Here is a 55,484-nt window from a genome sequence, read left to right on the forward strand (position 1 = left end):
CGAAATCGCTCTCAGGCCAAAATCGCCAATTTCCCGGAATTTAGTGCGCAAGGCACTCTCGCCAGCGACGTGGCCGCCGTCGATGAACAGGCTTATACGGAGACCAGGCACAGGGGTCAACGCATAAAATTCAATCTCGTGAAACTTTTTTCAGCTTCTTTCCCGGCTTAGCTCTGGCGAGATCAGGTTACCCACAAGCCGCCGCCTTAGAAACCCTACGTTCTTGAGTGTTATCAACACGCTGACAGTTCTCAAGAGACTTTCCTGCGCCTCTGACCTGGCCGTCCACTGCCCCATCCAGCGCCTTGCCTGCCCCGGATCAGCCCTGTGTCATGCGCGGATTGGCGCCAGAAGAGGCCCCAAGTGTTTTGAGAAAGGCGGACAGATGCTCTTCGGCAAAGGTCAGGACTGTCTCATCGCTCAGCTGTCCATCCTTCACCTTGGCGTTGGCCTGCGTGATGACGACTTCCTGACAGGTGAAGACCTCGGCCAGCATGCCGTTCAGAATGTACTTCAGATGGGCCTGAGCGCGAACGCCGCCCAAGGCACCTCCCGACACCGAGATAACGAAGCACGGCTTGGCCTTGAAGACAGAAGCGTAAGCCGGGCGAGAGGCCCAGTCGATTGCGTTCTTCAAGACGCCGGGGACGCTGAAATTATACTCCGGAGTGACAAAGACGAGGCCGTCTGCATCGGCGATCTGCTTGATAAAGCCGCCCACATGCGGATCGTCGCTCAGATCTGCGTTGTAATGTGGCAATGCGCCGATGTTGGCGACGGTGCTTTCAACCGTGTCGCCAAGGCCCTGCGCAAGGGCGCCGACGGTGGCGCGGGAAGACGAGGCCTCCCGCAGGCTTCCGGGAATGAAGAGAAGTCGGGTCATGTCGAGCGTTTCCTTCATGAAGGGGCTAGAGCCGCGCCAGCCAGGTGGCGATGGGCGGGAACAGAATAATGAGGCCGATAGACAGCAGCATGGCGGCAACGAAGGGCATCGCACCGGCAAAGATCTCGCCGACCTTCAGGTCCTTGTCATTCATTGCCGATTTGATGATGTAGACAGACAAGCCAAATGGCGGTGTCAGCAGACCGACTTCGACGCAGACGACCGTCAGAACCCCAAACCAGATCAGATCAAAGCCTGCAGCCCCCGCAACAGGCAGCGCGATGGGCAGCAGGATCAGCATGATGGAAATGCTGTCGATCAGGCACCCGAGCGCAATGATCAGCAGCAGATAAAGGATGAGGAAGCCATAAGGCCCGAGCGGACTGGAAAGGATCAGCTCCGCCAACTCACGCGGCACACCACTCAGAGCCAGCATGCGGCTGAAGAAGGTCGCGGCCAGAATGAGAAACAGCACCGAGACGGTGATCTGACCGGTTTCGACCAGAAGGTTCCAGAACTTGCGGCCATCGAGGGAGCGTCGCAGCAAGGCGATCACCAGCGCCCCAAGGGCCCCGGCGGCACCGGCTTCGGTCGGGTTGAGAAAGCCGCCGTAAAGCCCGCCAAGCACAACAACCATCAAGGCAACGATCGGCACGGCCTTGGCCGCCAAGGCGCGGGCGCTGTCACTTTCATCGCCGCGATGGTCCAGACGCCCCTCGCCATTGGCGGTGGGTTCAAAGACAAAACCCGGGCGGTATTTCGCCAGCAGCAAGATCACCACGGAAAAGGCCACCGACAGCAGCAAGCCAGGACCAACGCCGGCGAGAAACATGCGGCCAACAGATTCTTCCGCCAACACGGCATAGATGATCATCAGCAATGAAGGTGGAATAAGCATTCCCAGGACAGACGATCCAGCGACGACCCCGGTGGCGAATTTCTTGGTGTAGCCATGGCGGCTCATTTCCGGCACAGCGACACGACTGAAGACCGTGGCCGACGCGATGGAAATGCCCGTGATGGAGGCAAAGACGGCGTTGGCGAAAACCGTTGCGATGCCCAATCCGGCGGTGACCCGCCGCAACAGCTGCTGGAAGACATCAAACGTGTCCTTGCCGACCCGGGAGACCGTCACCAGCAGGCCCATCAGGACGAACAGCGGCACAACGGCGAAGAGATATTCCCGCAAGGAGTCGTTGGCGACAGCCCCGAGCATGCGCAGGGAGACAACTTCATTGCGCAAGGCGGCAACCCCGAAAAAGGAAACAGCGAGCATGCCGACCCCAATGGGCATGCCGAGATAGATCAGCACCAGCAAGGCGGCGACGGCGAGACTGCCGATTTCAACCGGGCTCATGGCTTTCCCTTCCGACCCTGCGGGGCAAAGATGGTTTTAAGATCAGCAAAGGCGAGGACGACAAACTGCAGGGCAGCAATGGCCATGCCAGCCAGGATCAGCGCGCGGAACGGCCAGGTGGGGAAAGTGGCAATGCCAGTGACCCCTATGTATTCGCCCGAAGCGAAGTCCTTGCCGAAGATCCGGATGGTGGCCCAGGCCATGCCGCCAATGACAGCGGCCCCCGTGAGGTTGAACAACGCAGACAAAAGCGCCCCGGCACGCGGCCAGGCGGCGCGAAAGCCGGTGTAGAAGATTTCCGTACGGGCCAAACGGTCGGCACGAACCGTGGCCGCCAGCTGCAGGGCAACGATCATGACGAGCAGCAAAGCGCCGAGTTCCGAGACCAGAGGCAGCGACGCTCCCAGAGCATTCCGCGCCAGGATATCCGAACAGATGATCATCATCAGGACGCAGATCAGGGCAGTGCCCAGCGCTGCGAGCCCATCCACCAGCGCAGCCCATAGTCGGCTGAGCGTGATGGCGGGACGCCCCGATCGCGGGGCGCCCCTTTCATGCGGTTTTACTGTCACGTGAGTTGACCTGCGGTTCTCAGAGATCTTCGTCCCAATCGCGGACCGGCGTTTCGCCCTTGGCCCGCAGGCCATCCAGATAGGCCTTCATGAAATCGCCGGCCGGCACACCTTTTTCTTCGAGGCTGTCAGCCCATTCCTTGGCGATATTCGGCATGGCAGCCACCCAGGCTTCGCGGTCGGTCTGCGCCATCGGCGTGATGGACACCGATGGCGACTGATCAGCTCCGGCCTCGACCATCTTGTTCAACGCGAACTCGTGACGCTCCAGCAAGTCCTTGCCATGCGAGGCGGTATAGTATTTGCCAGCCTCGACCATGGCTGTCTGGACTTCCTCCGGCAGACCGTCCCAGGTGTCGCGATTGACGGCGACTGCGCCGGAGAAGGCGACGCCCAGATCAACACGGGTAATATAAGGTGCGACCTCGTAGATCTTGGACGGCAGCACTCCAAGCGCCAGAGACAGAACGCCGTCAGAAACGCCGGTCTGGATGTCCGTATAGAAGGTGGTCAGAGCGCCATCGACGGCGTTGGCACCCGTTCCGCGCAGCCAGTTACCGAGGACGCCGGGAGCCGAGAGTTTCATGCCGTCGATCGACTTGAAGCCCTGCTCGAGCGGTGCCTTGGTGTAAAGATCATAGCTGTCGGTGCCGGTGAAGCCGACAACCTTCAGGTTATGGCTCTCCCATTCGTTGCGAAACGCCGTATTGGTTTCAAACAGCTCTTCCATCACTTCCAGCTGCACCGCCGGATCGCTGGTGGAGAACGGCGCATAGCTGGACGCCTGACTTAACGGCAGCTTTGCCGCTTCCAGGAAGGAGAACACCCAACCAACATCGGTGATCCCCTCCTCAACGGAGGTCAGCGTGGCGTTGGCCTTGTAGAGCTGGCCGCCGAAGGCCTCGTTCCACTCGATCTTGTAGTCGCCGGCTTCCGCGAGAATTTCATCGGTGCGCGCCATGAAGTGGGTCTTGATCATGCCGACCCAGGGAATAACCGTCGGATGGCTGGAGGCCACCGTGAGATAGACCGTTTCCTGTGCCATCAGCGGCGTTGGAAGCGCAAGCATTCCAACCGCCATCAGTTTCATCAAAGTGTTCATTGTTTCCTCCCATATCCTTGTCAAAGGATCTCAAAGCTCTGACTGGAGAAATCCAGTCGAACCGTCGTACTGCCTTCGTTGATCATCCAGGGACGAACGGAAAACGTCCTGGCACCGCTCTTGTGCATGGGATCGCGCTCGGCGATCTCGATGGCGGCCTGGCGAGAGGATGCCCGGACAACAACCAGACCGTCGCCCTCCCAACTTTCCTCGTCGTCGGTCCACATCGGCCCGGCGGCGAAGAGAATGCCTTCGCGCTCCAGCGACACCTGAAACTTCAGGTGCTCCTGAATGCCGGCAAAAACCGGGTGCAGCCCCCGGGTGGGCTGCGTGAAGATTGCGTAGAGCTGCTTTTGCAGCATGTCCTTGCTGGCGGTCCGCACATCGCTGGCCGGGACTGCCTGCAGGGTCTCCTCCGTGTTCATGTGTTCTCCTCCGCTTTTCGTTTCTCCCTCGCACGGCTCACGGATGAGCCGTCCGGCGGATCGTCACCCCGTCTTGCGGCGCTGCAACTCGGCACGGATTTCTGCGCCATGCTGGTCGAGAGTCGGCGGGGCCGCGACCTCCAGATCCGGCTGATCATCAAAGCAATAGGGAGCGCGCACCGTCGTGCTGTCGCCCATTTCCGGATGATGGGTCGGAACTGCGATCTTCAAATGCCGAGCTTGTGGATCTTCCAGAGCTTCATCAGAATCATAGGCTGGAGAATGCGGGACTTCGGCCTGGAGAAGTTTCTCGCACCACGCATCGCGTGTGTCGGTCTTGAAGATCGGCGTGAAGATCTCGATCAACTCGTCCTGATGCTGGATCCGTTCCAGCCTTTCATTGAAGCGCGGATCGTCGTTCAAGGCCTGTTGTGCAGTCGCCTCCAGAAGTCCCTCCCAGAACTTCGTCGGCGAGGACATATGTATGGCGACCCACTTCCCGTCACTGCATTCGAACGTATAGCTCTGAGACACGACAGGTCGGGACAGCGGCCCCATGATCTCGCCAACCGAGTAGTAATGGGTGAAGCTGTCGAGATTGAAATGGGCCATGGCCTCCAGCATGGAGATGTCCAGCCGCCGCCCCTTGCCTGTCCGGCTGCGTTCAAGAAGCGCTGCGAGAATGCCCATGGAGGCATATTGCCCGGTGATCGCATCGGCAATTGCCGGCCCCACAACTCGCGGATTGGTCGGCGGGGTCACCAGACGCAAGAATCCGCTGGCCGCCTGCGCCACGGTGTCGAATGCCGGGCGATCTCTGGACGGGCCGGATTTGCCAAAGCCGGAAATCGCGCAATAGATCAGCGAGGGATTGACCGCCCGCAGTGCGTCCTCGCCAACACCCAGCTTTTCCGCCACGCCGGGACGAAAGTTTTGAATGAACACGTCAGCCGTTGCGACCAGATCATAAAGAACGGCCAGATCGTCCGGGTCCTTGGTGTCGATGGCGATGGAGCGCTTGTTGCGGTTGTAGGTCTGGTAATGCGGCGAGTAGAGACCTCCCTTGAAGGCACGGAACGGATCGCCCGTGCCGGGACGCTCGACCTTGATGACGTCCGCGCCAAGATCGGCCAAATGCATGCCTGCTGCCGGACCGGTTATGTAGGTTCCCAGCTCCACAACGCGAATGTCTTTCAGGATTTTCACCATCGGTTTCTCCTCACGCCTTCTCTTGCGGGCCGGTTTTCGATGACGGTTCCCCATCATAGGAAATCGCCTGATCCGCCTGGTGGGACATGATGAAGCCGATGGAACGGCGGGATTCCTCCAGAAGATGGGCTGCGAGGCCCGCCGTGCGAGCCAGAAGCGGCACCGCCTTGAGGGCATCCACCGGCCATCCCGCATCCAGAATGGTGGCCGGAATGGCTCCGGAGACGTTGATCGGAAGCGGCCGCTGGATAATCCCGGGGGCATGCTCTGCCAGAATACGGAGGGTCGAGATGTATTTTCCCGTCACACCCAGCTCATCAGCGATCTCAAGAAGCTTGTTGGCCCGTGGATCGCCCGACGAATGCTGCGGGTGTCCAAGCCCGGGCACTTTCTGGCGCGCGGCCTTCAGTTCTTTCAGCGTTGCAATGACGGCGGCCTCGATCTCGATGTTCTCTGCTTCGGCACGGCGCATGATCTGATCGAGGAACTTGCCGGCGGATTCCGAACTGCCTGCAACGACACTGCCCATGCCAAGCAAGCCTGCGGACATGGCGCCCTGCCAGGACTCTGGTCCTGCTGCCAGCGTCATGCGGGCGGCCTGTACGCTCGGCACAAGCCCGTGTTCGGCAATAGACACCAGACAGGCATCCATCATCGAGCGCTGATTGGCCGTTGGTCGAATGCCCGTAACCAGAAGCCAGAAGTAGTCGGTGAAGTCGACTCTGCCGATCAGATCATCACAGAGGTCATGGCCGCGCACGGTGACGCTCTCGGCGTCTGACGTGGCGATGGCTGTGTAGGTCTGGTCTTGCTTTCCTATTCGCATTACGTTCCTCTTTTTCGGTATGCGAAATTATTTCCTATTGCCGAAAAGTTAGAAGCCATTTAGGGTGGCGTCAAGTAACAATCGGTCTCCAGGCTCCAGCAGGCTGAAAGATTAGTACGCAAGGGAGGAAGCAGGCGCAGGAAGTCCCAACGGCAGACCATTGGCGTCCGGTACATCCAGACGCTATGACTGAGAGCATCAAGCCGGGTCTCATTCCCCGCCGCTCCTGCCGCTTTCAAAATGCCGCCTCCCGAAAAGGAATGCTTGAGTTGAACGACGTGACCCAGAAAAATGACGCCCAGCGCCCGTCTGAATTCGTGGAAGCCCTGGCCAAGGGACTGGCCATTCTCGAATGCTTCGACGCGACCCATGCTGAAATGACCTTGAGCGAAGTGGCTCGCCGTGTCGGGCTGACGCCAGCCGCTGCGCGTCGCAGCCTGATCACTCTGCAGACGCTTGGCTATGTCGGGCAGAAGGACAAACGCTTCCACTTGCGCCCACGCATCATGTCGCTCGGGTCGACGTTCTATTTTTCTGCGGGAATTGGTGAGGTCTTGCAGCCCAACTTGCGCTCCCTGGTGGAACAATTCGGCGACGCCTCGTCAGTGGGAACCCTGGACGGTCACGACGTCATTTATATCGCGCATTATTCCGTGCAACGCGCCCGGCGGGCCGCGGCCGTCGTGGGCGCTCGGTACGCTGCATGCGCCACATCACTCGGACGCGTGCTTCTGGCCGGCCTGCCGGATTCCGCCCTTGATGCCTACATCGCCTCGGTCAAGCCAGAAGCCATTACCTCCAGATCGATTACCGACCCCTGTCAGCTGCGCCGGGAAATCATGGATGTGCGCGACAAGGGCTATTCGACCACGGTTGACCAGCTCGACTACGGCATCACCGCTCTGGCGGTTCCCATCCGGGATCTGGAAGGCCGGACGATCGCCGCATTGAACACCTCCGGCTACACGGGACGCATTACCCCGGAAAGCCTGGTGGAAGAACGCCTGCCATCACTGCGAGAGGCAGCGTCACATATTGCCCACGAAATAAATCGTTACCCCATCCTGCAGTCCATGATCGGGACCTGATCATGCAGGCATGAGGCAACACACGGCGAAGGGAGGACAAGCCATGTGTCGACTCTGCAATCCTAAAATGCCGGGGCTGACGTGCCTCGCACGGAGCGACTTTCTGCACGACAGCACCGGTTCCGATCAGGCGGCCAATGCGGGGAGCTTCATCGCTTCCGGCAGCAATGCGGCTCAGGATTCCGCTGCCAGCACCCTGCCCGCAGGAATCGGTGATCCGGACCGCCGCATTCTCATAAAAGGGGGCGCCGTTCTCTCCATGGACGCCGCCGTTGGAAATTTTGCCGTCGGCGACGTGCTGATCGAAGGCGGTCGTATTGTCGAAGTTGCCTCCAAAATCGAGACTGGCGATGCCGCCGTGATCAACGCCAGCGGCAAGATCGTCATGCCCGGCTTTGTCGACACCCACCATCATCAGTTCGAAACGGCGCTACGCAGTCAGCTGGCAAATGCCATCCTGATCAACGACGGTCGAGCCTCAGCCAGGTTGAACTACTATGAGGCGGTGCTGCAGCAGGCCTCGATGGTCTACCGCCCGGAAGACGTCTACATCAACGAGCTTTTCGGCTCTCTGTCTCAGCTGGATGCCGGCGTGACCACCGTGATGGATGTCAGCCAGATCCACCACTCCCCGGAACATTCGGATGCCGCCATAGAAGGCATGATGGATGCCGGACGTCGCTCGGTGTTCGGATATTTCGAGGGCTGGGGCGACCGGGCGCAATACCCGCAGGATGCCAAGCGCATCAAGCAGCAGTATTTCTCTTCCGACGACCAACTGATGACCATGGTCATGGGCGGCGAGATCTATCTGCCCGGGTATGAGACGGCCTGGAAGATCGGTCGCGAGCTCGGACTTCCGATTGCGCTGCATGTGGTCGGTACCTTCGGCATGCAGGAGACCTTCGACACGCTCGGTGCCAGCGGGCAGTTCGGGCCAGACAATATCTTCATCCACATGACCGGCATGTCCGACAAGGGCTGGAAATACGCCGCCGATGCAGGCGCGCATGTGTCGCTCTCCGTTCCCATCGAAATGCAGATGCGCCACGGCATGCCGCCGGTGCAAAAAGCCATCGATCTCGGGATGAGCACCTCCCTGTCTACGGACGTGGAGTGCACCATGACCGCCGATCCCTTTACCCAGATGCGGGGGCTGATCACGCTGCAGCGCATGCTTGCGAATGAAAAGGCGTTGGCAGGAGAGGACTATCCGGAGCTGATGACAACACTGGAAGCCATCCGCACGGCGACGATGGGCGGCGCGGAAGGGCTGAAGCTCGACAGCAAGATCGGTTCCCTTACGCCGGGCAAACAGGCGGACATTCTCCTGCTCAATGCCGAGACGTTGAATGTTGCGCCACTCAACAATGTGCCGGGCGCCGTGGTCACGCTGATGGAGCGCAGCAATGTCGACACCGTTCTGGTGGCCGGCAAGGTCAAGAAATGGCGCGGTGAGCTGCTTGGTTTCGACCTGGGCCGCCTCACCACGGAACTTGCCGCCAGTCGCGATCACATCTTCGAGGCTGCCGGTCTGGAACGCGACCTCTTTGCAAACTGATTTTGGAACTGGCGCGGTCGGCAACGGCCGCGCCGCGTGACGTCTGGCGCTCGCGAGTGCCACTTTCGATAGGAGTTCAAACCTTGGCCCAGCTTGTCGCCACCCTGGCATCAACGCACCACCCGTTTTATCTGAAGGCCACGACCATGCCGCCGGAGCAGCAGATGCCGCAAGCACCGGAGTGGAAACGCAAGGTGGAGGCGTATCGGGAAACCCTGTCCCGGACCAAGCCGGATATTCTGGTGATGATCGGCTCAGACCATTTCCATCAGATCTTCCTCGACAACTGCCCGCAGTTTCTGATCGGCAAGGCGGAACGCTATGACGCGACCTTCTACAATGAAGAGCGCGAATTCGGCATTCCGAAGTATGTTCTGGAAGGTGATGAAGACATGTCGCGGTTCATGCATCAGTCGCTGATGAACCAGAATTTCGATCTGGCCTTTTCAAATGAGCTGAAGATCGACCATTCGATCATCTGCCCGATCATTACCGTGCGGCCGGAAAACGATCTGCCGGTCGTGCCGATCTACACCAACATCTTTGCCCCGCCCCTGCACACGCCGCGGCGCTTCTATGATCTGGGCCGGGCTATCCGCAAAGCTATCGACGATTTTCCATCCGACAAGAGAGTCGCTGCCATCGGCACAGGCCATCTGTCACTGGAACTCGGCGGACCACGCCAGTTCATGGAAACCGGGCCGGATCCCGTATTCGACCGTCAGGCCATCGAATGGCTCAAGGCCGGTGACATCGACGCCATTTTAGAAAATGTCACCCACGAAACCATGGCCAGGAACGGCAACGCGACCCACGGCTTCCTGAACTTCATTCTGATGCTGGGCGTCGCCGGGGCCGAAGGCGCTGACTACGTCGACAACCTCGACCTCTTTCACACCATGGAAGCCTATTTCACCTGGTATCCCAAGGAGCAGACGGCATGAGCAAGTATTACGTCAACAAGTTCCTGTTCACGGTCGACCGTGACCCGGACTACCTGAAGCGCTACACTGAAGACCCGCGCAGCTTCGTGGTCACCTGGGAACAATCGATTGGGCCGAAGCTCATCGGCAATGAAGGCGAAGCCTCAACCGTGCACGGTTTCACGACTGCGGAACGCGATGCACTGATCAACCACGACTATGTAGCGCTGTTCGAGATGGGCGCGCATTTCTTCCTCAATCTGACGCTGTTCATCGGCATCTACGACGAACCATATCTGACCAAATCCGGCCCGCTCTCGTTCCAGCGTGAATTTGCCGCCAAGCTGCAGCATTGGCGCGACAAGGAATACCCGAGCGTCGAGACCTGATCCGTCAGACTGAGAGACCGGGCGCCGGTCAAAACGTCATCACCGTCGTCCGTTCAGGTCGACCCTTGCGACAGGTCCCCACCGACGCCGCAAGGGTCGACTTTTCTATTTCAGGATCGGTGCCAGTGCGACCGCGTCCGGCGCGACAGGGAACCTTTACGGCTTCGGTCTGTTGGAAAATCAAGTGTCGAGCTCGCAGAAGCTCAGCTCACAGCCGACAGATAAGGAGCCAAGCGATGTCAACGAACGCTTCGGAAAAACGCGCCGTCCTCTATCGGATGGTTATGCCCGAGCATACGTGTCCCTACGGCCTGAAGTCTCAGGACCTGCTGCAGCGTCAAGGCTATGAGGTCGAGGACCATCACCTGGAAACGCGGGAAGAAACCGATGCCTTCATGCAAAAGCATGGCGTCGAGACAACACCGCAGACATTCATCGATGGCCAGAGGGTCGGCGGCTACGACGATCTCCGGGTGTTTTTCAAGCTAGACCCGCCACCCGAAGAGCAAAGCGATACGACCTATCAGCCAGTCATCGCTATCTTCTGTGTAGCGCTGCTGCTGGCTCTTGGGCTGTCTTGGCACCAGTATGAGAGCTTTTTCACCCTGCGTGCGGCCGAGTGGTTCATCTCCCTGTCCATGACCATTCTGGCCATCCAGAAGCTGCAGGACATCGAGAGTTTCTCGACGATGTTTCTCAACTACGATTTGTTGGCGCGCCAGTGGGTGCCTTACGGAAAAGTCTACCCCTTCGCCGAGGCCCTCGCCGGTATCCTGATGACGGCCGGCCTGTTCGTCTGGTCGTCCGCGCCAGTTGCCCTGTTCATCGGCATTATCGGAGCCGTCAGCGTGTTCAAGGCGGTCTATATCGACAAGCGTGAACTCAAATGCGCCTGCGTCGGCGGAAGCTCCTCCGTGCCGCTCGGGTTCGTCTCCCTGACCGAAAGTCTGATGATGACGGCCATGGGCCTCTGGATGCCACTCAAGCACTTTGTGCTTTGAGGCATGCTATCTTTGCCGCAATGGACTTAGTCCGCGTTGCGAACCTGCTTCAGGCCGGCAAGAAACGCGGCAACCACCTGCTCACGCGGCTGATCGATCGAGGCTTTCACGCAGAGCTCATCGGATGCCGGCGGTTCCAGGGTTGCCAACTGACTGTCCAGCAAGGCAACCGGCATGAAGTGTCCCGTGCGGTGCTTCATGCGTTCCCACAGGACCTCCCGCGTGCCTTCGAGAAACAGGAACGTGACCGGACGCCCGGCGTTTCGGGCAATGCGCTCGCGGTAGACCCGTTTCAGCGAAGAACAGGCAATCACCACCCTTTCATCGGTATCGAGCTTGCGCCCCACCTGATCAAGCCAGGGCTCGCGGTCACTGTCGTTCAGCGGTTCGCCACGGCTCATCTTTTCGATATTCGCCTCCGGGTGCAGGTCATCGCCATCGATGAAGCGTCCACCGATGGCATCGGCAAAGGCCTGACCAATTTCACTTTTGCCGCATCCGGAGACGCCCATCATCACATATGCGCTCATTACAGGGACACCGATATGCCACCGTCGACGAAGACGGTGGTTCCATTGACGAAAGAAGAGGCCTGTGAGGAGAGGAAGATGCAGGTTCCCACCAGCTCCTCCACCTTGCCCCAGCGGCCGGCGGGTGTGCGTTTTGCCAGCCAGGAGCTGAACTCCGGATCCGCGACCAGTGCGGCATTCAACGGCGTGTCGAAATACCCCGGCGCCAGACCATTGCATTGAAGGCCATACTGCGCCCAGTCAGTCGCCATGCCCTTGGTCAGATTGGCAACAGCCCCCTTGGTGGCGGTATAAGGCGCAATGCCAGGGCGCGCCAAGGCCGTCTGAACCGAGCAGATGTTGACGATCTTACCCCGACCACGCGCGATCATGTGGCGGGCGAGCGCCTGTCCGACATGATAAACCGAGGCAATATTGGTCTGCAGCAGACGATCGAACGCATCGGCCGGGAATTCTTCCAACGGCGCTCGGTGCTGCATGCCGGCATTGTTGACCAGAATATCAATCGGACCGACGGTGGCCTCGAAGTCATCAATGGCCAGCTTCACCGCTTCATGATCCGTCACATCGAACGTCAACTCATGAACGGTGAACCCTTCCTCCTTCAACGCAGCGCTCGCGGCCTGCAGCTTGGCGGCATCGCGACCGTTCAGCACGATCTCCGCACCGGCTCTGGCAAGGCCACCGGCAAGCGCGTAGCCGATGCCTTGCGACGAACCGGTCACCAGGGCCCGCTTTCCAGTCAGGTCGAACAGTGACAGGCTCATCTGAATTCCTTCTCATGAAACGAATGAACCGTTTCATATCCTGAGCCGTTGCCCGCACGCAATATCAACGCACAGGATTGCAGCGAACACAAAAAAGCCCGGCAGGTTTTCCCACCGGGCTTTTTGAGTTCCAGAGATCACCGGCAAAAGCTGACGACCGGCCTGTCGGCCTCTATTCTGCGGCGACCACAGGCGCCGCGGTGTTGGGACCTGCAATAAAGGTCCGCCAGCTGCCAAGATGGGTGATGTTGTCTGCCCCCGCAGTCCCGGAGCCTTCGCAGATGAACCCGGTGACAGCGCGACCATCGGACAGTGTGACCTTGCCCAGCCCAAGGGGCGCCGGGATGCCCGCCAGAAAGCTGCCGACATTTTCGGCGGGCATTGCCCAGACTTCCACCTCGATCTCGGCCCCTGACCCCTCTGCGCCGCGCACCAGGCCCGGCCGTTTCGGCGGACCACCGGCCAGTGCGTAGAGGGAATAGGCATCGCTGCTGCGAGCCGCCTCCAGGAAACGTGCACCACGGGATGTCAGCTCATGATTGAGAGCCATGCCGGACATATGCGCACCGCAAACGGCGATGGCGAGTTCGCCGGGGGCTGCTCCCGGCAAACTCGTCACCGGCTCCGGCAAGGACCAACCGGTCGCGCCGAGAGTATGGGATCCAAGCTGCTCGAGTTTTCTGCCCAGCGCGGCCACGGCCCAGTCCTTGCCGGCGGCGGCAAGCAGGGTGACACTGCCGGGACGCCCGTCACTGCGCGGCGCCACGGGAACCGCCAAACCGCACATGTCGAGCAAATTGACGAAATTGGTGTAGGTGCCATTGCGAGAGTTCGGTCCGATCGGATCGGCTTCCAGATCCGCGACAGAATAGAAGGTCGGCATGGTCGGCACGCAGAGCATGTCGAGGCTGGCCAGAACCGGCTCGGTCTTTCGCGCCAGTTCCTTCAGCCGGTAAAAGCCACGGAACGCATCGGTTGCCGACAACTTGAGCGCTGCACTGACAACCTTGACAGTCGTCGGATGAACCGCTTCCGGCTGGTCGCGCATGAGCTCTTCGATAACCGTATGACGCTCTGCCACCCAGGCACCTTCATACAGCATATGCGCCACATCATAGAACGGCGTGAAGTCGACCTCGACGATCTCTGCGCCCTGCTGCTTCAGCAGGTCAACCGTGTCGTAGAAGGATCGCGCCTGAAGCTCGTCGCCAAAGAACTCGATGCTTCCGGTATCCGGAATGCCGATCTTCAGCTTGCCGGGCAGCGGAGGCAGCTCGGGCGCCGCAATATCGCGCGAATAGGCGTCGCCCGCATCGAAAGCGGCAGCGACCTGATAGGCCGAATAGGCATCATCGACGGTCAGGGCGAAAATGGAGATCGTATCAAGCGTGCGGCAGGCCGGAACGACGCCCGTTGCCGACAGCGCGCCCAGGGTCGGCTTCAACCCGACGATATTGTTCAAGGCGCCTGGCACACGACCGGAGCCCGCCGTATCCGTGCCGAGCGAAAAGCTGACAATGCCGTGCCCGACGGCAACGGCAGAACCAGACGACGAGCCACCGGGAACCATCTTCGGATCAACCGAATTCTTCGGCGGCTGAAACGGCGAGCGCACGCCGACAAGTCCGGTGGCAAACTGGTCAAGATTGGTCTTTCCGATCAGCAGCGCGCCGGCATCTCTCAGGCGTTTGACCACAAAGGCATCTTCATCAGCGTGATATTCATAGGCCGGGCATCCCGCCGTTGTCGGCTTGCCCGCAGCATCGATGTTGTCCTTGATGACAAACGGAATACCCCAAAGCGGCTTGTCCGGATCATACGCGCCCAGCGCCTTAGCCGCTTCCAGCACCTCAGTCTTGTCGAAAAGATGGATGAAGATACCGGGATCCGCGACCACGTCGATGCGTCGGAAAACCTCTTCCACAATGGCCTCCGGGCATGTGCCCTGCTGGTAGGCGGCGTGAATGGAGGGAAGCGTGAAGGGCAATTCAAACATGGTATCCTCGAAATCTTCTTTTTGTCATTCCACATGTGGTCATTCTGCAGCCGACGGCACGGACACAGTCAATGCGGGCGGATGCGGAGCGGCAGACAGCAGGGTCCTGGTGTAAGGGTGCGAAGGCGCACTCATGACCTGATCTGCCGGACCTTCTTCAACAATCTCTCCATTTTTCATCACGATGACCCGGTCGCACAAGAGCCGGACCACATGCAGATCGTGGCTGACAAAGAGATAGCTGATGCCGAGCTTCTGCCGAAGGTCAACGAGCAGGTTGAGAACAATGGCCTGAATCGAGACGTCCAGCGCGGCAGTCGGCTCGTCCAGGATCAGAAAGTCCGGGTTGACGCCGATGGCACGGGCGATCCCGACACGAGCTTTTTGACCGCCGGACAACTGATGCGGAAATCGGTTCAGCAGCGGCAATGGCAATCCGACCAGCTCGGCAAGCTCCTCGACACGCAAGCTGAGCTGATCCCCCGTCAGCCCGGTGAGACGTTTCAGCGGCTCGGCAATGGACTGGCCGGCGGTGTGGCGCGGATTGAAACTGTCGGTGGCATCCTGAAACACCATCTGGATTGAGGCACGGCGGGGATCGCGGGCAAACGTCCGGGCAGAGGTTTTGGCCAAATCATCGCCGTTGAACAGAATTTCGCCCGACGTCGCATCATCGAGGCGCACCAGGATGGACGAGGTGGTGGACTTGCCGCAGCCAGACTCTCCAACGAGACCGACGCTTTCGCCCTTGCCGACATCAAATGAGATGCCCTTGACCGCATGCACTGGCCCGGACTTGCCCTGATAGGTCTTCACCAGGTTGCGCACCTGAAGCAAAGGCGCCGTCACTTCGGTCAGGCTGGGTTCCGGTGTGCGCTGCTCCGGTGGCAACAGGGAACGAATGGAGGCGTCAGCTCTTGGCGTCGCATCCACCAGCTTGCGGGTGTAAGGGTGGCTCGGATCCGAGAACAGCTTCTCCGGCAAGCCCTCTTCGACGATGACACCGTCCTTCATCACCGCGATCCGGTCGCAATATTGCGCAGCAAGACCCAGGTCATGGGTGATCACCATGGCGCTCATGCCGCGCTCGCGGATGAGGTCGGCAATCAGATCCATCACCGCCTTCTGGGTGGTGATGTCGAGCCCGGTCGTCGGCTCATCGGCAATCAGCAACTTTGGATCGCAAGCCAAAGCGATGGCAATGACGATACGCTGGCACATGCCGCCGGACAGCTCGAACGGGTAGGCATGATAGCGCGCCTCGGCATCGCGGATTTTCACCGCTTCCATCGCCCGGATCGCTTCACGTTTGGCGGTGAATCGGGTGGCCCTGGCATGACGACGCAGCACATCCTCGATCTGGTGGCCGACCTTGCGGATGGGATTGAGCGCGGCGCGCGGGTTCTGGAAGATCATCGAGATCTCCCGACCGCGTAGATCCCGCATGGTGCTTTCCGGGACAACGCGTAGATCGACACCGCCATAGGTGAGATCCCCACCGCTGATGCGGCCGTTGCTCTCCAGCAGACGCATCAGCGCGTAAGATGTCACGGACTTGCCGGATCCCGATTCACCGACAATGCCCAGCACTTCGCCTTTCGTGACCTCAAGCGAAATGCCCCGGACAGCCTCGACATCGCCCCGGCGGGTGGCGAAAGTGACCTTCAGGTCTTCAATGGACAATAAGCTCATGAGCGTTGCCGGGGATCGACAATGTCGCGCAACCCGTCTCCCAGTAGATTGAAGGTGAACACGGCGAACATCAGTGACAGTCCCGGAAAGATTGCCAGCCACCATTCGCCCGAGACGATGAAGTTCGCCCCCTCGGCGACCATGATCCCCCATTCGGCGGTCGGTGGGCGCACGCCGAGACCAATGAAGCTCAGGCCGGCGGCGTTGAGAATCGCCCACCCGAGATTGAGGGACACCTGGACCATCATCGGCGGCAGCGCATTCGGAAAAATGTGAAAGGCCAATACGCGCAAGTCGGAGTTGCCGGCCAGCTTGGCAGCCTGGGCGAAGCCGGCATTGCGCCGGATGTTGACTTCCGCCCGCACCAACCGGGCATAGAAAGGAATGTTGATGACCGCCGTGGCGTAGACGATGTTTTCGACCGTGTTGCCAAGGGCTGCAACAATACCCATGGCCAGGACAAAGAGCGGAAAGGCCATGATGGTGTCGAACACCCGGTTCAACACCGTATCGAGCCATCCGCCCCAATATCCGGCGATGCTGCCCAGAACCGAGCCGATGGCGAAGGACAGAGCCACGGCTGCGACGGAGATCGCCAGATCGAGGCGCGCTGCCACAACCACCCGGCTGAACACATCGCGCCCAAGATTGTCAGTCCCGAACCAATGGACAAGCGACGGGGGCTGCAGTGCCTGGGCCGCATTCGACACCAAAGGGTCATGCGGCACCAGATACGGTCCGAACAAGGCCATGACCAAGAGCACCGCAAACATGCAGAACGCCAGAAGGGTGACCGGGTTGGACCGCAGCACATAGGCGACATGCGCCAGCGCGCCATCCTGATTGAGCCTTGGCGATGGCGAGGAAAGGTCGGTCATCGGGTCTCAAATCCAATTCGCGGGTCAATGAGCGTGTAGGTCAGGTCGATGATCAGGTTCAGCGCCACGAACAGCAGCGCCATGGCCAGGACGAACCCTTGAACCGCTGCGTAGTCCGACACGACAAGCGCCTCGACCGCGTAGGAGCCAATCCCCGGCCAGGCAAACACCTTCTCGACCAGCACATTGGCGCCGAGCGTGAAGGAGAAGACCATGCCGAGGGTGGTGACCACCGGCAGCAAAGCGTTGCGGAAGGCATAGGCGTAAAGCACCTTGCTCTCGGTCAGTCCGGCGGCACGCGCCGTGCGGATATAGTCCGACGACAGGGCGGACAGCATTGCAGCGCGGGTCATGCGGGCCAGCGGCGCCAAGGTGAAGAGCGACAGGGTGATCGCCGGCAGAATCAATTGCTTGGCCGCCGCGCCCCAGGTTTCCCAATCACCGACGAGGGCTGCATCGATCAGATAAAACCCGGTGATACGGTCCGGCTCGATGTAGATGAAATCCAGCCTGCCGACTGGCGATGGCGCCACCCCAAGCAGGTAATAGAAGACGTAGATCAGCACCACGCCCGTAAAGAACGTCGGCAGGGAGACGCCCGCCGTCACCAGCACCCGACACAGGTGATCGGCAACCGATCCGGGCCTCGTCGCTGCCAGAATGCCCAATGGAATTGCGATCAGGCAGGACAAGACCAGCGCCGTCAAAGTCAATTCCAACGAGGCAGGAAGCCGGGTCATCAGATCCTGCAGCACCGGTTGCCCGGTCGACAGGGACTGCCCGAGATCCCCGGCCAGCACATCGCCTGCATAGACCAGGAACTGCTGGGCCATGGGTTTGTCCAGGCCCAGGGCAGTTCGGGTTTCCGCAATGGAGTTTTCATCCGCTGCCATACCCGCGAAATAGACCGCCGGGTCTCCCGGGAGGGCCCTGGTCAGCACGAAGCTGACCACGACCACACCCAGAATCACCGGAATCGCCTGCGAAAGTCTCACTATGACCGTGCGAAGGGTCCCGCTCATGATGCTCAGGCTTTCTTCAGGCCACGGGCATCGAGCTGACGGTGGAACCAGTATTCATACCCGTCCACGTCGCGCGTGCCGACATTCACCGCCGGTTGCCACAAAGCGATGCGCGGAACTTCGTCCCAGGCGATCTCGATCATCCGCTTGATCTTCACGGCATAGTCCGGATCGTCGACCGGCATATGCAGGGTTTCCGGCGTCAGCGTCTCAATCTCCTCGTTGCGATAGTTGGACGAGTTGAAGAGATGACCTTCCTGATAGGCCCAGAAGAAGTAGTAGCAAGGGTAGTTGAGCCAGCCACCGAAGGTTTCCAGATGCAGCGGAAGCCGCTTTTCCACCAATGAGGCCGTCCGCCAATTGGCGCCGGGAATCTTCTCGATGGTGGCCGTGATCCCGATCTTCGCCAGGTTTTCCTGAATCAACAGAGCAGCCGGTTCCATCCAGTCACTCTGGGACAGGTCGATTGACAGCGGCACTTCAAAGCCATCGCCATAGCCGGCCTCTTCCAACAGCGCCTTGGCCTTTTCCAGGTCGGTCGCATAGGGGAACTTCTGCGGCCAGGCGATGTCTTGCGGCGTGGTGCTGGAACCACCCCACATCGGAGCCCCGCGGCCATAAGCTGATGTCTGGAAAACCTCTTCATAGGGCACTGCCCAGGCAATCGCCTGACGGACGCGTTTGTCCTTGAAAGGCTCGAACGACAGGTTCGGGCACAGGCAGTAGATGGCGTTCTCGACCGGGGTGGTTGTGACTGTAATGTCCTCGAACTCGGAGAGCTCCTTGGCATCCTTGTTCGGCATATCGAAAGACAGGTCGACGTCACCGCGCTCCAGCAACGCCCGACGGGTTGACGAGCTCGGGATTTCGCGGATCACGACGCGTTTGATTTCCGGCACTGGACCGGACGTCCAGGCCTCGTTGCGCTCATACACCAGCTGTTCGCCAGGCTTCCAGGCTGCAACCTTGAAGGCGCCAGAGCCGGCCGGTGTCTTGTGCAGATATTCCATCGCCCACGGATCGTCCTCGGTGGCATGTTCCATCGCCACCTTTGAATTGATGATCATCGGCACCGGAACCGCCAGATCAGGCAGCGTCAGCTTGGATTGGCGCAGCAGGTTGATCTTGAAAGTGTAGTCGTCAACGACTTCGAACTGCTCCGGGCTCTCCAGTGAGCCGGCCTTCATCTGGACAGTGGGGAAGCCGCCAACACTGACGGCGCGGTCGAACGACCACTTCACATCCTGGGCAATGATCGGCGAGCCGTCATGAAACTTGCCCTCAGGCCGCAGCTTGAAGACCAATGCCATGCCATCGTCGCTGATTTCCCAGCTCTCGGCAGCTTCTGGCTCGATCACCGAGTAGTCGTAGGACAGGCTGCCGTCTTCCAGCGTCTTGGTGCCGAAGCTGACCAGCCGGTCATAGACGTTGACCGCCACCTGATAGCTCGGGCGGTTGGTTCCGGTCCGGTGCAGATCCAGGCTGTTGATGGTGCGGCCAGTCACCGAAACGATGACGTCCTTTCCGGCAGCGGCAGCCGGGAGCACTTTCAAAAACGGCAGAACACCGGCGCTCAGTGCAGTGGCACCGGCGCCTTTTAGAAAATTGCGACGCGACGTGTCTTTGATCATCTTTTTCCCCTCTCGAGCGGGAACGGGGGAGGACCCTTCCCAAGTGGCGGTAAGATGCGCAGGATTAGTGCGTACTTCTATTGCTATTTTTGCAGCCTTGTGCTTCTTTTTTTGCATCACTCTTACCCAAGTAATTGAAAAATGAAGCATATTCAAACACTCCTCCTGATTGAGGCCGTCGCCAAAGCCGGTTCAATTCGCAAAGCGGCCGAAGATATGCACATCACATCCTCTGCCTTGAACCGCCGTATTCAGGGGTTCGAGGAGGAATTTGGCGCGCCGATCTTCGAGCGGTTGCCGCGGGGGGTCCGGCTCAACCCGGCCGGCGAACTGCTGATCCAGCACATCCGCTCGCAGGTGGCGGATCTCGAGCGGGTGCGCAGTCAGGTCGCCGACCTGTCCGGACTGCGGCGGGGACATGTGCGGATCGCCTGTTCGCAGGCGCTGCAGCCCTATTTCATGCCGGCGCAAATCGCCGCCTACCGGGCCGAACATCCCGGCGTGTCGTTTTCCGTCCATGTACGTGATCGGGACGAAGCCGAAGAAGACCTCCGGGCATTCAAGAGCGATCTTGCCCTGGTCTTCGAGCCGGCGCATCTGGGCGACTTCGACGTGTTGCTGTCAGTCGAACAGTCGGTCTACGCGGTGATGGCACGGGACCATCCACTTGCCGGAAAGCAAAAGCTGCGGCTTCGCGATTGTCTCGGCTACCCCCATGTGGTGCCGCCGCAGCGCATTGGTATCCGCTATCTTCTCGACTTGGCGGTTGCGCGCATGAGCCAGAAGATGGAGCCAATTGCCGAGGCGGATTCCTTTGAGTTCATGCGCCACTACGTTCAGCATGAGCGCGCTATCGGCTTTCAGTTTCCCATCGGCCTCAACCTGGAGAACGATGACAGACTGGTGTTCCGTGCCCTCGCCAAGACCGATGTCGCCCACGGCAATCTCACACTGATGCAGATGAAAGGCCGCAGCTTGTCCGTCGCCTCTGCCCGCTTCGCCAACCAACTGGCCTCCACCTTGAACAGCTTGTCTAACAAGCAGGATCTCTCAGACCCTCAAACGTAAAAAAGCCCGCCGGATGTCCTCCGGCGTGCTTTGCTTGTTTTAAGGACTAGCTGCCCTTTCAACCCGGATAGGCAACTACCGTTTGCCGTTGGGATCCAAGTCCCGCAACGGTCAATTCCACGACATCGCCGTCTCGCAGGAACTTGGGTGGTGTCAGTCCCAGACCGACGCCTTCCGGCGTTCCGGTGGCAATAACATCACCCGGCATCAGGCGCATGAACTGGGACATGTAGGAGATGATCTTCGCTACCGGAAAGATCATGTCGGAAGTCGAGCTGTTTTGAAAGCTCTCGCCATTGACCGAAAGGCAAAGCCCGAGATTCTGCGGATCGCCGACCTCGTCAGCCGTCACCAACCAGGGACCGATGGGACCGAAATTGCGCGATGACTTGCCCTTGATCCATTGGCCACCACGTTCGATTTGATAGGTGCGCTCGCTGACATCATTGATGACGCAATAGCCAGCGACATGATCAAGCGCCGTGTCTTCGCTGACGTGCTCGCAAGCGGCGCCGATGATCACCCCCAGCTCGACTTCCCAATCCGTCTTCTCCGAGCCCTTGGGTAGAATGATCGGATCATTGGGGCCGCATATGCTGGAGGTCGACTTGGAAAACAGCACGGGCTCCGCCGGTTCCGGATTGCCGGTTTCCTTGGCGTGACGGGCATAGTTCAAGCCGACTGCATAAAAATTGCGGGCCCCTCCGACGCATGCCCCAATGCGGACATCAGGTGCAACGGTTGGAAAGCCGGACAGGTCCATCGCGGCAATTGCCGATAGTGCCTCTTTGCTGATCGTCTCCGGTGTGAAGTCTGAGACAATGCTGGAGAGGTCTCTGATGGTGCCCTCTGCGTCGAGAGCGCCCGGTTTTTCCTGTCCCATCGCACCAAAGCGGAGGAATTTCATGGTTCAGTCCTTTTTCAAATCTCAAGTAAGTTTGGCCGGCTCAGGTCATTTATTCCTGAAGAGGTCAATGCATGGCGAGTGCCGGGAACATCACCAGAAGCCCTACAGCGATCACCTGCAGACAGATGAAGGGCACGAGTGATCGGAAGATCTCGCCGAGCGATATGTCCGGTGGCGTCACACTTTTCAGATAGAAGGCCGCGGGCCCGAACGGCGGCGTCAGAAAGGACACCTGCATGTTCATGGCGAAGAGGACGCCGAACCAGACCGGGTCATAGCCGAGGTCTTTGATGATCGGGACGAAGATCGGCATGGTCAGAAGCGCAATGCCGACCCAATCCAGGAACATCCCCAGAATGAAGAGAACAGCCATCATGAAGAGGATGATCACCGTCGGATTGTCCGACACACCGGCGATCAGCTGCGAGATGAAGCGAATGCCGCCCATCAGATTGTAAACCCCGACCAGCGCACTGGCGCCGATGCCGATCCACATGATCATGCCGACCGTCGCAAGCGTGTGCATGGCGGCGTCCAGCAGCATGGAGAATGAGAACTCCCGCCGCAGGATGGTCGAAACGATGACCCCGGCCACGCCGATGGCGGAGGCTTCGGTCACCGAGGCAATACCGCCATAGATCGACCCGAGCACGACGAAGACCACCAGCATCGGCAGCACCAATCCGCGCAACAGCGGCAGATGTTCGCGCAAAGGTGTGCGGTCAACCGGCGGCGGCGGCGCGGCATTAGGATCCAGATAGGAGCGGAACAGAATGTAAGCGATATACAGTCCGGCGAGCATGAAGCCCGGAACGAAGGCGGCAGTGAACAAATCACCAACTGATACGTTTGCCGTCAGGCCGTAGATAATCAACACGATCGACGGCGGCACCATGGTGCCCAAAGAGCCCCCGGCGCAGACCACTCCAATGGCCAGGCGGCGATTGTAGCCAAGCCGCAGCATTTGAGGCAGGGCGACCAGGCCGAGCAGGACGATTTCTCCGCCGATGATACCGCTCATCGCTGCCAGAATGACCGCCACAAAGATGGTCTGGACGGCGACGCCGCCGCGCAACTGTCCGCCGACAAGCTTCATCGCGTCGAACAGATCCCGTGCGATGCCAGAGCGATCGAGGATCGCTGCCATAAGCACGAACATCGGCACTGAGATGAAAACGAAGGACGAGACAAAGCTGTAGACGCGGCTGGTGATCAGCGGCACGGCCATAGGGCCGAACCAGCCGATTGCGAAGATCAGCGCAACCAGCAGGGTAACCATCGCCAGCGGCGTGCCTGTCAGCAACAGCCCGACCAGCAGAGCAAACATCACCAGCGTGCCCCATTCGATGCCCAGAGCCTTCAGGTTCAGTCCGAAATCAAGAAGGTCAAACATCGTCAAGCCTCTTTTGCGGAAGCGGGCCGCGCATGTAGTTGAAAGTGAGGATCAGGAACTGGACGCTCATGGCGACCATGACGACCAGCAGGAAAATCTTCAAAAGCGCTGGAGACGGCGAGTTCCACGCACTCCCGCTGGTTTCCAGAAAAAAGCTTCCATCAGGTCGGAACATCGCCTTTTTCACCATCAGCCAGGCGGCCCAGGCGAAAAACAGACTCGCGAGCAGACAAGCGATGGAAATCAGCACATCCAGCACCCGCCGGGTTCGTGGGCCGACGATGTCGTAAAGCAGAACGACACGGATGTGCGAGTTGCGCGCAACGCAGAAAAGCCCGCCGAAAATGAAGGTGACGGCGCTGAGGAACGTCGTTGTTTCGTGCGCCCAGATCGTGGGGGAGTTGAAGACGTAGCGCAGGAAGATCTCGATAACCAAAACCACCATGGCGACGATGATTCCAATCGCAAACAGCCGTGCGATGCGCGTGATCACCCACCCCAACCAGCCGGCCTGCGGCAGGTGCTCCTGGGCAGGAGCCGAGATTTGGGCGGAATTTGGCAAAGGGGATTGGTCTGGTGGCAGAGGCATGAAAGCCACTCCAGTGTTGCAGCAGGACAATTGGGAAAAGAGGTTCGGGCGCGTGTTTCAGCGCCCGAACAGGTCAATCGAATTACTTCAGCATGCCCTGGCTGCTAAGGTAGGTCGTCAGGGCTTCATACACATTCTGAGCATTGTCAGAGCGTGCCGCGACTTTCGCCCACTGATCCATTGCGATCGTGCGGAACTTGGCACGCTCTTCTGCCGACCAGTTGTGAACAGTGATGTTCGGGTCAGCCGTTGCTTCTGCAAAGGCCTTCAAATCGTTCATCGACAGGATGGCCACAGCATCCTGGGCAAAGTCACGAACCGAAACGGTCAGGATTGCCTGCAGGTCAGCCGGAAGTGCGTTCCACTTTTCGAGGTTCATGGAGACCTCAACCAAGGGCATGGAATGAAAACCCGGGTAGACCGGGTTTTCGGCAACCTTGTGCAAGCCCTGCTGATGGTTTGTCGAGAAGACGGTGGAATCGGCTGCGTCAATCACACCCTTGTCGAGTGCCGTATAGACTTCCGAGTAAGGAAGGTTCACCGGCACCGCACCAGCGGCTGCAAAGACTTCCTGGATCAGGCCTTCAGGAGCGCGAACCTTCAAACCCTTGAGGTCATCAACACCATTCAGCGCGCGTTTGGAGACAAAGCCTTCAAGGCCTGTCGTGGTCGCACCGATGAACTTAAGGCCATATGGCTCTTCGAGCTTGTTCATCAACTCATATCCGCCACCGTAGTTGATAAAGCGGAACATTTCATCGGGTGCCGACCAGGCGCCGATCGGGTTGGCGATCAACCCGAATGCCGGATCCTTGCCGGAGAAATAGCTGACGTCGGTGATGTGGCCATCAAGAATCCCTGCTCCGACGGCGTCCTGGGTTTCGTTGTACTCAACGACCGACCCGACCGGCAGAAGTTCAATGGCAAGGCGTCCGCCTGACATCTCTTCAACGCGCTCGGTCCAGGCCTTCTGAATACCGAAGTTGGGGTTTCCCGCCGGATCAACCGACTGGAACGTGAACTGGTATTCTTGCGCGATGGCACCGCTGCCGGTCAGCACGAAAGCTGCGACAAATGCTTTCAGAAAAGTCTTCTTCATGGTTTTTCCTCCCAGGGTTGGACATGTTTTCAAGACCCCATGTCCTTGGATCAGTGCGCGGGCTCCTCTCCCGCGAAACGTGGTGTCAGGCTGCACCGCTCAAAGCTGAGCCAAGCGGTGAATTGACCAGATTGCGCAGGCGTCCCTCACTGAGAAACTGCATCGCTGTTTCAACTGACAGGCGCCGTGCGTCCGAAACGCTTTCCGGGCTGGACCAGGCAGCATGCGGCGTCACGAACAGCCGCTCGCCCACGATGGGGTCGGCGCCGTTGGCATAGGCCAGGGCAATCGCATCTGTTTCTGAAGGTGGCTCGACCGGCAGAACATCGATGCCTGCGCCCGCAATGGTTCCCTGACGCAGGGCCTCCAGAAGTGCCTCCACATCAATGATCGCGCCGCGCGCCGTATTGATCAGCACCGCATGGGACTGCATCATCGCCAGGCGTTCGGCATTGATCATCTTGTTGGTTTCCGCAGTCAGCGGACAATGCAGGCTGACCACATCGCTTTGCTCCAGAAGCTCTTCAAGGTGATCGCAACGGTCGACACCGGCAGCGATTTCCGTGCCGCGCGACACCAGTGGATCATAGGCCAGAACGCGCATGCCGAAGGCTTTGGCGCGCAGGGAGGCGGCAATCCCGATGCGCCCCAGGCCGATAACACCAAAGGTCTTGCCGCGCAGGCGGGCCAGCAGTGGCGCTTTGGAATGATCAAACCCTGCCTGTGGCGATTGCATCAGGTTGCGGTGATAGGAGGAGATGCCGCGACGCATCGTCAGCATCAAGGCCATGGCATGATCCGCCACTTCCGAGGTCCCATAGTCCGGCGTGTTGCAGACCGGAATTCCAGCTTCGGCAGCCGCCTGCAGATCGATATGATCAAACCCGACACCGGCCCGGACAATGATCTTGCAACGCTGCAATTTGGAAATCAGCTCACGGGTCACCGGCATTTCGTGCCAGACCACCATCCCGTCACAGCTGCGCAGAGCATCGTCGGGCAAACGGTCGGTGCTCCGCTCGCGGAAAATATCCCAATCCACCTCGTTGCCTGCCGTAGCCCGTTCAATCTTGGCATCATCCGGATATTGGGCATCAGGTGTCAGAAGGCGTAGGCGGGACATTGGGAACCTCTTGAATTTTAGAACGCGTTTTGCGATTGCATTATTTATTCTAGAATTCTAGAATTTGAACAAATGTCAAACACATTTTTCCAGATGTCCGAAAAAGCCCTCAAATCCGGCGATTGCAGGTTTGGGGCTCGGTGATGTAAAGAAGCGGACCAGAAACAAGGAGACAAGCGTGTCGCTGACCCAGGAAGCCTGTGACCGCATTCGAGACGCCATCGTTTCCGGCAAGTTCGATTTCGGGGAGCGATTGTCGGAAGAGCAGATTGCCAGAGCACTCGGCATGAGCAAGGCCCCGGTGCGCGCCGCCTTCATGGACCTGCGCGACATGGGACTGGTGACGATTGTCCCGCAAGCCGGAACCTATGTGTTCACCCCCTCACGGCAAGACGTGGAGGAGATGAGCCGCTTTCGGGCGATGCTGGAGCAAGAAGCGCTCCAGAGCGCCCTTAAGCGCAACCCCGAAGCGCTGGTTCACCACCTCTCAGCGGCGATCTCGCAGATGGATCACGCCATCGCAGTGGGCGAGTGGGCGCTCTACAGCAGCGCCGACAGTGCGTTTCACCGCGCCTTCCTGCAGCTCGCCGGCAATCGCTATCTGGAAAAGGCCTATGATCTGACGGCCACCGCCCTGGAAGCCCTGCGTGCGCGCCTGCAGGCCGGCGAAGGCGATTTCTGGCGCCGATCCTACTCCGAGCACACAAAGATGCGAGACCTGATCGCCGCCGGTGCGTTCGACGATGCCGACGCGCTGCTACAGGACCATATCCTGATCATCATACGCTCCCTGGCACTACCCGACACCAGCTTGCAGACCCGCCAGAAAAGCCAACGCCGCTCTGATCAGGAATACCTGGACCTCCTCGCCAGCAAGCCCGCGCTGCTTTGAGCGCAGACGAGGATGGCACGCGGTTCAGATCATCATGCGCCGGGGATCTGCAAGGAAACCCGCATAGGTGCTGAGGAATCGCGCGGCATCGGCACCATTGATCACCCGATGATCGTAGCTCAGGTCGAGTGGTGCCATCAGCACTGGTTGGAAGGCGCCTCCGTCCCAGACCGGCTGCATCTCAGCCCGCGTAATGCCAAGAATAGCAACTTCCGGCGGATTGACGATCGGCGTGAAGGCCGTTCCCCCGATCCCACCCAGGTTGGTGATGCTCATCGACGCCCCACCCATTTCGTCGGGACGGACCTTCCGCTCCTGAGCACGCGATGCGAGGTCGGAGATTTCGCCAGCTAGTTGCCATAGGCCCTTCTTGTCCGCATCGCGAATGACAGGAACTATCAGGCCTTGTGCCGTGTCCACCGCGATGCCGATGTGGACATAATCTTTGAGAAACAACGTCTCACAATCAGCGCTCAAGGAGGCGTTAAAGCGCGGAAACTCCCGCAGAACCCGAGCCAATCCGCGCACATGAAATGCCAGCGCTGTCAGCTTGACGCCACGTTGCCGCGCCTCGGTCTTCAGCTCCTTACGAAACGCCTCAACGGCACTCATATCAGCGCGGTCATGATGGGTGACAGCCGGAATGAGGCTATGCGCTGCGGCCATGTTCCTGGCCGCCACACGGGCGAACCGGCTTATCGACTCCGACGTGATCTCACCATAAAGCGAATGATCAACCTCCCAATAAGACCTGTCCCCGGAGGCGGGAGCGGGTTTGTTTCCCCCCGCAATCACGTCTTCGCGGGCAATGGACTTGCGGCCGATATCCCGGGCCAGTTGTTCAATGTCGATGCCCTTTTGTCGGGCCAGCGCCCGAACGGAGGGCGGAGCGATTACATCGGTCATCGAATGTCCTACCAGCTCGCGGAAATATACTGGGCTTCCATGAACTCGAGCATGCCTTCATGCCCGCCTTCACGACCAAGACCGGATTGTTTCGTCCCACCAAACGGCGCTGCCGGATCCGACACAAGGCCTCGGTTGAACCCGACCATTCCGTAATCCAGGCGTTCGCACACACTCAGACCGCGTCTCATGTTCTCGGTAAAGACATAGGCAACCAGCCCGTATTCGGTGTCATTGGCACGGCGAATGACGTCCTCTTCATCGGAGAAGGTCTGAATCGCGGCAACCGGACCGAAAATCTCGTCCTGCACGCAATCGGCATTCTGCGGCACACCGGACAGAACCGTGGGTGGATAGAAAAAACCGGTCCCCTGAACCGGCTTGCCGCCGAGCTCGACCTTCGCGCCCTTGGAAACCGCATCTTCGACGAAGGCTGTGACCTTGTCGCGGGTGTCCGCATTGACCAAAGGCCCAACATCGACGGACGGATCCAAACCGTCGCCGACCTTCAGCTTGCCCATCGCTTCCACCAACTTGCGCGTATAGTCCCCAGCGACTGACTCATGAACGTAAATGCGATTGGCAGCTGTGCAGGCTTCACCGAGATTGCGCATTTTGGCCAGTATCGTACCTTCCACGGCGGTCTTCAGGTTTGCGTCTTCAAAGACAATCAGCGGCGCGTTACCCCCCAGCTCCATTGCAGGCTTCAACACTTGATCGGCGGCGGAATGCAGGAGCTTGCGACCAACCGACGTCGAGCCGGTGAATGACACGACCCGTACGCGGGGATCATGCAGCATGTGGTCAACGAGCGCGCCGGTTTGTCTGGACGGAAGCACGTTGACCAGACCGGCAGGAACACCCGCTTCCTCAAGCAGCGGCATCAGTGCAAGCATGGTCAGAGGCGTTTCGGATGCCGGTTTGATGATGACTGCGCAACCGGCTGCGAGTGCGGGCGCAATCTTTCTCGTCCCCATCGCCGCCGGATAGTTCCACGGCGTGACCAGCACAGCGATCCCGGCTGGCTTATGTTGCACAATGATGCGAGCGCCCGAGGCTGGCGCATGGGTGATCATGCCGTCGGCGCGCACAGCTTCCTCTGAAAACCAGCGGAAGAATTCAGCCGCGTACGTCGCTTCTCCCATGGCGTCGCCACGGGCCTTGCCGTTTTCCAGAGTGATCAGCTTGGCGAAATGCTCCAGCCGTTCGGTCATCAGCTCCCACGCTTTGCGCAGCACTTCGGAGCGTTGGCGCGGCGTGCGCGCAGCCCACTCTTTCATCGCAGCTTCCGCCGCATCCAGAGCAGCGTCGGCATCTGAAATCTCAGCCGAGGCGACAGAGGCCAGAACCGTTTCATTCGAGGGGTTGAGAACATCAAAACGCTCTTTTGAGGCACCTTCGTGCCAACCGCCGTTGATGTAGAGATTGGTAAATTCCATGATTTTCTCCATTGGCCGGAGGCTCCTTTTCAAAGCAGATGGCGCAAAGGCTGCTTCAGCCGGCCGGCAAAGTCGGAAAACGCACTTATCGCCTTGCTTGCGCTCATCTGAACATCCTCAAACTCGAGCGTGAGGATCAGGTTCTCGTCGGTTTTAGTCAGGCTCAGGACCGGTGCCCCGTCTGCGCCGAGTTGCGCAGTCTCAATGCAGGTGGAACGCAAATCATGCACACAAAGATCTACCACACTCTCCGGGTCCACCTTCTCGATCTGACCCAGACGCAGCGATGAGACAGCATAAACCCAGGTTTGCTCTGGCGTCTCCAGCCGCACAACCCCGGGCACTTTGCCAAAGCTCGCTGCTGCAAACCCTGCCAGAAGCGCTTGTTCTTCGTGTACACCCGCGGTTGCCACAGCCCAATCGGCAAAGGCGTTCCAACCCTGTCTGGGAACCCCGGCTTTCAGATGGCGTGTCACCTTCTGAATGGCGGCAGCCTCTCTCCTGGGGAGCGCTCTAAGAACCTCCAGGTCCTTGACGTGGAACGGTTGCGGATGCCCGACCTTGACGAGGCTTGCGAGATCCAGGCCTTGTTCCAGCGCAAGCCGACGCACCTTCGGCGAGGCCAGAATTCTTCCGTTGGTGGGCGCCTGTGCCAGTGAGGATTTCTGCTTTGATGGCTGTAGGCTTAGCTGAGTGGCCGGGGCTTTCGACGGCACCTCGGCTTCAGCCGGAGCCTCACTTGCTTCCGGTGGCGCCGATCCCGATGCGCCAGCGCTGCGGGTAAGGGTTTTTTCCGGCTTACTCTGAGAAATGATTGCAATGCTCTGACCCACCGGCACATCTTCCCCGGCTTCTGCCAGAAGAGCCGCAACGAACCCGTCGATCCCGGCATTGACCTCAACCGTGCTCTTGTCGGTCTCCACTTCAAACAGAACATCGTCTGCCGCGACAGCATCGCCGGCGTTCTTCTGCCAGGACACCAGCAATCCCGTGTCCTGCGCCATGCCCAGTGTCGGCATGATCACGGTATGCCCCTCAGGGACGGCATTGTCCTCCTCCTCCGGTGTTGGTGCTTTGGAAGCATCAGCTATGGGTCGGGGAGCGTTGCCAGTCTGAGCACTACTCCGGCTTTCAGGCGTGTCGGAAATCCGGGCGATAACCTCACCAACCGGCACATCAGCACCGGCTTCGGCGATCACATCAGTCAGAAACCCATTGCCTAGCGCCTCCACTTCCATGGCTGCCTTGTCAGTCTCGACCTCGAAAAGCACATCACCCTCTGCCACTGCGTCTCCCGGCTTCTTGTGCCACGCGATAATCTGACCGGTTTGCTGTGCCATGCCGAGAGCCGGCATGATGACATCAAGCGGCATGGATCAACTCCCCTCTGACAAGCCTTCGCGCCTGATCGGCCACCCGTTCCGGTGTGGGAACCGTTATATCCTCCAACGCAGGACTGAAGGGCACGGGCACATCCATTGCCCCAAGCCTCAACACCGGCGCATCGAGATGGTAAAAGGCTTTTTCGTTGATACGGCTGGCGATTTCTCCGGTCACGCCATAGCTCTGGTGACCTTCATCGACGATTATGACACGGCTGGTTTTCTTTGCTGATTTCAGCAGCGTTTCTTCGTCGAGCGGAACAATGGTTCGCGGATCGATCACCTCCGCCGAAATCCCCTCCTTGGCGAGGACCTCTGCCGCAGCCTGACAGACCTGAACCATTGAAGACGTGCCGATCAGGGTGATATCGACCCCTTCTTGCAGTACATTGGCCTGACCAAACGGGATCAGATACTCCTCTTCCGGCACCCCCGCCTTGTCGTTATACATCAGCTTGTCTTCGAAGATCACGACAGGATTGTTGTCCCGGATCGCGGTCTTCATCAGCCCCTTCGCCTCATAGGCAGAAGACGGCATAGCGATTTTCAGACCCGGAACATGAGCGACAAGCGCATGCAGGGACTGGGAATGCTGGGCTGCCGAACGGCGGGTCGCCCCCATGTTCGTGCGAAGCACAAGCGGTACGTTAAGTTTTCCGCCGGACATGTAGTGGGTCTTGGCGGCTTGATTGCAGAGCTGATCCATCACGAGAAAGAGGAAGTCGCCGAACATCAGATCGACCACCGGTCGGGTTCCGGTCATTGCTGCCCCAACTGCGATGCCCATGAACCCCGGCTCTGCAATCGGCGTATCGACCACCCGCTGGGTGCCGAATTCCTCAACCAATCCACTCAGCACCTTGAAGGGTGTTCCCGCTTCGGCAACGTCCTCACCGATGATGAAGACCGTCGGGTCGCGACGCATTTCCTCGGCGAGCGCTTCGTTGACAGCCTGGGACAGAGTTATCTTTCGCATGGTTCTCTCCTCAGGCGGCATAAACATGCATGTCCACTTCGGACACATCGGGATATTTGGCCTGCAAGGCGTATTCGACCGCAGCGCTCGCATCGGCCCGGATATCGGCGTTCAAGCTGTCGAGTTCGGCTTCGGTCGCAATACCTTCGGCCACCAGCCAGGAGCGGAAGCGAATGATCGGATCTCGGTTCTCCTTCCAGTCCCTCTCTTCTTGTTTGGAGCGGTAGTATTCGCGGTTGATATCGCCAACATGATGGCCATGATAGCGATAAGTCATCAGTTCCATGAAGAATGGCCCCTCCCCCTTGCGACAGCGGTCGACCAGCTTTTCGGTGAGCGCGTTGACGGCTAGAACGTCCTGACCATCGACCTGATGCGCTTCGATACCGAAGGCCTGCGCGCGTCCGAGAATCGACCCGGCGGCGATCTCCTCGGTTCGGGTGTATTCGGAGTAGCCATTGTTTTCGCAGGCATAAATGACCGGCAAACTCCACAACGCGGCCATGTTCATGACCTCATACATCAGACCCTGCGCGGTGGCGCCATCTCCGAAGAAGCAAACAGTGACGTCGTCCTTGCCGAGCATCTTTGCAGTAAAGGCCGAACCGGTGGCGATCCCCATTGAGCCGCCGACGATGGCATTGGCTCCAAGATTTCCATTGGACTGGTCGGCGATGTGCATCGAACCACCCTTGCCCCGGCAGTAGCCTTCTTCCTTGCCCAGAAGCTCACAGAACATTTCCTTGAAGTCCGCGCCCTTGGCCACGCAGTGACCGTGCCCGCGGTGGGTCGAGGTGATCTTGTCCGTCATCCGCAGAGCTTCACAGATCCCCACAGCCACTGCTTCCTCACCGGAGTACATGTGCGTGAGACCGGGCATCTTGGCCGACAGGTAGAGCTGGTTGGCGTTGTCTTCGAATGTGCGGATGCGCGCCATTTGGCGATACATCTGCAGAAAGTCTTCCGTGTTGTGCGTCTTTTTGGCAGCGCTCATGACAAGTACTCTTGAAAAGAGCCCGGCCCATTGAGGCCGGGCAGTTTCGGGAGGAGATCAGTACCGATTTGCAATCGGAAGTTCCTGAGCCGGAAAGAGCGAAATGACCTCGCAGCCCTTGTCGGTAACGACCACCTCCTCTTCTATTCGCGCCGCCGAATAACCATCGGTGGCCGGACAATAGGTCTCCAGCGCGAAGACCATCCCGGTCTTGATTTCCATCGGATTTTCAAGCGAGACAGCGCGGCTGATAATTGGCCGTTCGTGCAGAGCTAGCCCGAGGCCGTGACCAAACTGCAGACCGAATGCGGACAGTTCATCCGGGAACCCAAACTCTTCCGCCTTTGGCCAGGCTTTTGCCACCACGTCAGTGCTGACCCCCGGCTTGATCAGGGCGATCGAGGCATCAATCCATTCTCGGGCCTTTGTGTAGGCATCCACCTGGCATGGCGTCGACATACCGATGTTGAAGGTGCGGTAGTAACAGGTGCGATAACCTTGATAAGATTGTAGAATATCAAAGAACGCTTGATCTCCTGGTCGGAACAGCCGGTCCGTGAAGTTGTGCGGATGCGGATTGCAGCGCTCGCCTGAGATCGCGTTGATCGCCTCGACGTCGTCAGAGCCCATTTCGTAAAGCAGCTTGTTCGACATCGCGACGATGTCGTTCTCGCGGATGCCCGGCTTCAGCTCCTCATAGATCATGTGATAGACGCCATCGACCATGGAGGCTGCCTGGGTCAGAAGCTGGATTTCATCCCAGTTCTTGATTTCGCGCGCGCTCAGCATGACCTGCTGCCCATCGACCACGTTGAGACCCGCCTCTTTCAAGGCGTGGAACATGGCGGTTTCAGCGTAATCGACCCCGACCGGCATATCGATCATGCCGGCATCGCGGATCAACCCGGCGATTTCTTCCGCATAACGCTTCATCAGTCCGAAGCTTGGCGGGATGGTGCCGCGCATGCCGACGACGCCCGCACGGCAATGATCGGGAATAAGCCAGTCGGCATACTTCTTGTGATGGACGGCCGCAGAACCGAAGTCCCAAACATACGGGGCATCGTCACCGGTCAGCAAACAGAAGCGGCACATTTTGTCGCGCTCCCACTCTCCGATCTTGGTGGCTGAAACGTAGCGGATGTTGTTGACGTCAAAAAGCAGCAGTGTACCGCAGTCGCTCGCCTTTAACGCTTCACGGGTCCGACTCAGGCGGTAGCGACGCAGGCGGTCGTGGTCGACGCGGCGTTCGAAATCGACCGAGGTATGCCCCCAGGCGGGCAAGCGGCTCTCCCAGTTCCAATGCGGCTCGAGATCTTGTGGCTGTAGAATGTTCGGTGTCAGTGCGCGGGACATACGGATCTCCTCCAGGCGGAAGCATTCCACCTTGTAAACTTTTGATTTCAATGAGATTATTGTTTTACTGAATGCACCAGCCGCCATCGATATGGATCATCTGGCCAGTCATGTAATCGCTGTCGTGACTGACCAGGAATGCCGCCGTCCCGACGATGTCTTCAGGGTATGAGACCCGTTTGATCGTCAGGTCGTTCTGGGCGATATCCTCATAAGCCTGTCCTGCTTTCTTCTTGAAACCAATCTCGACGAGATCCTTGTCGAGCTGCTCCCACAGTGGTGTCACAACCACGCCCGGCGCATAGCCGTTGACGTTGATATTATGTTCGGCCAAAGAAACCGCACCACAATGAGTGAGGGCCAGGCAGCCATATTTCGAGGTGCAATAGACCGTTACATCCTTGAGAGGCTTGCGTGATGCTATCGAACCGACATTGATGATCTTGTAAGGTGTTTCCTGCGGTCCCTGATCAATCATCTGGCGGGCAGCTTCCTGCATGCCCAGCCACATGGCCTTGGTGTTGACGTTCATGATCATGTCCCAGTTATCTTCATCGATATCCATGAAGAAACGGGGCTTGTTGAGACCGGCATTGAAGATGGCGACATTGATCATGCCAAACGCATCCACCGTGGCCTTGACGGCCCCAGCGTTATCCTCCCGCCTGGTCACGTCCATCTTGACGGCAACTGCCTTGCCGTTGCCCTCGGCGTTGATCTCGTCTGCGACCTTCTGAGCTTCAACGATGTCTAGATCACCGAGGCAAATGTTTGCGCCCTGCCGAGCAAAATGCACTGCATTGGCTGCGCCCATCCCACGCGCTGCACCAGTGATGAGAATATTTTTCCCTTTTAGACGGTTGGGGTCCATGTTTTCCTCCCATTATAGTTTTCCGACCTCCTGCAAATGGCGGTCAGACCGGTTCTGAGCTGCTTGGAGCGCGGCTTTCGGTGTTTGAACGCCACGCAGCATGTCGTGACATTCCTCCCCGCAAATGCGGATGATTTCGCTGATTTCGGGGATCGGTGGGCGCGGCCAGAATTGAAGCTCATCGCGCCATGACATGGCATCGACAGCCTCGAAGATTGGCGACAGGCGGCGGACCTCGGGATCTGCACCGACCGAGTAGCGCGGATTGGTCCGGCTGCCGTGCTCGACGTAGAGCTTCTGGGCTTGCGCTGAGGTAAAGACGATCAAAGCCTCGATTGCTGCTGGCAAACGCTCGGGCGCAATGTTGGCCGGGATGCCGAAGAGATAGCCGCCGACCGGCGCGATCTGTGAGGCATTCAACCCGGCAGGATGCGGCAAATAGTCGACATTGCCAAAGGCCGCACAGGTCGGGTTCTGCTCGAAATATGGCGCCAGCAACGTATAGCCATATGCCATTGCGACCTTGCCGTTGGCGAAGGGACGTACCCGCTCGTACCAGGACATCGAAAGTATATCCGGCGGCGAATACTGCAGAAGCGCCATCAGATATTCGGCTGCGGCGAGCCCGCGTTCCGTGTCGATGGTCGGGCGATAGCCGGTCTGAGCCAGACGGCTTGCGTCATAGCCCCCAGCCTGTCGCGGCAGATTAACGATCGGCTGACCGAAATCCGCACAGGTCATCATGAACGTGTGACCCAACGCTGTGCCACGGGCTGCGTTCCAGGCGATGCCGTATCGTCCCTGCGTCGGGTCATGTAGCGCCTTTGCCGCTTTCAGCAAAGCGTCCGTCGTGTGGGGCGGCTCAAGCCCGGCCTCTGCCAGAAGGTCTTTGCGATAAAACAGTAGCTCCGGCGTTGTCTGAGACGGCACGCCGTAAGGACGCCCGTTCCAGTGAGCTGCCTGCCAGCCTGCCGTATGGAAGTCGCTCGGGTTGAGGCGCTCGACATCGAGGATCTCATCAAGTGGAAGCAAATGGCCCTTTTCCGCAAACTCCCCAAGCCATGGCAGATCCAAAGCAATCAGGTCATAGCGGCTGGTTGCTCTCTGGGCGTTCTTGACTGCTTCTTCATGTAGGCGATCAATCGAGAAGGCCCGCTGGTGGATGGGGCAGCCCACCACCTGTTCAAACTGGCGTTTGAGCCCGTGCATGACCATAAAGGTCGGATCGCCATGCACCAGTACGCGTAGGCCACCCGTCAGCTTAAGTGGTTCAAGCAAGACCTGCGGCGGCTGGATCGTCTGCGCCTCGAGGTATGATCCGCCGAAATAATAATCTTCAGTGCCGGAACGCGGATCGTCGTTTCCGAAAGACTGAACCGCCATGCGGCGCACCCGGCTGCTGAACTGTGTCCAGGCCTCCAGCATGCTGGCGCTCGGATGCCGCGAAAAGCTCTTGCCAGTGGAGGTGCGCACACGCTGCTCGATCAACCCACGGCTCATCATATCCTGCATACGGCGGTTCGCCGTCGCATAGGGCACGCCCGAGGCGCCGATCAAGGAAGTCGGCGTCACCACTTTAGCTTCAAGATGCCTCTTCACGAGATAAGCCGACATTTTGACATAGGGGTTCGGAGCCATAATCTCTAGCAAACCTTCCAGTTCGTCCTCGAAACTCTCCAGAAAGGAAAGCGCCTTGAGGATCTCGGCCTTGGTCTGCGGTGTCAGATAGGGTGTCTCCTTGCCCAACTCTCCTTTATGGTGGTTCATCGCGCTGCTCCTGACCTGGCGGCGTTCCGACCCACTGCACATTTCCTCAATTTGGATATTTTTTGGATGAACATTGATCATCTCCATTAGATTGGGCGAGAGCACTCTCGCGCAAAACGGGCAAAAAGTTCATTCTGGATTTAATATTATTCAATTTGAATATTTTTAGGGACGCATAGAATCGGGTGGCACGGCAGGGTTCATAGGACACTCAAGCCGAGTGACACGTCCGGATCTGGAGGGGTCCTGGACACTCTGAGCCTGGAGGGGCTTTGACGAATTCTGGTCCGAAAGGGCCTATTGGGAGGAACTCAAGATGAAAAATACACTTCGCGCTGTGCTCGCGATCAGCACCGCAGCGGCCGGAATGACATTCGCCGGCGCCGCTTTTGCCGACACCATGAAAATCGGAATTTCCCAAAACAACGTTGGCGTCGACAGCTATCAGACCACCTACGAAAAAGCCTTCATCTCTGCAGCGGATGCCAATGCGGACGTCGAAACGGTCGTGTTGGACGCTGGCGGCGATGTGGCGCGCCAGATCGCGCAGATCGAGGATCTCATTCAGCAGGAAGTTGACGCGATCATCATCTGGCCGACCAATGGCGAAGCCGTCATCCCGGCCGTTCGCAAGGCATCCAAAGCCGGCATCCCGGTGATCGTTACCAACTCCAACATTGCCGAACAGGGCTTTGACTTCGTCAAATCCTTCTCCGGCCCCGACAACATCACCCAGGGCGCCCGCTCCGCCGAAATCATGTGCGACAAATTCAAGGACATGGGCATTGCCGACAAAGCCAAGATCGTCCAGATTTCCGGCCAGCCTGGGTACACCACAGCCATCGAACGGGCTCAAGGCTTCGAAGAACGTCTTCCGGAAGTCTGCCCGAATGTGACCCTTGTGGAAACACAGCCGGGTGACTGGAATCGCGAAAAGTCGCAAAAGGTCATGGAAGCGTTCCTGGTCAAATACGACGATATCGATGGCGTCTATGCCGGCGATGATAACATGGGTGTCGGCGCCCTGAACGCTGCAAAGGCCTCTGGTCGCGACGGCATCATCTTCGTCGGTGCAACCAACTTCTCGGTTGGCTACGAAGCCATGGAACGCGGTGAATACTGGGGTTCGATCTATCAGTCGCCGGTTGATGACGCGGAAGCTGCCCTGCAGACCGCCGTCGATGTGCTTGCCGGCAAGGAAGTGCCCTTCCTGAACTACTTCGACACGCCGAAAATCACCCAGGACAACATGAGCAACTACAGCAAGCCGGTTTTCTAATGTCGGGAAAGGCGCGGGACATTTCCCGCGTCACCTCATCTCATAATCATAAAACATCCGGGAGAGAAGCATGGGCCGTGTGTCCGGGCGTTCCTGCATTGTCACTGGCGCCGCGCGCGGCATCGGCAAGGCGATAGGTGAGGCCCTTCTGGAAGAAGGTGCCGATGTGTGTTTCGCAGACATCAACGGCGAGGAAGTCAGCGCTGTCTCAGCACGCAACCAGGAACGCGCCGCCAGAACCGGCGGCAAAGTCACCTGGGCGAAAGTCGACGTCAGGGACCGTGATCAGGTCCGCGCAATGATCGACAAGACGGTTGCGGCTTTCGGAAAACTGGATGTGAAGTTCAACAACGCTGGCGTCAACAAGCCGATGAACTTCCTAGACGTAACCGAAGACAACTGGAATTTCATTATGACGGTCAACGGCCTGGGCTGCATGATCGGTATCCAGGAAGCCGCAAGGCAAATGATCTCACAAGGCACCGGCGGAAAGATCATCAACACCGCCTCCGTGGCCGCGCGTCAGGGGTTCGACAATGTCGCGCCCTATTGCGCCTCGAAGTGGGCGGTCGTTTCGCTGACCCAGTCGGCAGCGAGGGATCTTGCCAAACATAACATCACTGTCACTGGTTTTGCACCTGGTGTTGTCGCCACCGAGATGTGGGATCAGGTCGATCAGGACCTAATGAACATCGGCGCAGCACAACGTCCTGGCCAGGCAATGGAAGAATTTTCATCAGAGATCCTGCGGGGAAGGGTTGCCTCCCCCAAGGACATTACGGGCACGACTACCTACCTCGCCTCGGAAGACAGTGACTACATGACAGGCCAGATCGTCATGATCGACGGTGGCATGACACTGGTCTAAGGAGCGTCATCGGGTTTGGGAGGATCAGATGTCAGAACTGACACAAGAAAAAATCGGCCTTAAAAGCAGGCGAAGGGAGCAACCAGTGGGGCGCTTTTCCAATCTGAAACTGGGGGAGATCCTTGCCCGACAGGGCATCCTCATCGCATTTGCGCTCTTTCTGATCGGCTTCACCATTGCAAATGATCGCTTTCTCGCCCCGGACAATATCATGGGGGTGGTTCGCTCGTCGGCCATTCTCGGCGTCATGGCACTTGGTGTTACCTTCGTCGTTCTGAGCGGCAATCTCGACCTCTCGGTCGGATCGATGATGTCCTTCTCGACGATTGTCGTTCTCGATCTTCACGACAAGATCGGCCCTGTGTTGGCCATCCCGGCCATGTTCGCCATGACCATGTGTCTCGGCGCGTTGATTGGTTTTCTCGTTGGTTACCTCAGACTGAACTCCCTCATTGTGACACTTGGCATGTTGTCGGCCATCCACGGCCTGACGCTGACTTATTCCGGCGGCAAGAACATGGACATCGCGGACAAGGAAGGCACCTGGTTCAGCGTCTTCGGTCAGTCCGACCTCGTGGGCATCCCAGTCCCCATCCTCATCTTCGCACTGCTTGCATCCACACTCGGAATCCTACTGGCGAAAACGCCATATGGCCGCAAGGTCTATGCCGTCGGCGGCAACGGTCTGGCAGCAACATTCTCGGGCATCAACCGGTCACGGGTAGTCTTCACCTGCTATGTCCTTTCGTCATTTTGCGTGGCAACCGCAGGCCTGCTGCAAGCCAGCCGATCCCTCGGAAGCCAGAACACTGTGGGTCAGGGGCTTGAGCTTGAGGTGCTGGCCGCTGTCATTTTGGGCGGTGCGTCCCTGATGGGCGGCTCCGGCACGATCTTCAAAACCGTGATCGGTGTGCTGATCCTCGGCTTTATCCAAAACGGTCTTTTGCTCGTGGGGCTGCAGTTCTACGCCCAATACATCGTCACCTGGATCATCATCATTCTTGCAGTCTGGTTGGACATCGCAGCCAAGCGCGGCAAGCTCTGGTCACCGATAGCGTGAGGCGGACAATCATGGAACCTGGAACGCTCAGTACCTTTCTAAAGCGTGGTGCCATTTGGGGCTTCATCGTTTTCGAGCTTATCTTCTTCAGTCTCGCCGGCGAATTCCTGTCGTTCAGCGACAAGGCCTTCATGGACCTGGACAACATGCTGTTGTTGTTCAAACAATCCGCCCCCATCGGAATCATCGCCGTGGGCATGACCATTATCATGATCAACGGCAACATCGATCTGAGCGTCGGAGCGACCTATGCCCTGAGTGCCATCGTCCTACTCGACAGCATGACGTGGCCGATGTTTGCCGGAATGGGCAATGCGGTGATCCCGATTGCCTGGGGCCTGGCCTTGCTGACGGGTGTCGTGCTTGGCGCGCTCAATGGGCTGATCGTCTGGAAGACCGGCGTGGACGCCTTCATCGTGACGCTTGGCGCTATGCTGGGCTATCGCGGTCTGGTCTTCATGTACAACGGTGAGCAGCCGACCTCTCACCTTAACTGGACTTTGGTCGATTTTGCAGAAGCGCAGTTTCTCGGGCTTCACACAGCCACCTGGTTCCTAGTCGCTGTCACTGCCGCTGTCTGGTTTTTGATGAACAAGACAGTTCATGGCCGCAACGCCTATGCGATTGGTGACAACCGCGCAGCGGCCACCAACGCAGGTATCCGTGTCGGCCCGCACATGCTGATCAATTTCATGATCATCGGCTTTCTTGCCTCGCTTTCGGCTGTCGCATTTTATTCAGAATCTGGCTCCGTCAATCCCAATGACGGTGAACTCTACGAGCTTTGGGTGATCACTGCCGTGGTCCTGGGTGGCACAAAGCTGACCGGGGGCGCCGGATCGGTGCTGTCCACCCTTGGTGGTGTTCTGGCGATACAGCTGCTGCGAAAAGGGCTTGGGCACATTGGTGCAGACACGGAAACCGTCAATCTTGCAATCGGCATAATCCTGATTGCCGTGCTGTTGCTTGACCGGCAGTTGAACATCAAGGGCAAAGAGGAGCTGAGAGTATGAGCACGCAAAAACCAGCCCTTCGACTAGAGGGGATTCTCAAGACCTTTCCCGGCGTACGCGCCCTCGACAATGTGTCCTTTTCCGTCATACCCGGCGAGGTTCATGCCTTGATGGGGGAAAATGGCGCCGGCAAGTCGACCCTGATGAAGGTACTTGGCGGTCTCTACCAGCCGGACGATGGCCAGATCATTATCGACGAACAACCGGTTGTTATGACGTCTCCGCTTCAGGCCAAATCCAAGGGCATCGTCTTCATCCATCAGGAACTCAGTCTGGCGGAGGAACTGACAGTCGCAGAGAACATCTACCTGGGTGAACTGCCGCACAAAAGTTTCGGCCGGGTCGACTGGAAAAAGCTGCATGCCCAGACAGATTCAATCTTGCAAAGGCTTAAGGTCGGCTTCAACGCCAAGACCCGCGTCGGCGAGCTGTCAATTGCCAACCAGCAAATGGTCGAAATTGCTCGCGCCCTGACCGTTGAAGCCAAGGCCGTCATCTTCGATGAACCTACCGCTTCCCTGACCGATGCAGAGAAGGTGGTACTCTTCGATGTGATTACCGACCTCAAGTCCCATGGGGTTGGCATCATCTATATTTCCCACCGTATGGAAGAGATCTTCAAGATCACGGATCGCATCAGCGTGCTGCGGGATGGGCAATATCGCGGCACTTTGAATACCGCCGAAACGACGGATGACGAGATCACCCAACTTATGATCGGGCGCAAACTCGATCTCTCGCGCAATGCCAGCCATCACGAGGTCGGCGATGTCGCTCTCGAGGTGCGCGAGCTTTCCTGCGGCGCCTTGTTCAAGAACATCGATTTCGAGGTGAGACGTGGCGAGGTTGTCGGTTTTTATGGGCTGGTCGGTGCCGGACGCACAGAAATTGCAGAGACCCTTTTTGGTCTGCGTGAACCCACTGCTGGCCAGATCTACCTTGATGGTGCCGAAGTCACTATCCACTCCCCGGCAGATGCGATTGCAAAGGGCATTTCGCTTGTCCCGGAAGATCGCAAGGGCCAGGGCCTGGTGCTCGGGATGAACTGCCGGGACAACATGACCTTGCCCCAGGTTGAAGGCTTGAAGTTCGGCCCCTTCGTTGCAGAGACCGATGAAGTCGCCATCTTCGACAAGTACAAGGAACGCCTCGACATCCGCACGCCCGGCTGGAAGCAGACCGTCGGCAATCTCTCGGGCGGCAACCAGCAGAAGATCGTCATTGCCAAGTGGCTATCGATGCATCCGAGCATTCTGATTGTCGACGAACCAACCCGCGGCATCGACGTCGGCAGCAAATCGGAGATCCACAATCTCATCCGCGAGCTTGCCTCACAAGGCTATGCGGTGATTGTCATCAGCTCCGAAATGCCGGAAGTGCTACACGTCAGTGACCGCATCATCGCCATGTATAGCGGTGAAATCATGCGGACTTTTACCTCAGATGAAGTGACGGAAGACAACCTCATTCAAGCCATCTCCGGCATCACCTCAAACCGTGCTGCCTAGAGATTGCCTAGTCGCACCTGGCGGTCATGCCGCCATCGACGATGATTTCCGTGCCCGTGATGAAGCGGGCCTCGTCGGAGGCCAGGAACAGGGCGGCGTTGGCGGTGTCGCGGCCATCGCCCATGAAACCAAGCGGGATGCGGGAAAGCCGGGTCTTGAGCAGTGCATCAACGTCACCGCCCGCACGTTGGCCTGCGAGACGCGCCTCCACCATTGGCGTATGCAGCTGACCGGGAACGACCGTATTCACCCGCACTCCCTTTGCCGCATATTCCACCGCAACCACCTTGGAAAACTGGATCACCCCGGCCTTGGTCGCCGCATAGGCAGACTGGGCCGCCCCCGTCCAGCGCATGCCGGAAGTCGACGACGTGTTGACGATGGCGCCCTTGCCGCTGGCTTCCATGATCGGCAGCACATTCTTGCAAGTGAGGAAGACGCTTTTCAGATTGAAGTCGATCTGCCTGTCCCAGATCTCTTCGCTCATCTCCACCGGCCCGCCCTTGGCCGATCCGCCGACGTTGTTGACAAGGATATCGACCGTCCCGAAATGCGCCATACAGGCTTGCACCATCGCCGCCACCGCATCGCCCTCGGTGATATCGCAGATGTGCCCGACGATTTCGCCCCCAACAGCTTCGGTTCGCTCAATCGTTTCCTGCAGCGCGTCCTGGCTGATGTCGACGGCAAATATCTTGGCGCCTTCCTCGGCGAAACGCACACTTACGGCCCGCCCATTGCCCCAACCGGGCCCGATGCATCCCGCACCCGTGACGATAACGACCCTGTCCTGAAGCCTTCCGGTCATGGCTCTCTCCTCAAGCTTCGAACTTGTAAAACCGCAATGGATTGTCGACCAGCAGCGCCTGCTGCAACGTCGCGCTTGGGGCGATTTCTGGGATCAGATCGACCAGATCGCCATCGTCGGGCGGATCGGCGCGGAAGTTGGGATGAGGCCAATCGGTGCCCCACAACACCCGCTCAGGAAAATTCTCCACCAGCTTGCGGGCAAATGGCACAGCATCAGCATAGGGCGGATCCTGGCGGGACGCCCGCTCGCAGCCGGAGACCTTGACCAGGATGTGATCATTTTCCATCAGCCCGAGCAATGCATCATAGGGGTCTTGGTCCATGCCCAGAGACGCATCGACACGTCCGATATGATCGATCACCACGGGAACGCTCGCTTTGGCCAACCCCGGGGCTTTCTCCACGATCAGTTCGTTGTCCATGTGGATCTGCAGATGCCAATCGAAGCGGCCGAGGCGGTCAGCGAGACGCAGAAGCGCATCCATCGAGGCACCGCCGGTGAGATGCGCCATGTAGTTGAAGCGGATGCCACGAAACCCCATGGCGTGATGGCGCTTGATTTCATCATCAGATACATCAACCGGTAGCAACGCGATGCCGAGATATGTGCCTGTGCGTGCAGCGATGGCATCAGCCGCCGCGGAATTGTCGAACCCATGAACCCCGGACTGAACCACGACACAGCGCTCGATGCCGATCATCTCGTGCAGGGCGAAGAGCTTCTCCTTGGGGGCATCGCCCGGATGAAGCTTGCTTTCAGCTGCATAGGGAAAGCGGGAGGCCGGCCCAAACACGTGACAATGGGTGTCGCAAGCCCCCTTCGGCAGGGCAAAGGTCGGTTTACGCGGGGAGGAATGATAAGTGATGGGAGCCGTATTCAAGACGGACCTCTTTGATAGATTTGAACGAATGACCACGGAAAAGCAAGGCGAAGCCTATTCCAGCTCCGGCTTCAGACCATCCGGCGGCGGCACTTCGAAGACATTGATCGTCATGGAAATCAGCGTGTAATAGCCAAGCAGCCCGGTCAGATCGACAACGGCGTCCTGCCCAAGCACCTCGACAGCCCTTGCATAGACCTCATCAGTGACCTTGCGCTGCGTGTGCAGCATCTCCGAAAAGCGGTAGACGATTTCTTCGTCGGCTTGCAGGAACACCGGATCGTCTCCAGTGCGAATGGCTTCGACGATTTCCTTGGAGATGCCGGCTTTCAGGGCAATCGGTTTATGCGCCGCCCACTCGAATTCCGACATCCAGACCCGTGCGGTTGCCAGGATTGCCAGTTCTGAGAGGCGCGGTGACAAGCTTGAGTCATAGCGGCAATACCGGCCGAGCGCCTGGGCCCGATCTGCCAGATCAGGCCGGTTGAGCCAGATGGCGAGAGGGCCACGAACTCTGCCACGTGGGCCGGAGGCGATTGCCTCATAGACTTCGCGCTGACGCGAACTAAGAGCGTCCGGTTCAAGCGGTGGAATACGGCTCATGAGGCGAGATCCTCCGGTCGGCGGGTGTCGTTGAATGCAGGTTCGGCTTCAGCAAAGTGGTCAAGCCAGGAGACAAGTTCCGGAAAGCGGCCACGCCATTCCACCGGCTTGCGCCAATCGAGATATCCCAGCGCACAAGCAAGGCCGATGGAGACTACATCGGTGACCGTTGGGTCGGGCAAGGCCTCTGCCATGGCCGCGAGGCCACGCTCCACCTTGCCGCGCTGATGGTTCAACCAGACAGTTGAAATCTGCTCTGGCTGACGAAAGCGTGACTCATAGACCATGAGAAGCGCTGCATCGGCGATCCCGTCGGCCAGCGTTGCCCTGGTCTGCATGCGCGCCCGTTCCATGGGGTCTTGCGCGAGCAGGATATTCCGGCCCGACCAGCTGTCGAGAAACTCCAGAATGACCTGGCTGTCGTAGAGAGCGGTTCCATCCTGCAAAATGAGGCAGGGCATCTTGCCGAGCGGGTTTTGCAGGCGCAGCGTATCCGTCGCATCGCGGGTGTCAGCCGGAGCCAACTCCACCCTCTTGCTTAACCCCAGAACCTCGATGGCAATGCGGACCTTGCGTCCAAACGGAGATGTCAGCGTCGAGCGAAGGGTTCGCGGTGCCGGTCCGGCAACGAGATCGACGGGGGAGGTCAAAGTCGCACTCATATCCTGGTTCATTTCATCGTCTCAGGCAGGAACAGGGCGATCTGCGGGAACATGCAAAGCAGCAGCAGCATCACGAAGCCGGCGAGCACGTAAGGGATGAGTCCGCGGAAAACATCTTCGAGGCTCACCCGGCCTTCCGATGCGGCCTGCACCACGAAGCAGTTGATCCCCACCGGTGGTGTCACCGCTCCAATCTCGACCAGAAGCACAACGAAAACGCCGAACCAGATCGGATCGAATCCCAGCTCCATCATCACTGGATGGGTGATCGGCAAGGTGATCGCCAGCAATGCCGGAGCATCCATCATCATGCCAAGCACAAGGTAGATGCCGACGATGATCAGCACCACGACCCACCGATTGACGTCCAATGTTGTCAGGAAGCTTCCGAGCGTGTTCGCCACACCACTGATGGCCAGGAACTTGGAAAACACCAGAGCGCAGATGATAATGGCAAAGATCATCGCCGACGTCCGGATGGTGTCGAGAAGTGTATCGCCCAGACGCACGCCCTTGAGGCCGCGCTGCCGGATGATCGCCAGGACAAGCGTGAGGCCGGCACCGATGCCGCCGGCTTCCGTTGGCGTGAAGATGCCCAGATAGAGCCCTGAAATGATGCAGACAATTACAAGAACCAGCGGCCCTGCAAGACGAAGCGAATAGATCTTTTCCTTCAGCGATGCTTCCGTCTTGATGGAAGGGGCCAGCTCCGGCTTGCGCCAGACGGTGATATAGGTCGCCAGGCAAAGCAGCGTTGCGAAGATCACCCCGGGGATGACACCGGCGATCAACAATCCGCCGATGCTGGAATCCGTCAGAATACCATAAACAACGACCAGAGCGCTTGGTGGAATCATCACCGCCAAGGTTCCGGCAATGGCGATTGAGGCCGATGCCAGACTCTTGTCATAGCCGCGTGCCAGCATCTCCGGCAGAGCAAGCTTGGTAAAGACGGTTGCCGTTCCGACGCTCGACCCCGAGGCTGCGCCAAAGGCTGCTGCACCGATCGTGGTGGAGATTGCCAACCCACCTTTCAGGTTTCCAAGCCACTTGCTGGTAGCCTCGAACATGTCCTCCCCAAGTCCGGCCCGCATGGCAAAGAACCCCATGAGCAGGAACAGCGGAATGACACTGAAATGAAAGCTGTGAGTGGTGTCGAAGAACACCGTTGAGAGCACCGCCGTGGCACCGTTGACACCGACGATCGCTGCAAGGCCAGCAGCTCCAACCGCCCCGAGGGCGACCATGACATTTACGCCGAGCAGGATCGCGGCAAACAACGCCCCGATACCGACAAGGCCGATTTCCAAACCGGTCATTCCGAGGTCAACTCCTCATGTTCTTCCGTCTTGATCAGAACGCGCAGGCTGCCCAGAACAAACTGAATGGCCAGCAGCATCAGGCCGAAGAAGACGACGAACTTGATGGGATAGAGAGGATAGCGAACAGTGCCCCACTGTTGCTCATTGATGGCAAAGGACTTCATCGCGTAGCCCCAGGCCGCATTGGTGCACCAGGCGAAGAAGATCGCCCCCAGTGCGAGCGCAGTAAAGCGCGCAGCCTTTTGCAGCCCGTTGGGCATTCTCTGGGTCAGAAGCACCACACGGATATGCCCACCTTCATACTGGGTCAAAGCCAGCGACAGGAAAATGAGCACCGTCAACATGGACTCTGTCAGCTCAAAAGCTCCAGACACCGGTGCATTGAAGATAAAACGCGAAACGGCATTCGCAATCACCAGCAGCATCATCGCGAAGGTCGTATACCCCGCCACATAGCCGCATGCTTTCAGGAAGGTGCCGTACCCGCGCCAGATCCGATCGAACATCGACATCGGTGATGTCTCCGAAATTAGCTGGTCATCGAAGCCTGTGTCCGATGAAGGAGGAGGGAATTACGGGGGCACGACAGGCCCCCGCAGAATGTGGCCTGAACAAGCTTGCTTAGAAGCTCAGTTCCTTGACAATTTCAGCGCTCGGAACACCTGCCGCATCGGCACGGTTGATCCATTCCTTGCGCACAGCCTGAATGCGCTCGTCGCCAACGATGGAGGTCAATTCCTCTGTCGGGAATTCGATGACCTCAACGCCTTTTTCGGTCCAGCCTGCACGCACCTGAGCAATCGTGGCGTCCAGTTCGTCCGAATAAGCCTTGGCGTACTCGGAGCCAAGTTGATCGACGATTGTACGGGTTTCCTCATCCATGCCGTTATAGGTATCGAGATTCATCGCAATCAGATGTCCGAACGAAGCCCCAAGCGGGATCTCGATGTAATATTTTGCGACTTCATCATATTTCCAGCCATGGGCCAACGCCGGACCAATTGGCGTGCAATCCAGAATGTTGCGCTCCAGCGCTTCATAGGCCTCTGAGGTTGCAATCGATACCGGGGTCGCGCCGAGGGCTTCCACCAGCGCCGGATAGGCAAAGCCGTAGGTCCGGATACGCTTGCCCTTCAGGTCTTCGGCCTTGCGCACGGGAGAGGTACACAGCAGGCCGTAGCTTTCCAGCGGGCGATAGCCGATGGCTTTCAGGTTCTGGCTGGTCAGTTCCTGACCGAACTGCGGATAGGTCGCATGCCAGGTTTCCATAAGCTCGGCAATTTCCATCGTCGACTTCGGCTGCGGAATAAAGAAACCAACCGCATTGTTGAGCGGGAACCTGTCGGGGAAATACGGCGTGACGATATCACCAAAGTCGCCAACGCCAGCTGCCAGAGAATCCGGAACTTCGCGGGTCTTGGCGACGCTGCCGCCCCAGAATACTTCAATTTGATGCTTGCCGTCCGTGCGCGTCTTGAACTCGTCAACGAACCACTGGGTTGAAATCGCCTGAGCGTCACCAGCGCCCTGCGGCTTGAAGGTGATCCACTTGTAAGTTTCAGCAGTCGCCGAGGTCGTCCAGGCTGCGGCAAGCAAGCCTAAACCGACAGCTGCAGAGCCCAAAAGCCCGCTGCGCGGAAATCCAGTCATGTTTCCTCCCATGGCGCCTGTTCCTGCGCCTACCATTATTTTCAGTCGAGCCAGTCTCCCTCCTTCGAAGCTGGCGACAGTCCTGATTAAAAAGATCGCGAGCTATAATTCAAATATAATAAAGGCATGCAACCCATACCTTGAAAGCATGCCCTATCGCCAAATACCAGTTTCGGTCAGCTCCACGACAACCTCTCGTATGAGTTCTTCAATCACCGTCAGGGTTTTTTTCTTGCTCTGGTCCGTGCGCATGGCAACACAGAGCGACCATTTGATTTCCGGTTCGCGAATGGGTGCGGCTTCAAGCACACCTTGCTGTACTTCCGAAATGATTGCGCCATAGGTGAGGATGGTAAAACCGTGTCCGTATTTGACCAGCGACTTGGTATGTCCAATACCATCCGAACGGGTGACGATATTCAGTGAAATATCATTCTCTTCCGCGTGGGTATCGACGAGAATTCGCAGAAAATTCGGACGGCTAGGCATGATCAAAGGGTAGCTGCTGGCCTCCGCCAATGTGTAGTCGGCTTCGTCCAAAGTGCCGGTTTTCCCGACAAGGCACAGGTTCTCGACCAGCAGCTCACTGATCCGGATCTCATCCCTCGGCTTGGGGTCATGCATGACCGCGACGCCGATTTCATTGTTGTTGAGTTTTTGCTCCAACGCGCCACTAAAGCCTTCGACAAACCGCAACTCAATCTCCGGATAGCGTTCCTTGGCACGCTCCAGAAGGCGCGGCGCAATAAACTCTCCAGGCGTTGGCGGCATGCCCACGGACACCACACCAGCGGGTCGGCTGGCATGAATGGTCACGTCATGGTGGGTTTGTTGGACCTGGTTGAAAATCAGGTAAGCCCGACGCAGCAGAATTTCACCGGCTTCGGTCACTTCAGCCCCGCGGGCGCTGCGCACAAACAACTGAACCTTGAGATCATCTTCCAGCTTCTTGATCTGACGGCTCAAGGCAGGCTGGGCAATCCTCAGTCGATTTGCGGCACGGGTAAAGCTTTTCTCTTCTGCAACGCAGACGAAATACCGAAGCGTTCTCAACTCGACAATCCACTCGCCGGTCATTGCGCGCCTCGGCAGTAAGACAGAGACAATTTCGTGAGTTTCATGACGGTTCCAGGTTTTGTCTACGCCGAAGCAGGAACGGCATACTTGCCGGAATTCCATGGAATTTCCAAACGTTCCAAGCCAATACATCCAATAGACCGGATTTTTTGGGGGGTCTCATAAAATCCTAGAACTCAGGAAATCACGCCATTCCGAACTTACCCGAATTGCCGCAATTTCTTGGAAACGTCGCCCGCATCTCCAGGTGCTATTGACTTCAATATCTCTCCCTGCCCTGCCTCAATCTATGTCATCTGGGCCACTTCCTGCCTGCCGCAGAGCTTCCGTGAGTGTGTCGAGAATATCGACGCGGCCGGTGTCGCGGCGCTGCACGACGCCAAGCTGTCGCCTGAGCGGCGGGGAGCCAAAAGGGAACCACCTGAGATCCGCCATCAGCGAGTGTTGCAGGGCCACATAAGGGATGATCGCGAAACCCAGGCCAGCTTCAACACAACCGATCACGGCCGTCATGGTATTGACCGAAATGATCTCCCTTGGGGACACGCCCAGGCGGGCAATTTCCGTGTCGATCTGACGTGCCAGCGGAACACGGGTCCTGTAACGGATATAGGGCACCTCCAGCAGAAGGTCCTCCAGGCTGTCTCCCGAAACGCCAGGCGGTGTCAGAACGACCAGGGGCTCTGAGATCACCGAAGTCCACTGCAGACCTGCGGGCACGGCGACGTGATCTGCAACCAACGCCGCATCCAGCTGGCCCGATGCGACCTCCGCCATCAGCTCTTCCGACATGCCGATACGCAAGCGATAGGTGAGCTCTGGATAGATGCCACGCAAGCTGGCCAGAGCACGTGGTACGAGAAAGCTGCCACCGGTGCGCAGTGTGCCCAGAACCAGGGTGCCACGCACCTCGCTTCCCGAGATGGAAGACTTGGTTTCCGTAACGATGCGCAGAATTCTACGGGCAGCCGCCAGCACCTCGGCGCCACGGGTGGTGAGCACGGGGGGGCGTCGGGAACGATCGAAAAGGTCTGCGCCGATTTCTGCTTCCAGTGAAGCGATCTGCTGACTGACGGCGGACGCGGTCATGTTGAGACCACGAGCTGCAGCCGCAAATCCCCCATGTTGCGCAATCGCAAGAAGCGTTTCGAGTTGCCGGATGTCCATGTGGGCAAGTTAAGCAAAACTGATCTTAAACACAATCAATTCGCGCTTTGTAAAAGAAATCCTTGTGTTAGCATTCATTGTTGACGCTAAACCTCCGATAAAAAATCGGTCCTTCCAGGGAGCTTCATTTATGAAAATTCGTTTGGGCCTTGCAGCCCTCCTCACCGCCGCAGTTGCATTTGTTTCCCCCGCAGCTGCTCAAGACTATCCCGAACGCGCTGTCGAGTTCATCGTGCCATGGTCGCCGGGTGGTGGCTCCGACACGCTGATGCGCATCATCTCCGGCAACATCGAGCCCTACCTCGGCGTTGAACTTCCGATTATCAACATGCCGGGCGTTGGCGGCACCGTCGGCCTGCGCGAAGCATCCCGCAAGCCTGCCGACGGCTACACCATCTCCCAGGTTCATGAAGGTCTGCTTGTCGCCACCGAAACCGGTGTGACGGACCTGGCCTGGAGCGACTTCGAGCCGATCGCTCTGATGACCGCATCACCACAGTTTCTCGTCGCGCACCCGACTGAAAACTACAGCAACCTTGAGGAATTCGTCGAATACGCCAAGGCACATCCGGGTGAAATCACCATTGGTGTGACCCTCGGCGGTGTGCCGCATCTCCATGCTGCCATGATCGAACAGGCCTACGGTCTGAAGTTCAAGTATGTCGGCTATGAAGGCACCGGCCAGCGCGTCCGGGCTCTCGTCGGTGGCAACCTCGATGTTGCAATCGGCGACATTTCTTCGTCCGCGCAGTTCGTTGAAAATGGCGATCTGGTTTTCCTCGCAGTCGGCTCGTCCGAACGTATGCCAGCAACCCCGGATGTCCCGACCTTCAAGGAGAACGGCAAGGATCTGGAACTGATGGTGACACGTGGCATCATCATGCCGAAGGGAACGCCGGCAGAGGCTCGCGACACCATGGAAGCCGCGCTGCAGAAGCTGTCTGAAGATGCGACATACATCGAACAGACCAACAACGCCGGTGCCGATGTCATGTTCCGTGGCCAAAAGGACTACACGGCTTACCTCGCCAACCTTGACGAGACGGTTAAGTCTCTCTCTGAGGTTCTGGCTCCGTGAGCGAGTCTTCCAGCAAGACGACTTTGGAAGCGGGCGAAATCGCTCGCTTCCTCAGTTACCTGGCGATTCTTGCCGCCTCGGTAGTGCTGTTCGTCTCGGCCGGCACGATACCGTCATCGCGCTTTGAGACCCTTGGGGCCGGTGCATTTCCGCGCTTCGTCTATGGCGCCATTTGTCTTGTCGCAGTCATCGCCATTGCAGACGGCCTGCGCAAGATCTCCCGCAACAGTTGGGCACACTTCGGCGCAGAAACCTTTGCATGGGCAAAGCGAAGCCGTCTGGTCTTCGTCTGCCTCGCGGCCTTTGCCGTTTATATCGTCGCGTTGCCGATCCTCGGGTTCTCCATAGCCAGCTTCATCTTCGTGCTGAGCCTCCAGATCATCCTGATGCCGCGTCGCCCGGTGTCCATCCTCGTGGCCATCGTCGTTGCGCTGACATTCTCTTTCGGTCTCAACTGGCTCTTCGCCGAGGTCTTCACCGTGTTCCTGCCGCGTGGAGTGATGTGACATGGCAGATTTTCTTTCGGCACTCTCCCAGATTTTCACCCTGTCGACGCTGATCTACATGCTAGCCGGCTCGGTCGCTGGCATCGTTGCTGCGGCGATCCCGGGCTTCACCGTAACAATGGCCATCGTGCTGACCCTGCCGCTGACATTTTCCATGGAGCCTTTGCAGGGCATCGCGGTCATGCTCTCGGTCTACGTTGGTGGGTATACGGGAGGCCTCATCTCCGCTGCCCTGCTTGGCATTCCAGGCACCCCCTCCTCGGTCGCGACCACCTTCGACGCATTTCCGATGGCCAGAAACGGCGAACCGGGACGCGCTCTGTCTTTGGGCGTATGGGCTTCGTTCTTCGGCACGATTATCTCGACAATTGTCCTGATTGTCGCAGCCCCGCCACTTGCCATTTTCGCAGTCAAGCTCGGTCCCTGGGAGTATTTCTCGCTGATCGTGTTCGCGCTGACCATCGTCGCAAGTCTCGTCGGCGACTCGGTGATCCGCGGCTTGCTGGCCGGCCTCATAGGCCTGGCCCTCTCGACAGTCGGCACGGACCCCATCATGGGACGTCCGCGGTTCGATTTCGGTATCGAGATGCTGCAGTCCGGCCTGCCGTTCCTCGTCGTTCTGATCGGAATTTTCGCGATCTCTCAGCTCGTTTCCGAGGTCGAAGACGTCAAGTCCGTCAGATCCGGAAACTCCCTTGTGACAGGCGCTATCGACTTTCAGACTTGGAAGGTCATGCGAGAGGTCCTGATGAGCCCGGTCAACCTGCTGCGCTCATCCATGATCGGTGTGCTGATCGGCGCTCTGCCGGGTGCAGGCGGCTCAATCGCCAATCTTCTGGCCTATGATCAAGCCAAGCGGGCTTCGAAGACACCGGATGAGTTTGGCAAAGGCATACCAGACGGTATCGTCGCCTCCGAATCCGGCAACTCTGCGACCGCCGGCGGCGGATTGATCCCAATGATCGGTCTTGGCATTCCGGGCTCCGCTGTTGATGCCATCTTGATGGCCTCCCTGATGGTGCACGGAATTTCGGTCGGACCGAGGCTGGTCATGGACCATGGCGATCTGGTCTACGGTATGTTCATCGCCATGGCCGTTGCCTCTCTGATGATGCTCCTCGTGTCGGTTCTGTCCATGCGGCTGTTCCTGCGCGTTGCCGAGGTACCCAAGTGGCTCATCGTTCCGGCTGTCATGACCTGCTGTGTTGTCGGATCATTTGCCCTCAACAACCGCGTCACAGATCTCTATCTGCTCGGGTTTATCGGTGTTGCCGGTTACATGCTGCGGGCGCTTAAATATTCGCTCGCACCACTGGTTCTCGGCGTCATTCTCGGTCCGATCGCAGAAACCAACCTGCGCCGTGCGCTGATGACCGATGACGACCCGACCTTGTTCCTTTCGCGTCCCATCAGCCTGATCTTTCTCATTGCCGCTGTTTTCTCCATTGCCTGGGCTGTCCGCGGCCATCTTAAATCTCGTAAAACCAAGAAGAACACTGATGCAACTGCGCCATGATCCCGTTTATCCTTCACGTCGTTCTCCGGTGCTTGCGGAAAATGTCGTGGCGACCTCGCAGCCTTTGGCCACTCAGGCCGGGCTTGAAATCCTCCGCCAGGGCGGAAATGCTGCCGATGCGGCCATTGCAACCGCTGCCGTCCTGACCGTTGTCGAGCCGTCCGGCAACGGCTTGGGCTCCGATGCTTTCTGCATTCTCTGGGATGGCAAGGAGCTTCATGGCCTGAATGCCTCCGGCCGTGCGCCGGCTGCCTGGGGACCGGAACGGTTCCCCGGTGGCATGCCCTCCAAAGGCGTCGACAGCGTCACGGTCCCCGGTGCCATCAGCGCCTGGGTCGAGGTCTCCGAACGCTTCGGCAAACTGGATCTGAAAACGACCCTGGCGCCGGCTATCCGCTATGCGGAAGACGGTTTCATCGTGTCGCCGGTGATTGCCAAACTCTGGTCCGTCGCGGCAGAAAACCTCGGGACCCAGCCCGGGTTTGCCGAAACCTTCCTGCCGGATGGACGCGCACCGAAAGCCGGGGAACGCTTTCAAAATCCGGGCGCGGCGCGCACTCTGCGCGCCATTGCCGAAACCAAAGGCAAGGCCTTCTATGAAGGCGAAATTGCAGAGGAAATCATCGCCTTCTTGCAGGCCAACGGCAGTGCCATGACGCTGGATGATCTTGCAAGCCACCGTCCCGACTGGTGCGGCACGGTCTCCCAATCGTTCGGCGACGTCGAGCTGCACGAAATCCCGCCCAACGGTCAGGGCATCGCAGCTCTCATGGCCCTAGGGATGCTGGAGCACACCACAATCCGCGACCATGGGCCGGATGATCTGACGGCTGTTCACCTGCAGATCGAAGCGCTCAAGCTTGCCTACAGGGATCTTCATGCCTTTGTCGCTGACCGCGATCACATGAATGTGGTCGATGAACAGGCCCTGCTTGATCCGGACTATCTGAAAGCGCGCGCAGCTCTGATTGACGCTGAAAAGGCAACCGATTATCCGGTGGGCGCTCCGAAGCGTGGTGGCACGGTGCTGCTGAATGTCGGTGACGCAGCCGGTATGATGGTCAGCTTTATCCAGTCCAACTATGCCGGATTCGGCTCCGGGGTCGTTGTTCCAGGCTGCGGCGTCTCCCTGCAAAATCGTGGGTTCGGGTTCAACACCACCATAGGACATCCGAATTGTGTTGCCGGTGGCAAGCGTCCCTTCCACACCATCATCCCCGGCTTTGCAATGAAGCAGGGCGCGCCACTGATGGCCTTTGGCATGATGGGTGGCCCGATCCAGGCCCAGGGGCACGTTCAGCTCCTCCTGCGCACTCAACTCTGGAACCAGGACGTACAGACCGCAGCGGATGCTCCGCGCTGGCGCATGATTTCCGGTTTGGATGTTGCCTGCGAGCCCACCATGCCGGCCGAAATACTGGAAGGCCTGGGCGCAATGGGGCACAGGATCACAGTAGAAAGCCCCGACAATGCCTTCGGCTTCGGCGGGGCCCAACTGGTGCACCGTCTCCCGGCAGGCGGCTATGCCGCCGGGTCCGACCCGCGCAAGGATGGACAAGCCGCCGGCTTCTAGCAAACCATCTTTTTATCACGAACAGGCCTGGCGCCGCAGGGACGGTGCCGGGCCTTTTTATTGACTGACCTGTTCCTCTGGCATGTGCGCAGGTCAGAGGCTTGCCGACCCTCTTCCACCAGTCTTCAGAACGTCAAAAAGCCCGCAGGATTTCTCCGTGCGGGCTTTTTTGTATTTTGTATTTGGTTGCGGGAGCAGGATTTGAACCTGCGACCTTCAGGTTATGAGCCTGACGAGCTACCGGACTGCTCCATCCCGCGTTGTTTTGAGGTTTTTTTTTGCGCTATCGGCTGTTGG

At 58.6% G+C, this 55,484-nt stretch carries 52 protein-coding genes and 1 tRNA gene; 16 read left to right on the forward strand and 37 right to left on the reverse strand.

Going from position 1 to position 55,484, the window contains the following annotated elements; genetic code table 11:
- Nucleotides 1–319: 319 nt before the first annotated feature.
- The 7 genes from J0X15_RS19360 to J0X15_RS19390 form a co-directional block, all read right to left on the reverse strand.
- A complete protein-coding gene (locus J0X15_RS19360) occupies nt 320–883 on the reverse strand; it encodes an NADPH-dependent FMN reductase (RefSeq protein WP_206944498.1) in 564 nt (187 codons plus the stop codon).
- Between the two features lie 25 nt (nt 884–908).
- A complete protein-coding gene (locus tag J0X15_RS19365) occupies nt 909–2,240 on the reverse strand; it encodes a TRAP transporter large permease (RefSeq protein ID WP_206944500.1) in 1,332 nt (443 codons plus the stop codon).
- The gene (locus J0X15_RS19370; protein ID WP_331461957.1) at nt 2,237–2,812 is read right to left on the reverse strand and encodes a TRAP transporter small permease subunit; all 576 of its coding nucleotides are present in this window, start codon (nt 2,810–2,812) and stop codon (nt 2,237–2,239) included. The genes J0X15_RS19365 and J0X15_RS19370 overlap by 4 nt, the downstream gene beginning before the upstream one ends.
- A 19-nt stretch (nt 2,813–2,831) precedes the next feature.
- Entirely contained in the window at nt 2,832–3,914 is a 1,083-nt protein-coding gene (locus J0X15_RS19375) for a C4-dicarboxylate TRAP transporter substrate-binding protein (protein ID WP_206944505.1), read from the reverse strand.
- A 20-nt stretch (nt 3,915–3,934) separates the two neighbouring features.
- Entirely contained in the window at nt 3,935–4,339 is a 405-nt protein-coding gene (locus J0X15_RS19380) for a YciI family protein (protein WP_206944507.1), read from the reverse strand.
- Nucleotides 4,340–4,402: 63 nt separating this feature from the next.
- The gene (locus tag J0X15_RS19385) at nt 4,403–5,548 is read right to left on the reverse strand and encodes a CaiB/BaiF CoA transferase family protein (RefSeq protein ID WP_206944509.1); all 1,146 of its coding nucleotides are present in this window, start codon (nt 5,546–5,548) and stop codon (nt 4,403–4,405) included.
- Between the two features lie 10 nt (nt 5,549–5,558).
- Entirely contained in the window at nt 5,559–6,374 is an 816-nt protein-coding gene (locus J0X15_RS19390) for a citryl-CoA lyase (RefSeq protein ID WP_206944511.1), read from the reverse strand.
- A gap of 260 nt (nt 6,375–6,634) precedes the next feature.
- On the opposite strand from J0X15_RS19390, the gene J0X15_RS19395 reads away from it, so the two are divergent.
- The 5 genes from J0X15_RS19395 (at nt 6,635) to J0X15_RS19415 (ending at nt 11,336) form a co-directional block, all read left to right on the forward strand.
- The gene (locus J0X15_RS19395; RefSeq protein ID WP_206944513.1) at nt 6,635–7,462 is read left to right on the forward strand and encodes an IclR family transcriptional regulator domain-containing protein; all 828 of its coding nucleotides are present in this window, start codon (nt 6,635–6,637) and stop codon (nt 7,460–7,462) included.
- A gap of 67 nt (nt 7,463–7,529) precedes the next feature.
- Nucleotides 7,530–9,023 carry an amidohydrolase family protein gene (locus J0X15_RS19400; RefSeq protein ID WP_209015480.1) on the forward strand — a complete coding sequence of 498 codons (1,494 nt, stop codon included), beginning with the start codon at nt 7,530–7,532 and terminating at the stop codon, nt 9,021–9,023.
- An 83-nt stretch (nt 9,024–9,106) separates the two neighbouring features.
- Nucleotides 9,107–9,967 (forward strand): DODA-type extradiol aromatic ring-opening family dioxygenase, encoded by an 861-nt coding sequence (locus tag J0X15_RS19405; RefSeq protein WP_206944523.1) that lies wholly within the window; start codon nt 9,107–9,109, stop codon nt 9,965–9,967.
- Nucleotides 9,964–10,335, forward strand: coding sequence for a hypothetical protein (locus J0X15_RS19410; protein ID WP_206944525.1), 372 nt, complete (start codon nt 9,964–9,966; stop codon nt 10,333–10,335). The genes J0X15_RS19405 and J0X15_RS19410 overlap by 4 nt, the downstream gene beginning before the upstream one ends.
- Nucleotides 10,336–10,571: 236 nt before the next feature.
- Nucleotides 10,572–11,336, forward strand: a complete 765-nt coding sequence (locus J0X15_RS19415; protein WP_209015481.1) for a glutaredoxin family protein — start codon at nt 10,572–10,574, stop codon at nt 11,334–11,336.
- 26 nt (nt 11,337–11,362) lie between these two features.
- Here the strand turns inward: J0X15_RS19415 and J0X15_RS19420 are convergent, their stop codons facing one another.
- From J0X15_RS19420 to J0X15_RS19450, 7 genes are all read right to left on the reverse strand, one after another.
- Complete coding sequence (locus J0X15_RS19420) at nt 11,363–11,866, reverse strand: gluconokinase (protein ID WP_206944528.1); 504 nt, start codon at nt 11,864–11,866, stop codon at nt 11,363–11,365.
- Nucleotides 11,866–12,633: an SDR family oxidoreductase gene (locus J0X15_RS19425; protein WP_206944530.1), complete on the reverse strand. Its 768-nt coding sequence runs from the start codon at nt 12,631–12,633 to the stop codon at nt 11,866–11,868. Before J0X15_RS19425 ends, J0X15_RS19420 begins: the two co-directional genes overlap by 1 nt.
- 172 nt (nt 12,634–12,805) lie before the next feature.
- Nucleotides 12,806–14,629 carry an allophanate hydrolase gene (gene atzF, locus J0X15_RS19430; protein ID WP_206944532.1) on the reverse strand — a complete coding sequence of 608 codons (1,824 nt, stop codon included), beginning with the start codon at nt 14,627–14,629 and terminating at the stop codon, nt 12,806–12,808.
- A 39-nt stretch (nt 14,630–14,668) separates the two neighbouring features.
- Complete coding sequence (locus J0X15_RS19435; RefSeq protein ID WP_206944534.1) at nt 14,669–16,321, reverse strand: dipeptide ABC transporter ATP-binding protein; 1,653 nt, start codon at nt 16,319–16,321, stop codon at nt 14,669–14,671.
- Entirely contained in the window at nt 16,318–17,199 is an 882-nt protein-coding gene (locus tag J0X15_RS19440; RefSeq protein ID WP_206944535.1) for an ABC transporter permease, read from the reverse strand. Before J0X15_RS19440 ends, J0X15_RS19435 begins: the two co-directional genes overlap by 4 nt.
- Entirely contained in the window at nt 17,196–18,221 is a 1,026-nt protein-coding gene (locus J0X15_RS19445; protein WP_206944537.1) for an ABC transporter permease, read from the reverse strand. The genes J0X15_RS19440 and J0X15_RS19445 overlap by 4 nt, the downstream gene beginning before the upstream one ends.
- A 5-nt stretch (nt 18,222–18,226) precedes the next feature.
- Nucleotides 18,227–19,852, reverse strand: a complete 1,626-nt coding sequence (locus tag J0X15_RS19450; protein ID WP_206944540.1) for an ABC transporter substrate-binding protein — start codon at nt 19,850–19,852, stop codon at nt 18,227–18,229.
- 141 nt (nt 19,853–19,993) lie between these two features.
- On the opposite strand from J0X15_RS19450, the gene J0X15_RS19455 reads away from it, so the two are divergent.
- Nucleotides 19,994–20,920, forward strand: coding sequence for a LysR family transcriptional regulator (locus J0X15_RS19455; protein WP_206944542.1), 927 nt, complete (start codon nt 19,994–19,996; stop codon nt 20,918–20,920).
- A gap of 58 nt (nt 20,921–20,978) precedes the next feature.
- Here the strand turns inward: J0X15_RS19455 and J0X15_RS19460 are convergent, their stop codons facing one another.
- The 5 genes from J0X15_RS19460 to J0X15_RS19480 all read right to left on the reverse strand — a co-directional run bounded on the left by J0X15_RS19460 (nt 20,979) and on the right by J0X15_RS19480 (nt 26,031).
- Nucleotides 20,979–21,827, reverse strand: a complete 849-nt coding sequence (locus J0X15_RS19460) for a fumarylacetoacetate hydrolase family protein (RefSeq protein WP_206944543.1) — start codon at nt 21,825–21,827, stop codon at nt 20,979–20,981.
- A gap of 64 nt (nt 21,828–21,891) precedes the next feature.
- Nucleotides 21,892–23,220 (reverse strand): TRAP transporter large permease, encoded by a 1,329-nt coding sequence (locus J0X15_RS19465; RefSeq protein WP_206944545.1) that lies wholly within the window; start codon nt 23,218–23,220, stop codon nt 21,892–21,894.
- On the reverse strand, nt 23,213–23,809 hold the full coding sequence (locus J0X15_RS19470; protein WP_206944546.1) for a TRAP transporter small permease subunit: 597 nt from the start codon (nt 23,807–23,809) through the stop codon (nt 23,213–23,215). The genes J0X15_RS19465 and J0X15_RS19470 overlap by 8 nt, the downstream gene beginning before the upstream one ends.
- Nucleotides 23,810–23,891: 82 nt before the next feature.
- Entirely contained in the window at nt 23,892–24,908 is a 1,017-nt protein-coding gene (locus J0X15_RS19475; protein WP_206944548.1) for a TRAP transporter substrate-binding protein, read from the reverse strand.
- Between the two features lie 85 nt (nt 24,909–24,993).
- On the reverse strand, nt 24,994–26,031 hold the full coding sequence (locus tag J0X15_RS19480) for a C-terminal binding protein (protein ID WP_206944550.1): 1,038 nt from the start codon (nt 26,029–26,031) through the stop codon (nt 24,994–24,996).
- Nucleotides 26,032–26,209: 178 nt separating this feature from the next.
- Between J0X15_RS19480 and J0X15_RS19485 the strand changes: the two genes are divergently transcribed.
- Nucleotides 26,210–26,923 (forward strand): GntR family transcriptional regulator, encoded by a 714-nt coding sequence (locus J0X15_RS19485; protein ID WP_206944552.1) that lies wholly within the window; start codon nt 26,210–26,212, stop codon nt 26,921–26,923.
- A gap of 24 nt (nt 26,924–26,947) precedes the next feature.
- On the opposite strand, the gene J0X15_RS19490 is transcribed toward J0X15_RS19485, so the two are convergent.
- The 8 genes from J0X15_RS19490 to J0X15_RS19525 form a co-directional block, all read right to left on the reverse strand.
- Nucleotides 26,948–27,829 (reverse strand): 2-oxo acid dehydrogenase subunit E2, encoded by an 882-nt coding sequence (locus J0X15_RS19490; protein WP_206944554.1) that lies wholly within the window; start codon nt 27,827–27,829, stop codon nt 26,948–26,950.
- Between the two features lie 8 nt (nt 27,830–27,837).
- Nucleotides 27,838–29,268, reverse strand: coding sequence for an NAD-dependent succinate-semialdehyde dehydrogenase (locus J0X15_RS19495; RefSeq protein WP_206944556.1), 1,431 nt, complete (start codon nt 29,266–29,268; stop codon nt 27,838–27,840).
- 29 nt (nt 29,269–29,297) lie between these two features.
- Nucleotides 29,298–30,641 carry a biotin/lipoyl-containing protein gene (locus J0X15_RS19500; protein WP_206944558.1) on the reverse strand — a complete coding sequence of 448 codons (1,344 nt, stop codon included), beginning with the start codon at nt 30,639–30,641 and terminating at the stop codon, nt 29,298–29,300.
- A complete protein-coding gene (locus J0X15_RS19505) occupies nt 30,631–31,626 on the reverse strand; it encodes an alpha-ketoacid dehydrogenase subunit beta (protein WP_206944560.1) in 996 nt (331 codons plus the stop codon). Before J0X15_RS19505 ends, J0X15_RS19500 begins: the two co-directional genes overlap by 11 nt.
- A gap of 10 nt (nt 31,627–31,636) precedes the next feature.
- On the reverse strand, nt 31,637–32,620 hold the full coding sequence (locus tag J0X15_RS19510; RefSeq protein ID WP_206944562.1) for a thiamine pyrophosphate-dependent dehydrogenase E1 component subunit alpha: 984 nt from the start codon (nt 32,618–32,620) through the stop codon (nt 31,637–31,639).
- A 57-nt stretch (nt 32,621–32,677) separates the two neighbouring features.
- Complete coding sequence (locus J0X15_RS19515) at nt 32,678–33,976, reverse strand: M24 family metallopeptidase (protein ID WP_206944565.1); 1,299 nt, start codon at nt 33,974–33,976, stop codon at nt 32,678–32,680.
- A gap of 64 nt (nt 33,977–34,040) precedes the next feature.
- On the reverse strand, nt 34,041–34,847 hold the full coding sequence (locus J0X15_RS19520) for an SDR family NAD(P)-dependent oxidoreductase (RefSeq protein ID WP_206944567.1): 807 nt from the start codon (nt 34,845–34,847) through the stop codon (nt 34,041–34,043).
- A gap of 12 nt (nt 34,848–34,859) precedes the next feature.
- The gene (locus J0X15_RS19525; RefSeq protein ID WP_231710508.1) at nt 34,860–36,614 is read right to left on the reverse strand and encodes an ABC transporter substrate-binding protein; all 1,755 of its coding nucleotides are present in this window, start codon (nt 36,612–36,614) and stop codon (nt 34,860–34,862) included.
- A 316-nt stretch (nt 36,615–36,930) separates the two neighbouring features.
- On the opposite strand from J0X15_RS19525, the gene J0X15_RS19530 reads away from it, so the two are divergent.
- The 5 genes from J0X15_RS19530 (at nt 36,931) to J0X15_RS19550 (ending at nt 42,342) form a co-directional block, all read left to right on the forward strand.
- The gene (locus J0X15_RS19530) at nt 36,931–37,893 is read left to right on the forward strand and encodes a sugar ABC transporter substrate-binding protein (protein WP_206944579.1); all 963 of its coding nucleotides are present in this window, start codon (nt 36,931–36,933) and stop codon (nt 37,891–37,893) included.
- 70 nt (nt 37,894–37,963) lie between these two features.
- Nucleotides 37,964–38,761: an SDR family oxidoreductase gene (locus J0X15_RS19535; protein ID WP_206944581.1), complete on the forward strand. Its 798-nt coding sequence runs from the start codon at nt 37,964–37,966 to the stop codon at nt 38,759–38,761.
- An 85-nt stretch (nt 38,762–38,846) separates the two neighbouring features.
- Nucleotides 38,847–39,821, forward strand: coding sequence for an ABC transporter permease (locus tag J0X15_RS19540; RefSeq protein WP_331461958.1), 975 nt, complete (start codon nt 38,847–38,849; stop codon nt 39,819–39,821).
- Nucleotides 39,822–39,832: 11 nt separating this feature from the next.
- A complete protein-coding gene (locus tag J0X15_RS19545) occupies nt 39,833–40,834 on the forward strand; it encodes an ABC transporter permease (protein ID WP_206944585.1) in 1,002 nt (333 codons plus the stop codon).
- Entirely contained in the window at nt 40,831–42,342 is a 1,512-nt protein-coding gene (locus J0X15_RS19550; protein ID WP_206944587.1) for a sugar ABC transporter ATP-binding protein, read from the forward strand. Before J0X15_RS19545 ends, J0X15_RS19550 begins: the two co-directional genes overlap by 4 nt.
- Before the next feature lie 7 nt (nt 42,343–42,349).
- Here the strand turns inward: J0X15_RS19550 and J0X15_RS19555 are convergent, their stop codons facing one another.
- The 9 genes from J0X15_RS19555 to J0X15_RS19595 form a co-directional block, all read right to left on the reverse strand.
- Nucleotides 42,350–43,150 carry an SDR family NAD(P)-dependent oxidoreductase gene (locus J0X15_RS19555; protein ID WP_206944589.1) on the reverse strand — a complete coding sequence of 267 codons (801 nt, stop codon included), beginning with the start codon at nt 43,148–43,150 and terminating at the stop codon, nt 42,350–42,352.
- Between the two features lie 10 nt (nt 43,151–43,160).
- Nucleotides 43,161–44,033: an amidohydrolase family protein gene (locus J0X15_RS19560; RefSeq protein WP_206944591.1), complete on the reverse strand. Its 873-nt coding sequence runs from the start codon at nt 44,031–44,033 to the stop codon at nt 43,161–43,163.
- Nucleotides 44,034–44,087: 54 nt separating this feature from the next.
- Nucleotides 44,088–44,636 (reverse strand): carboxymuconolactone decarboxylase family protein, encoded by a 549-nt coding sequence (locus J0X15_RS19565; protein ID WP_206944593.1) that lies wholly within the window; start codon nt 44,634–44,636, stop codon nt 44,088–44,090.
- On the reverse strand, nt 44,633–45,310 hold the full coding sequence (locus J0X15_RS19570; RefSeq protein WP_231710509.1) for a glutathione S-transferase N-terminal domain-containing protein: 678 nt from the start codon (nt 45,308–45,310) through the stop codon (nt 44,633–44,635). The genes J0X15_RS19565 and J0X15_RS19570 overlap by 4 nt, the downstream gene beginning before the upstream one ends.
- Nucleotides 45,307–46,617, reverse strand: coding sequence for a TRAP transporter large permease (locus J0X15_RS19575; RefSeq protein WP_206944595.1), 1,311 nt, complete (start codon nt 46,615–46,617; stop codon nt 45,307–45,309). Before J0X15_RS19575 ends, J0X15_RS19570 begins: the two co-directional genes overlap by 4 nt.
- A complete protein-coding gene (locus tag J0X15_RS19580) occupies nt 46,614–47,132 on the reverse strand; it encodes a TRAP transporter small permease subunit (protein ID WP_206944597.1) in 519 nt (172 codons plus the stop codon). Before J0X15_RS19580 ends, J0X15_RS19575 begins: the two co-directional genes overlap by 4 nt.
- Nucleotides 47,133–47,241: 109 nt before the next feature.
- Nucleotides 47,242–48,270, reverse strand: a complete 1,029-nt coding sequence (locus J0X15_RS19585) for a C4-dicarboxylate TRAP transporter substrate-binding protein (RefSeq protein WP_206944599.1) — start codon at nt 48,268–48,270, stop codon at nt 47,242–47,244.
- Between the two features lie 153 nt (nt 48,271–48,423).
- Complete coding sequence (locus J0X15_RS19590; RefSeq protein WP_206944601.1) at nt 48,424–49,347, reverse strand: LysR family transcriptional regulator; 924 nt, start codon at nt 49,345–49,347, stop codon at nt 48,424–48,426.
- Nucleotides 49,348–49,629: 282 nt separating this feature from the next.
- Complete coding sequence (locus tag J0X15_RS19595; protein ID WP_206944603.1) at nt 49,630–50,514, reverse strand: LysR family transcriptional regulator; 885 nt, start codon at nt 50,512–50,514, stop codon at nt 49,630–49,632.
- 130 nt (nt 50,515–50,644) lie between these two features.
- On the opposite strand from J0X15_RS19595, the gene J0X15_RS19600 reads away from it, so the two are divergent.
- From J0X15_RS19600 to J0X15_RS19615, 4 genes are read left to right on the forward strand one after another with little or no spacing between them, the layout of a single operon-like run.
- Nucleotides 50,645–51,592: a Bug family tripartite tricarboxylate transporter substrate binding protein gene (locus J0X15_RS19600; protein WP_206944605.1), complete on the forward strand. Its 948-nt coding sequence runs from the start codon at nt 50,645–50,647 to the stop codon at nt 51,590–51,592.
- Nucleotides 51,589–52,098, forward strand: coding sequence for a tripartite tricarboxylate transporter TctB family protein (locus tag J0X15_RS19605; protein WP_206944607.1), 510 nt, complete (start codon nt 51,589–51,591; stop codon nt 52,096–52,098). Before J0X15_RS19600 ends, J0X15_RS19605 begins: the two co-directional genes overlap by 4 nt.
- Nucleotide 52,099: 1 nt before the next feature.
- Nucleotides 52,100–53,614 (forward strand): tripartite tricarboxylate transporter permease, encoded by a 1,515-nt coding sequence (locus J0X15_RS19610; protein ID WP_206944610.1) that lies wholly within the window; start codon nt 52,100–52,102, stop codon nt 53,612–53,614.
- On the forward strand, nt 53,598–55,187 hold the full coding sequence (locus tag J0X15_RS19615; RefSeq protein WP_206944612.1) for a gamma-glutamyltransferase family protein: 1,590 nt from the start codon (nt 53,598–53,600) through the stop codon (nt 55,185–55,187). The genes J0X15_RS19610 and J0X15_RS19615 overlap by 17 nt, the downstream gene beginning before the upstream one ends.
- Before the next feature lie 183 nt (nt 55,188–55,370).
- Here J0X15_RS19615 and J0X15_RS19620 read toward each other — a convergent pair.
- Nucleotides 55,371–55,447 (reverse strand) — tRNA-Met (locus J0X15_RS19620).
- Nucleotides 55,448–55,484 lie beyond the last annotated feature (37 nt).

The organism is Roseibium limicola (assembly GCF_017313085.1).
GTDB classification, from domain to species: domain Bacteria; phylum Pseudomonadota; class Alphaproteobacteria; order Rhizobiales; family Stappiaceae; genus Roseibium; species Roseibium limicola.

Excerpts from the sequence above, each read along its gene's own strand:
- J0X15_RS19360 (WP_206944498.1), bottom strand. The coding sequence starts at position 883 with ATGACCCGACTTCTCTTCATTCCCGGAAGCCTGCGGGAGGCCTCGTCT.
- J0X15_RS19365 (WP_206944500.1), bottom strand. The coding sequence starts at position 2,240 with ATGAGCCCGGTTGAAATCGGCAGTCTCGCCGTCGCCGCCTTGCTGGTG.
- J0X15_RS19375 (WP_206944505.1), bottom strand. The coding sequence starts at position 3,914 with ATGAACACTTTGATGAAACTGATGGCGGTTGGAATGCTTGCGCTTCCA.
- J0X15_RS19380 (WP_206944507.1), bottom strand. The coding sequence starts at position 4,339 with ATGAACACGGAGGAGACCCTGCAGGCAGTCCCGGCCAGCGATGTGCGG.
- J0X15_RS19385 (WP_206944509.1), bottom strand. The coding sequence starts at position 5,548 with ATGGTGAAAATCCTGAAAGACATTCGCGTTGTGGAGCTGGGAACCTAC.
- J0X15_RS19390 (WP_206944511.1), bottom strand. The coding sequence starts at position 6,374 with ATGCGAATAGGAAAGCAAGACCAGACCTACACAGCCATCGCCACGTCA.
- J0X15_RS19395 (WP_206944513.1), top strand. The coding sequence starts at position 6,635 with ATGCTTGAGTTGAACGACGTGACCCAGAAAAATGACGCCCAGCGCCCG.
- J0X15_RS19400 (WP_209015480.1), top strand. The coding sequence starts at position 7,530 with ATGCCGGGGCTGACGTGCCTCGCACGGAGCGACTTTCTGCACGACAGC.
- J0X15_RS19410 (WP_206944525.1), top strand. The coding sequence starts at position 9,964 with ATGAGCAAGTATTACGTCAACAAGTTCCTGTTCACGGTCGACCGTGAC.
- J0X15_RS19415 (WP_209015481.1), top strand. The coding sequence starts at position 10,572 with ATGTCAACGAACGCTTCGGAAAAACGCGCCGTCCTCTATCGGATGGTT.
- J0X15_RS19420 (WP_206944528.1), bottom strand. The coding sequence starts at position 11,866 with ATGAGCGCATATGTGATGATGGGCGTCTCCGGATGCGGCAAAAGTGAA.
- J0X15_RS19425 (WP_206944530.1), bottom strand. The coding sequence starts at position 12,633 with ATGAGCCTGTCACTGTTCGACCTGACTGGAAAGCGGGCCCTGGTGACC.
- atzF (WP_206944532.1), bottom strand. The coding sequence starts at position 14,629 with ATGTTTGAATTGCCCTTCACGCTTCCCTCCATTCACGCCGCCTACCAG.
- J0X15_RS19435 (WP_206944534.1), bottom strand. The coding sequence starts at position 16,321 with ATGAGCTTATTGTCCATTGAAGACCTGAAGGTCACTTTCGCCACCCGC.
- J0X15_RS19440 (WP_206944535.1), bottom strand. The coding sequence starts at position 17,199 with ATGACCGACCTTTCCTCGCCATCGCCAAGGCTCAATCAGGATGGCGCG.
- J0X15_RS19445 (WP_206944537.1), bottom strand. The coding sequence starts at position 18,221 with ATGAGCGGGACCCTTCGCACGGTCATAGTGAGACTTTCGCAGGCGATT.
- J0X15_RS19450 (WP_206944540.1), bottom strand. The coding sequence starts at position 19,852 with ATGATCAAAGACACGTCGCGTCGCAATTTTCTAAAAGGCGCCGGTGCC.
- J0X15_RS19455 (WP_206944542.1), top strand. The coding sequence starts at position 19,994 with ATGAAGCATATTCAAACACTCCTCCTGATTGAGGCCGTCGCCAAAGCC.
- J0X15_RS19460 (WP_206944543.1), bottom strand. The coding sequence starts at position 21,827 with ATGAAATTCCTCCGCTTTGGTGCGATGGGACAGGAAAAACCGGGCGCT.
- J0X15_RS19465 (WP_206944545.1), bottom strand. The coding sequence starts at position 23,220 with ATGTTTGACCTTCTTGATTTCGGACTGAACCTGAAGGCTCTGGGCATC.
- J0X15_RS19470 (WP_206944546.1), bottom strand. The coding sequence starts at position 23,809 with ATGCCTCTGCCACCAGACCAATCCCCTTTGCCAAATTCCGCCCAAATC.
- J0X15_RS19475 (WP_206944548.1), bottom strand. The coding sequence starts at position 24,908 with ATGAAGAAGACTTTTCTGAAAGCATTTGTCGCAGCTTTCGTGCTGACC.
- J0X15_RS19480 (WP_206944550.1), bottom strand. The coding sequence starts at position 26,031 with ATGTCCCGCCTACGCCTTCTGACACCTGATGCCCAATATCCGGATGAT.
- J0X15_RS19490 (WP_206944554.1), bottom strand. The coding sequence starts at position 27,829 with ATGACCGATGTAATCGCTCCGCCCTCCGTTCGGGCGCTGGCCCGACAA.
- J0X15_RS19495 (WP_206944556.1), bottom strand. The coding sequence starts at position 29,268 with ATGGAATTTACCAATCTCTACATCAACGGCGGTTGGCACGAAGGTGCC.
- J0X15_RS19500 (WP_206944558.1), bottom strand. The coding sequence starts at position 30,641 with ATGCCGCTTGATGTCATCATGCCGGCTCTCGGCATGGCACAGCAAACC.
- J0X15_RS19505 (WP_206944560.1), bottom strand. The coding sequence starts at position 31,626 with ATGCGAAAGATAACTCTGTCCCAGGCTGTCAACGAAGCGCTCGCCGAG.
- J0X15_RS19510 (WP_206944562.1), bottom strand. The coding sequence starts at position 32,620 with ATGAGCGCTGCCAAAAAGACGCACAACACGGAAGACTTTCTGCAGATG.
- J0X15_RS19515 (WP_206944565.1), bottom strand. The coding sequence starts at position 33,976 with ATGTCCCGCGCACTGACACCGAACATTCTACAGCCACAAGATCTCGAG.
- J0X15_RS19520 (WP_206944567.1), bottom strand. The coding sequence starts at position 34,847 with ATGGACCCCAACCGTCTAAAAGGGAAAAATATTCTCATCACTGGTGCA.
- J0X15_RS19525 (WP_231710508.1), bottom strand. The coding sequence starts at position 36,614 with ATGAACCACCATAAAGGAGAGTTGGGCAAGGAGACACCCTATCTGACA.
- J0X15_RS19530 (WP_206944579.1), top strand. The coding sequence starts at position 36,931 with ATGAAAAATACACTTCGCGCTGTGCTCGCGATCAGCACCGCAGCGGCC.
- J0X15_RS19535 (WP_206944581.1), top strand. The coding sequence starts at position 37,964 with ATGGGCCGTGTGTCCGGGCGTTCCTGCATTGTCACTGGCGCCGCGCGC.
- J0X15_RS19545 (WP_206944585.1), top strand. The coding sequence starts at position 39,833 with ATGGAACCTGGAACGCTCAGTACCTTTCTAAAGCGTGGTGCCATTTGG.
- J0X15_RS19550 (WP_206944587.1), top strand. The coding sequence starts at position 40,831 with ATGAGCACGCAAAAACCAGCCCTTCGACTAGAGGGGATTCTCAAGACC.
- J0X15_RS19555 (WP_206944589.1), bottom strand. The coding sequence starts at position 43,150 with ATGACCGGAAGGCTTCAGGACAGGGTCGTTATCGTCACGGGTGCGGGA.
- J0X15_RS19565 (WP_206944593.1), bottom strand. The coding sequence starts at position 44,636 with ATGAGCCGTATTCCACCGCTTGAACCGGACGCTCTTAGTTCGCGTCAG.
- J0X15_RS19570 (WP_231710509.1), bottom strand. The coding sequence starts at position 45,310 with ATGAACCAGGATATGAGTGCGACTTTGACCTCCCCCGTCGATCTCGTT.
- J0X15_RS19575 (WP_206944595.1), bottom strand. The coding sequence starts at position 46,617 with ATGACCGGTTTGGAAATCGGCCTTGTCGGTATCGGGGCGTTGTTTGCC.
- J0X15_RS19580 (WP_206944597.1), bottom strand. The coding sequence starts at position 47,132 with ATGTCGATGTTCGATCGGATCTGGCGCGGGTACGGCACCTTCCTGAAA.
- J0X15_RS19585 (WP_206944599.1), bottom strand. The coding sequence starts at position 48,270 with ATGACTGGATTTCCGCGCAGCGGGCTTTTGGGCTCTGCAGCTGTCGGT.
- J0X15_RS19590 (WP_206944601.1), bottom strand. The coding sequence starts at position 49,347 with ATGACCGGCGAGTGGATTGTCGAGTTGAGAACGCTTCGGTATTTCGTC.
- J0X15_RS19595 (WP_206944603.1), bottom strand. The coding sequence starts at position 50,514 with ATGGACATCCGGCAACTCGAAACGCTTCTTGCGATTGCGCAACATGGG.
- J0X15_RS19600 (WP_206944605.1), top strand. The coding sequence starts at position 50,645 with ATGAAAATTCGTTTGGGCCTTGCAGCCCTCCTCACCGCCGCAGTTGCA.
- J0X15_RS19610 (WP_206944610.1), top strand. The coding sequence starts at position 52,100 with ATGGCAGATTTTCTTTCGGCACTCTCCCAGATTTTCACCCTGTCGACG.
- J0X15_RS19615 (WP_206944612.1), top strand. The coding sequence starts at position 53,598 with ATGCAACTGCGCCATGATCCCGTTTATCCTTCACGTCGTTCTCCGGTG.